Origin of the sequence: Kiloniella laminariae, assembly GCF_027214005.1 — a bacterium.
GTDB lineage: Bacteria > Pseudomonadota > Alphaproteobacteria > Kiloniellales > Kiloniellaceae > Kiloniella > Kiloniella laminariae_A.
Genome location: NZ_JAPWGY010000002.1, coordinates 458557 through 516227, shown reverse-complemented (window position 1 = coordinate 516227; position 57671 = coordinate 458557). Strand labels below are relative to the sequence as shown.

Annotated in this window: 52 protein-coding genes (2 of these 52 only partly in view); 25 read left to right on the top strand and 27 right to left on the bottom strand. The window is 49.4% G+C overall.

Annotated features, from left to right (window positions below; translation table 11 throughout):
• Positions 1-385, top strand: the end of a protein-coding gene (locus O4H49_RS07125) for a PAS domain-containing sensor histidine kinase (protein ID WP_269422738.1). 1202 nt of this gene lie to the left of the window's left edge; only the last 385 of its 1587 coding nucleotides appear in the window; its start codon lies beyond the left edge, outside the window; its stop codon occupies positions 383-385.
• A 96-nt stretch (positions 386-481) separates the two neighbouring features.
• On the opposite strand, the gene O4H49_RS07120 is transcribed toward O4H49_RS07125, so the two are convergent.
• The 3 genes from O4H49_RS07120 to O4H49_RS07110 form a co-directional block, all read right to left on the bottom strand.
• Positions 482-1069: a cytochrome P460 family protein gene (locus O4H49_RS07120; protein ID WP_269422737.1), complete on the bottom strand. Its 588-nt coding sequence runs from the start codon at positions 1067-1069 to the stop codon at positions 482-484.
• 234 nt (positions 1070-1303) lie between these two features.
• On the bottom strand, positions 1304-4084 hold the full coding sequence (fdhF, locus tag O4H49_RS07115) for a formate dehydrogenase subunit alpha (protein WP_269422736.1): 2781 nt from the start codon (positions 4082-4084) through the stop codon (positions 1304-1306).
• Positions 4084-5796 (bottom strand): NAD(P)H-dependent oxidoreductase subunit E, encoded by a 1713-nt coding sequence (locus tag O4H49_RS07110; RefSeq protein WP_269422735.1) that lies wholly within the window; start codon positions 5794-5796, stop codon positions 4084-4086. The genes fdhF and O4H49_RS07110 overlap by 1 nt, the downstream gene beginning before the upstream one ends.
• A gap of 479 nt (positions 5797-6275) precedes the next feature.
• On the opposite strand from O4H49_RS07110, the gene O4H49_RS07105 reads away from it, so the two are divergent.
• Together O4H49_RS07105 and O4H49_RS07100 are read left to right on the top strand one after the other, a co-directional pair.
• Positions 6276-6911: a histidine phosphotransferase family protein gene (locus O4H49_RS07105; protein ID WP_269422734.1), complete on the top strand. Its 636-nt coding sequence runs from the start codon at positions 6276-6278 to the stop codon at positions 6909-6911.
• 266 nt (positions 6912-7177) lie between these two features.
• Positions 7178-8203 (top strand): Fe(3+) ABC transporter substrate-binding protein, encoded by a 1026-nt coding sequence (locus O4H49_RS07100; RefSeq protein ID WP_269422733.1) that lies wholly within the window; start codon positions 7178-7180, stop codon positions 8201-8203.
• An 83-nt stretch (positions 8204-8286) separates the two neighbouring features.
• On the opposite strand, the gene O4H49_RS07095 is transcribed toward O4H49_RS07100, so the two are convergent.
• Complete coding sequence (locus O4H49_RS07095; protein WP_269422732.1) at positions 8287-10008, bottom strand: ABC transporter permease; 1722 nt, start codon at positions 10006-10008, stop codon at positions 8287-8289.
• A gap of 272 nt (positions 10009-10280) precedes the next feature.
• On the opposite strand from O4H49_RS07095, the gene O4H49_RS07090 reads away from it, so the two are divergent.
• The 5 genes from O4H49_RS07090 (at position 10281) to O4H49_RS07070 (ending at position 16014) form a co-directional block, all read left to right on the top strand.
• Complete coding sequence (locus O4H49_RS07090; protein WP_269422731.1) at positions 10281-13004, top strand: chemotaxis protein CheW; 2724 nt, start codon at positions 10281-10283, stop codon at positions 13002-13004.
• Positions 13005-13070: 66 nt separating this feature from the next.
• Positions 13071-13526, top strand: a complete 456-nt coding sequence (locus O4H49_RS07085; protein WP_269422730.1) for a chemotaxis protein CheW — start codon at positions 13071-13073, stop codon at positions 13524-13526.
• An 84-nt stretch (positions 13527-13610) separates the two neighbouring features.
• On the top strand, positions 13611-13976 hold the full coding sequence (locus O4H49_RS07080; RefSeq protein WP_020592227.1) for a response regulator: 366 nt from the start codon (positions 13611-13613) through the stop codon (positions 13974-13976).
• Positions 13976-15178 carry a protein-glutamate methylesterase/protein-glutamine glutaminase gene (locus O4H49_RS07075; RefSeq protein WP_269422729.1) on the top strand — a complete coding sequence of 401 codons (1203 nt, stop codon included), beginning with the start codon at positions 13976-13978 and terminating at the stop codon, positions 15176-15178. The genes O4H49_RS07080 and O4H49_RS07075 overlap by 1 nt, the downstream gene beginning before the upstream one ends.
• A complete protein-coding gene (locus O4H49_RS07070; RefSeq protein ID WP_269422728.1) occupies positions 15175-16014 on the top strand; it encodes a CheR family methyltransferase in 840 nt (279 codons plus the stop codon). The genes O4H49_RS07075 and O4H49_RS07070 overlap by 4 nt, the downstream gene beginning before the upstream one ends.
• A 114-nt stretch (positions 16015-16128) precedes the next feature.
• Here O4H49_RS07070 and ctrA read toward each other — a convergent pair whose 3' ends face one another.
• Positions 16129-16842: a response regulator transcription factor CtrA gene (ctrA, locus tag O4H49_RS07065; protein ID WP_269422727.1), complete on the bottom strand. Its 714-nt coding sequence runs from the start codon at positions 16840-16842 to the stop codon at positions 16129-16131.
• A 296-nt stretch (positions 16843-17138) separates the two neighbouring features.
• Here ctrA and fliI point away from each other — a divergent pair, with 296 nt between their 5' ends.
• Complete coding sequence (gene fliI / locus O4H49_RS07060; RefSeq protein WP_269422726.1) at positions 17139-18530, top strand: flagellar protein export ATPase FliI; 1392 nt, start codon at positions 17139-17141, stop codon at positions 18528-18530.
• Positions 18527-18955 carry a hypothetical protein gene (locus tag O4H49_RS07055; RefSeq protein ID WP_269422725.1) on the top strand — a complete coding sequence of 143 codons (429 nt, stop codon included), beginning with the start codon at positions 18527-18529 and terminating at the stop codon, positions 18953-18955. Before fliI ends, O4H49_RS07055 begins: the two co-directional genes overlap by 4 nt.
• A gap of 58 nt (positions 18956-19013) precedes the next feature.
• Here O4H49_RS07055 and O4H49_RS07050 read toward each other — a convergent pair whose 3' ends face one another.
• The 16 genes from O4H49_RS07050 to rfbA all read right to left on the bottom strand — a co-directional run bounded on the left by O4H49_RS07050 (position 19014) and on the right by rfbA (position 37268).
• Entirely contained in the window at positions 19014-20525 is a 1512-nt protein-coding gene (locus O4H49_RS07050; protein WP_269422724.1) for a hypothetical protein, read from the bottom strand.
• Positions 20522-21316, bottom strand: a complete 795-nt coding sequence (locus tag O4H49_RS07045) for a MinD/ParA family protein (RefSeq protein WP_269422723.1) — start codon at positions 21314-21316, stop codon at positions 20522-20524. Before O4H49_RS07045 ends, O4H49_RS07050 begins: the two co-directional genes overlap by 4 nt.
• On the bottom strand, positions 21316-22293 hold the full coding sequence (locus O4H49_RS07040; RefSeq protein ID WP_269422722.1) for a GTP-binding protein: 978 nt from the start codon (positions 22291-22293) through the stop codon (positions 21316-21318). Before O4H49_RS07040 ends, O4H49_RS07045 begins: the two co-directional genes overlap by 1 nt.
• A gap of 61 nt (positions 22294-22354) precedes the next feature.
• Complete coding sequence (gene flhA / locus O4H49_RS07035; RefSeq protein WP_269422721.1) at positions 22355-24472, bottom strand: flagellar biosynthesis protein FlhA; 2118 nt, start codon at positions 24470-24472, stop codon at positions 22355-22357.
• A gap of 43 nt (positions 24473-24515) precedes the next feature.
• Positions 24516-25952, bottom strand: a complete 1437-nt coding sequence (locus tag O4H49_RS07030; protein WP_269422720.1) for a sigma-54-dependent transcriptional regulator — start codon at positions 25950-25952, stop codon at positions 24516-24518.
• A gap of 39 nt (positions 25953-25991) precedes the next feature.
• Positions 25992-26834: a motility protein A gene (locus tag O4H49_RS07025; protein ID WP_269422719.1), complete on the bottom strand. Its 843-nt coding sequence runs from the start codon at positions 26832-26834 to the stop codon at positions 25992-25994.
• 128 nt (positions 26835-26962) lie between these two features.
• Entirely contained in the window at positions 26963-27337 is a 375-nt protein-coding gene (fliN, locus tag O4H49_RS07020) for a flagellar motor switch protein FliN (protein WP_419715213.1), read from the bottom strand.
• Complete coding sequence (locus O4H49_RS07015) at positions 27334-28134, bottom strand: FliH/SctL family protein (protein WP_269422718.1); 801 nt, start codon at positions 28132-28134, stop codon at positions 27334-27336. Before O4H49_RS07015 ends, fliN begins: the two co-directional genes overlap by 4 nt.
• Positions 28135-28145: 11 nt before the next feature.
• Positions 28146-29156, bottom strand: a complete 1011-nt coding sequence (gene fliG / locus O4H49_RS07010; RefSeq protein ID WP_033405992.1) for a flagellar motor switch protein FliG — start codon at positions 29154-29156, stop codon at positions 28146-28148.
• Between the two features lie 45 nt (positions 29157-29201).
• A complete protein-coding gene (fliF, locus tag O4H49_RS07005; protein WP_269422717.1) occupies positions 29202-30956 on the bottom strand; it encodes a flagellar basal-body MS-ring/collar protein FliF in 1755 nt (584 codons plus the stop codon).
• A 257-nt stretch (positions 30957-31213) separates the two neighbouring features.
• Positions 31214-31519, bottom strand: coding sequence for a DUF1153 domain-containing protein (locus O4H49_RS07000; RefSeq protein ID WP_020592211.1), 306 nt, complete (start codon positions 31517-31519; stop codon positions 31214-31216).
• Positions 31520-31726: 207 nt separating this feature from the next.
• Positions 31727-33394 carry a flagellar hook protein FlgE gene (locus O4H49_RS06995; RefSeq protein WP_269422716.1) on the bottom strand — a complete coding sequence of 556 codons (1668 nt, stop codon included), beginning with the start codon at positions 33392-33394 and terminating at the stop codon, positions 31727-31729.
• 87 nt (positions 33395-33481) lie between these two features.
• Entirely contained in the window at positions 33482-34183 is a 702-nt protein-coding gene (locus tag O4H49_RS06990) for a flagellar hook assembly protein FlgD (RefSeq protein ID WP_269422715.1), read from the bottom strand.
• 21 nt (positions 34184-34204) lie between these two features.
• The gene (locus O4H49_RS06985) at positions 34205-35698 is read right to left on the bottom strand and encodes a flagellar hook-length control protein FliK (protein ID WP_269422714.1); all 1494 of its coding nucleotides are present in this window, start codon (positions 35696-35698) and stop codon (positions 34205-34207) included.
• 15 nt (positions 35699-35713) lie between these two features.
• On the bottom strand, positions 35714-36151 hold the full coding sequence (locus O4H49_RS06980) for a flagellar protein FliS (protein WP_269422713.1): 438 nt from the start codon (positions 36149-36151) through the stop codon (positions 35714-35716).
• A gap of 247 nt (positions 36152-36398) precedes the next feature.
• Complete coding sequence (gene rfbA, locus O4H49_RS06975) at positions 36399-37268, bottom strand: glucose-1-phosphate thymidylyltransferase RfbA (RefSeq protein ID WP_269422712.1); 870 nt, start codon at positions 37266-37268, stop codon at positions 36399-36401.
• A gap of 422 nt (positions 37269-37690) precedes the next feature.
• Between rfbA and O4H49_RS06970 the strand changes: the two genes are divergently transcribed.
• The 13 genes from O4H49_RS06970 (at position 37691) to O4H49_RS06910 (ending at position 51348) form a co-directional block, all read left to right on the top strand.
• A complete protein-coding gene (locus tag O4H49_RS06970) occupies positions 37691-38557 on the top strand; it encodes a flagellin (RefSeq protein WP_269422711.1) in 867 nt (288 codons plus the stop codon).
• Positions 38558-38708: 151 nt separating this feature from the next.
• Positions 38709-39851 carry a DegT/DnrJ/EryC1/StrS family aminotransferase gene (locus tag O4H49_RS06965; protein ID WP_269422710.1) on the top strand — a complete coding sequence of 381 codons (1143 nt, stop codon included), beginning with the start codon at positions 38709-38711 and terminating at the stop codon, positions 39849-39851.
• 233 nt (positions 39852-40084) lie between these two features.
• Positions 40085-40888 carry a flagellin gene (locus tag O4H49_RS06960; RefSeq protein ID WP_269422709.1) on the top strand — a complete coding sequence of 268 codons (804 nt, stop codon included), beginning with the start codon at positions 40085-40087 and terminating at the stop codon, positions 40886-40888.
• Between the two features lie 87 nt (positions 40889-40975).
• A complete protein-coding gene (locus O4H49_RS06955) occupies positions 40976-41356 on the top strand; it encodes a flagellar protein FlaG (RefSeq protein WP_269422708.1) in 381 nt (126 codons plus the stop codon).
• A 32-nt stretch (positions 41357-41388) separates the two neighbouring features.
• Complete coding sequence (fliD, locus tag O4H49_RS06950) at positions 41389-43068, top strand: flagellar filament capping protein FliD (protein WP_269422707.1); 1680 nt, start codon at positions 41389-41391, stop codon at positions 43066-43068.
• Positions 43069-43135: 67 nt separating this feature from the next.
• A complete protein-coding gene (gene fliS, locus O4H49_RS06945) occupies positions 43136-43603 on the top strand; it encodes a flagellar export chaperone FliS (protein WP_269422706.1) in 468 nt (155 codons plus the stop codon).
• Between the two features lie 334 nt (positions 43604-43937).
• Entirely contained in the window at positions 43938-46277 is a 2340-nt protein-coding gene (locus tag O4H49_RS06940) for a tetratricopeptide repeat protein (RefSeq protein WP_269422705.1), read from the top strand.
• Positions 46278-46351: 74 nt separating this feature from the next.
• Positions 46352-47437 carry a class I SAM-dependent methyltransferase gene (locus O4H49_RS06935; RefSeq protein WP_269422704.1) on the top strand — a complete coding sequence of 362 codons (1086 nt, stop codon included), beginning with the start codon at positions 46352-46354 and terminating at the stop codon, positions 47435-47437.
• A gap of 35 nt (positions 47438-47472) precedes the next feature.
• On the top strand, positions 47473-48171 hold the full coding sequence (locus O4H49_RS06930) for a WbqC family protein (protein WP_269422703.1): 699 nt from the start codon (positions 47473-47475) through the stop codon (positions 48169-48171).
• 25 nt (positions 48172-48196) lie between these two features.
• Complete coding sequence (locus O4H49_RS06925) at positions 48197-49159, top strand: hypothetical protein (RefSeq protein WP_269422702.1); 963 nt, start codon at positions 48197-48199, stop codon at positions 49157-49159.
• A 17-nt stretch (positions 49160-49176) separates the two neighbouring features.
• Positions 49177-50139: a hypothetical protein gene (locus tag O4H49_RS06920; protein WP_269422701.1), complete on the top strand. Its 963-nt coding sequence runs from the start codon at positions 49177-49179 to the stop codon at positions 50137-50139.
• Positions 50136-50606, top strand: a complete 471-nt coding sequence (locus O4H49_RS06915) for a GNAT family N-acetyltransferase (RefSeq protein ID WP_269422700.1) — start codon at positions 50136-50138, stop codon at positions 50604-50606. Before O4H49_RS06920 ends, O4H49_RS06915 begins: the two co-directional genes overlap by 4 nt.
• Positions 50596-51348, top strand: coding sequence for a class I SAM-dependent methyltransferase (locus tag O4H49_RS06910; protein ID WP_269422699.1), 753 nt, complete (start codon positions 50596-50598; stop codon positions 51346-51348). The genes O4H49_RS06915 and O4H49_RS06910 overlap by 11 nt, the downstream gene beginning before the upstream one ends.
• A 90-nt stretch (positions 51349-51438) precedes the next feature.
• On the opposite strand, the gene fliW is transcribed toward O4H49_RS06910, so the two are convergent.
• From fliW to O4H49_RS06880, 6 genes are all read right to left on the bottom strand, one after another.
• Positions 51439-51945, bottom strand: coding sequence for a flagellar assembly protein FliW (gene fliW, locus O4H49_RS06905; RefSeq protein ID WP_269422698.1), 507 nt, complete (start codon positions 51943-51945; stop codon positions 51439-51441).
• Between the two features lie 65 nt (positions 51946-52010).
• Complete coding sequence (locus O4H49_RS06900) at positions 52011-52931, bottom strand: flagellin (RefSeq protein WP_269422697.1); 921 nt, start codon at positions 52929-52931, stop codon at positions 52011-52013.
• Between the two features lie 11 nt (positions 52932-52942).
• The gene (gene flgK / locus O4H49_RS06895) at positions 52943-54820 is read right to left on the bottom strand and encodes a flagellar hook-associated protein FlgK (RefSeq protein ID WP_269422696.1); all 1878 of its coding nucleotides are present in this window, start codon (positions 54818-54820) and stop codon (positions 52943-52945) included.
• 44 nt (positions 54821-54864) lie between these two features.
• Entirely contained in the window at positions 54865-55326 is a 462-nt protein-coding gene (locus tag O4H49_RS06890) for a hypothetical protein (protein WP_269422695.1), read from the bottom strand.
• The gene (locus O4H49_RS06885) at positions 55327-55677 is read right to left on the bottom strand and encodes a rod-binding protein (RefSeq protein WP_269422694.1); all 351 of its coding nucleotides are present in this window, start codon (positions 55675-55677) and stop codon (positions 55327-55329) included. It lies immediately after the preceding gene.
• Positions 55677-56819, bottom strand: coding sequence for a flagellar basal body P-ring protein FlgI (locus O4H49_RS06880; protein ID WP_269422693.1), 1143 nt, complete (start codon positions 56817-56819; stop codon positions 55677-55679). Before O4H49_RS06880 ends, O4H49_RS06885 begins: the two co-directional genes overlap by 1 nt.
• Before the next feature lie 267 nt (positions 56820-57086).
• Here O4H49_RS06880 and O4H49_RS06875 point away from each other — a divergent pair, with 267 nt between their 5' ends.
• Complete coding sequence (locus O4H49_RS06875) at positions 57087-57503, top strand: flagellar assembly protein FliX (RefSeq protein ID WP_269422692.1); 417 nt, start codon at positions 57087-57089, stop codon at positions 57501-57503.
• Between the two features lie 119 nt (positions 57504-57622).
• Positions 57623-57671: the 5' portion of an RNA polymerase-binding protein DksA gene (dksA, locus tag O4H49_RS06870; protein WP_026261735.1), read on the top strand. It continues 368 nt past the right edge of the window; 49 of the gene's 417 nt are visible here — the first part of the coding sequence; its start codon is at positions 57623-57625; its stop codon lies beyond the right edge, outside the window.

The following is a 57671-nucleotide window of genomic DNA, read 5'->3' as shown; positions in this document are numbered from 1 at the left end:
GAAACAGGTTGTTATAAATCTTGCTTCCAATGCCGTGAAATTTACACCAGAGGGCGGGGCTATTGTCGCCAGGGTCGTGCCAGCAGCGACCGGGGGAGAGCTGGCGATTATTATTTCCGATACAGGGATCGGGATTGCCAAAGAAGATCTTGACCGGGTGATCAAACCTTTTGAGCAATGTGAATCAAGCTATACCAAAACCATAGAAGGTACCGGGCTGGGGTTGTCTTTGGCTTTGTCCTTGATGGAGTTGCACAACGGACGACTGGCCATCGAGAGTGAACTGGGCGTTGGCACTTCGGTGATCCTGACCTTCCCCCCAGAGCGTGTCGTCACCGGAAAATCTGCCGAAGATTACCCTCAGCAAACCCTGATGAGTGCCTGAGGCTTCTTGAGGTTGTTATCGCGGCAGGTTAGTGAAAAAAATGAGGCTGGAATATTTCCCAGCCTCATCGAGAACTCCTTGTGAAAATCAGGTTGATCAGTTCTGAACCCGGTAATCGTCAGGTAAAAAGAACAGATAGTCCTGATCTTCGCCAACAGCATTATGGCAATCAGCACAGAATTTCACTTTCTTTGAATTGGTCCCGTTGGTTTCGCCAAAGATTTTCCCATCGGGTGTTACCAGAGTGTATTTCCAGTCGCCGTTTTCCGGACTAAAACCAGCAGCCATTTTTTCCATTAAAAACAGCGGGCCAGGCTTCACACCATTCTTGGTAACTTTAAAACTGTCCTTGGCGGCAATCGAGCCGACGGGCAGGGTGCCGACCTCTTCGAATTTACCGTAATTCTGGGCAATATCATTGGCGTAGTTATGGACCAGCCTGCCGCCATGTGTACTGGAGGCATAGGGAACAGTGCTATAGCGAGGCCAGTTGAAGTACTCTGTCGCCACCGGATGACCGGATTTTGAGTAACCTTCTCTCAAAGCAGGAGCAAGAGCTTCGTATTCTGCTGCGGCTTTTTCGTCTGAAATTTCTTCGGCAGAAACAGAAGTGTGAAGGGTGGTCAAGAAAGAAAACATGGCTGTACCCGCAGCCAGTAATTTGAGTGTCGAGCTGATTTCCATCTGGGTTACCTCTGTTTCTCTGACGCAGGATCAGTTGTTCTGTTGGTACCGTGGTGCCGGTACATTCCTTTATCCTAGTAAACACTGTATTCGCCCGGCTATGGCATAAAGCTTTATCACGTTCATGTGAGCTGGGATTTTTATGGAAATTGTTTCGGCAAGAAAATTCGTTCCATAAAAAAAGGGCCGCGATTGCGACCCTTTTTAAATTGGCATGGTGTTCTTGTGCCGACGTTATTCGGCAGCAACCGAGAGGCGCTCCATTCTGGCGGCGCTGTATTTGAATTCGGGAATCTTGCCAAAGGGGTCAAGCTGCGGGTTGGTCAGCAAGTTTGCTGCCGCTTCAGAGAAGCAGAACGGCATGAAGATCATGCCTTCCGGCACTTCCCGGTCCTGGCGGATTTTCAGGCTGATTGTTCCTCGGCGGGTTGAAACGCTTACCCAGTCACCAGCAGAAACACCCAGCTTGTTCATATCAAGCCGATTTACAAAAACCACAGCTTCCGGTTCAAGGTTGTCGAGAACCTTGGAGCGTCGTGTCATGGCACCAGTATGCCAGTGTTCGAGCAAACGTCCGGTCGTGAGGACCAGAGGGAACTCTTCATTCGGCAGCTCGGCCGGATCGACAAGTGCTGTCGAGACCAGTTTGCCGCGACCAGAGGCCGTTGGGAAACCCTGGGCAAAGAGTATTTCTGTGCCGGGGCCATCTGCACTGGAGCAGGGGTAGGTAACCACGTTTTCCCGCTCGAGTCTTTCCCAGGTGATGTTGTTCAGGGAAGGCATGATCTGTGCCATTTCGTTGAAGACATCGCGGGGATGGGTATAGGACCAGCTTAGGCCCATTCGTTGGGCAACTTCCTGGATCAGTTCCCAGTCCTGGCGCGCTTCGCCGGGAGGGGAAACCGCGGCACGGCCAATCTGCACCTGCCTGTTGGTGTTGGTAAAGGTTCCATCCTTCTCGGCATGCGCCGAAGAGGGCAGAATGACATCTGCATGCCAGGCAGTCTCTGTCATGAAGATATCCTGAACGACAAGATGATCAAGCATCGACAGGGCTTCGCGGGCGTGTTTCTGATCCGGGTCAGACATGGCAGGGTTTTCGCCCTGGATAAACATGCCGTTGATCTCGCCATCATGAATGGCGTCCATGATTTCAACAACCGTCAGACCTTTTTTGCGGTCCAGTTCCATACCCCAGAAATCCTCCATCCGGCTCCGGATTTCGGCATTTTCCACGGACTGGTAATCCGGGTAGAGCATAGGGATAAGCCCGGCATCAGAGGCGCCCTGGACGTTGTTCTGTCCCCGAAGCGGGTGCAGTCCAGTGCCTGGTCGGCCGATTTGCCCGGTAATCAGGGACATGGCAATCAGGCTGCGGACGTTATCGGTGCCATGGGTATGCTGGGAGACACCCATGCCCCAGAGAATGAGCGACGCTTTTGACGTGGCGTAGATACGGGCAACTTCGCGAAGGGTCTGGGCATCAATTCCGCAAATTTCTGCCATATCTTCGGGAGAGAAGTCCTTGATGTTGGCTTTCAGCTCTTCAAAGCCTTCGGTGTTGGCCTGAACATATTGCACATCATAGAGGTTCTCTTCGATGATGGTATAGATCATCGCGTTGAGCATGGCGACGTCGCGGCCAGGCTTGAACTGCAGATGCTTGTCGGCATAACGCACCAGGTTCTGTCCACGCGGGTCCATGACAAAGAGATGTTTGTCTGGATCTTTTGCCGCCTGTTTGATGTAGGTCGCCGCGACGGGGTGGTTCCAGCCGGGGCGACAGCCGATGATGATGATGCAGTCGGAATCAGCAACCGAGGTAAAGGGGGCGGAGACGGCACCGGAACCGACACCTTCCATCAAAGCGGCAACAGAGGAGGCGTGACACAGGCGAGTACAGTGATCCACATTGTTGCTGCCAAAACCTGTGCGAACCAGTTTCTGGAAGAGGTAGGCTTCTTCGTTTGACCCTTTAGCGGAACCAAAACCGGCAAGAGCTTTGGGGCTTTTGCTATCCCGGATTTTGCTCAGACCAGTAGCTGCGCGTTCCAGGGCTTCTTCCCAGGTGGCTTCGCGGAAGAACTTGGAAAAGTCGTTGTCTGGAACTTCGATGTCCCAGCCGCGCGGGGCATCATCGCGGCGGATCAGTGGTTTGGTCAGGCGGTTGGGGTTGTGGATGTAATCGAACCCGAAGCGACCTTTGACGCAGAGGCGCTTTTCGTTAGCAGGCCCATCGCGTCCATCAATCTTGAGGATCTTGTCGTCCTTGACATGGACCTCGGTTTGACAGCCGACACCACAGAAGGGGCAGACGGAATTGATGATTTCATCCGCATATTCTGTCCGTGTTCCCGCAGCATTGAGCAGAGCCCCTTCCATCAGGGCCCCGGTCGGGCAAGCCTGGACACATTCACCACAGGCGACACAGGTGCTTTCGCCCATTTCTGTATCAAAGTCGAAAATGATGCTGGCTTTCGATCCGCGATAGGCCATGCCGATCACGTCGTTAACCTGGACTTCACGACAGGCACGTACACAAAGATTACAGTTGATACAAGCATCCAGGTTTACAGCAATGGCAGTGTGGCTGAGATCCGCGACGGGGCTTTTACGGGCCGGGAACCTGCTGGATGTCACGCCGATGTCAGAAGCCCAGTTCCAGAATTTTGAATCTGGTTCGTGCGCGGTTTCCCGGGCGGGCTGATCGGCGACCAGAAGTTCAAAGACCATTTCACGGGCTTTTTTTGCCCGCTGGGTTGCGGTGTTGACCACCATTCCTTCGCTTGGTGCCCGGATACAGGAAGCCGCAAGTGTTCGCTCACCTTCGATCTCAACCATACAGGCGCGGCAGTTTCCGTCAGCACGATAGCCGGGCTCGGGTTGGTAGCACAGGTGGGGGATTTCTGTGCCGAGGCGATCTGCCACCTGCCAGATGGTTTCGCCGGGCTGGGCTGCAACCTGTTGACCGTTAAGGGTAAAGGTAACCGGGGTTTTGTTTGCAATTACAGACATTACAGTTCCTCCGGAAAGTGTTTCATTACCGATAGCAAGGGGTTAGGGGCAGCCTGCCCGAGACCGCAGATGGATGCATCCATCATAACAGTCGAGAGTTCTTTAAGAAGTTCCTGATCCCAGGTTTCTTCCTGCATGAGCTTGACGGCTTTTTCTGTGCCGTTGCGACAAGGGGTACATTGTCCGCAGCTTTCGTCTTCGAAAAAACGCATCAGGTTGCTGGCAACATCACGCATCTTGTCCTGGTCAGAAAGAACGACGATCGCTGCAGAGCCGATAAAACAGCCGTGAGCCTGAAGCGTATCAAAATCCAGAGGAACGTCGCCCAGGCTGGCGGGGAGGATGCCCCCAGAAGCACCGCCAGGAAGATAGGCCTTAAACTCGTGGCCCTCGGCCATGCCATCACAATATTCGGCAATCAGCTCTTTGATTGTGATACCAGCCGGGGCGAATTTAACGCCAGGGTTCTTGACGCGACCGGAAACGGAGAATGAGCGAAGGCCTTTGCGGCCATTGCGTCCTTCACTGGTGAACCACTCTGGGCCTTTTTCAATCAGATCCCGGACCCAATAGACTGTCTCGACATTATTCGTCAGGGTTGGCAGGCCAAAAAGTCCGACCTGTGAGGGGAAAGGAGGTTTGTGACGGGGAAGACCGCGCTTGCCCTCAATGGATTCAATCATCGCGGACTCTTCACCACAGATATAGGCACCGGCCCCGCGACGAAGATCAATCTTAACCCCGTTGTTCAATCCTTCGGCATAAAGACGATCGATTTCTTTTTTCAAGAGTTTGATTACAGCCGGGTATTCGTCGCGGATATAGATGTAACTGGCTTCGACTTCGCCGACCCAGGCACCAATCAGCATGCCTTCGAGAAAACGATGGGGATCGGTTTCCAGATAGTGACGGTCTTTGAATGTGCCGGGTTCACCTTCATCGCCATTGATGGCCATAAGACGGGGTTTGGGCTGCTGGCGGATAATCCCCCACTTGAGACCTGTCGGGAAACCCGCGCCACCAAGGCCGCGTAGTCCTGTATTTTTCAACAGCTCTACAATCTGGTCACGTTCATATTTGCCTTCGTAACATTCACGCAGGACTTTGTAGCCACCGTCAGCAATATAGGCATCGTAGTCTCTGTAGGGAACCTTTGCGGGTTCGAGATCTTTGGCATTCGCAACCTGGACAATTTTCTCGACTGTCGCATGTTCGACGTGGTTATGGCCGACTTCGGCAACCGGGGCACAGTCACAGCGGCCCATACAGGGCGCCTTTACCACTCTCACATTTTTTGCGACAGCTGCTGGAAGTTTGCCGAGGAGTTCATCCGCACCTGCCATTTCACAGCTGAGGCTTTCACAAACCCGGACTGTAATCTCGGCGGGGGCTGTTTCACCATCCAGGACAATGTCGAAATGTGCATAGAAAGAGGCGACTTCATAGACCTCAGCCATGGGAAGTTTCATTTCGTCCGCCAGGGCTTGCATATGATCAGCAGAAAGGCAGCCGAATGTATCTTGTATCAGGTGGAGATGTTCAATCAGAAGATCCCGTTGGCGCGAACGATTACCAAGCAAAGTATGAATGGTTTCCTGTGCGCCGGGGTTCAGTTGACGCCCTTTGGCGAAAACAGGCGGTTTGCGGCGGCCTGATCCCGGGTGGATCTGGCGCTTGACGGGGGATTTATCCAAGGTGGCATTATCCGACATTACTCATGCAACTCCACGACACGCCCTGCTGTGCGGGCGATGAACACCGGTTGATCCGGGTTCTTTCTGTTTCAGTTATTCGGGCGGAAAAATCCGGGCCGATATTTCCATATTCCTGTAGGCATCTTGCGGTATTCCCGCATTCCCGGACATATCTGGAACATTTTATAGTGCTTTGCCAGTGTTGGATAGCGATGAGGCATTCGCAAAGTCCTATGCCTTAATAGGCGATTGCTATTAATGTCGCTCGCCGGATGTCTGGTGTCGTTTGTCGAGCCAGAAGATCCTGAAATCCCAAGGTCAGGACGATGGTCCGGCCAAAATGTTAATGGAAAGGGGGGGCAAAAAATAGATTAAAGATAACAGCGCCGTCTATAAAGCCGGGGTGAGTAGTTTTTCTGTTAATATTTGTGTGTTTAACTGATCCGCAATATGAAACCTTTCAGGTCTGTTGATTTCCAGAGTGAGTAATTTTTAGAATGAGTGATAAAGTTGATTTTCGGGTTCTAGAGCTTCTGACCTCGCGTTTGTGCCACGACCTTGTCGGGCCTGTCGGTGCTGTAAACAATGGCCTTGAACTGATGGAAGATGATTCCTTTGGGATGGCTGCGGATGCATTGAAACTGGCGACAGGATCTGCTGTTCAGGCTGCGGCAACCTTGCAGTTCTATCGTATTGCCTATGGTCTGGCAGGCAGCCGACTTGGAAGTGACTTTGCGACATTGAACCAGCTTGCAAGCAACTATCTTAAACATACAAAAGCGGAATTTAACTGGCCGAACCTGACGGTGCCTGAAGGCTTGCCGGAAGATGGGGGCAAAATTCTTCTTAATCTCATTGCCTTTGGGCTTGAAATGTTGCCGCGCGGCGGGGTTATTACTGCGCATAGTGGTGAGGCGGACAACCGTACTTTTGTTGCCGTGACCGTCGCCGGAGAATCGGTCGCGATTCGCGAGGAAGTGCGCTATGCAATTTCGGAGAAAGTTGACCCTGGAGAGCTGACACCAAGAAACGTTCATGCCTATTTCACCCGGTTTCTGGCTCAAAGAAGGGGCAGTGATCTGTTGGTGAACAGCTCGGTCGACGGGCATGTACAGTTAATTGTTTCATTCTAAACAGGGGAATAAGGTCTTCCTGTTTCTGGAAATTCAGGCAGTAATCTTTCTTGAAAAACTGCAACACTGTTCTGAAAAGCAACTTTGAACCATCGAAGTTGCTTTTTTTCTTTGAATTTCAACCGTTTTAATTTGCGAATAAGTCTCATTTTGAACTTGATATGTTGCGAATGATTTGCAATATTCCCGATGCTTTTTATCGGAAGTGTTCGCTTCCGATCAATTTTCTGGTCACTCCCTGTGATAACAATTAGGAGACAGTCGACATGAAGACTGCTTGGTTCGTAACGACAGCTATTCTTTCTGCAACAGTACTGAGCGGTGTTTCCGCCAGTGCAGAAGAAGTTGTGAACGTTTATACAGAACGTCATTACCAGACCGACGATGCACTTTATGCCAACTTTACCAAAGAAACCGGTATCAAGGTCAATTTGATCGAAGGTAAAGGTGCCGAACTGGTCGAGCGTATTAAAAGTGAAGGGGAAAACAGCCCTGCAGACATTCTGGTGACCGTCGATGCCGGTAATCTCTGGCGTGCTGATCAGGATGGGATTTTTAAATCCGTGTCTTCTGATGAACTGAACGCACGCGTTCCCGCCAACCTGCGCCACCCCGATGGGAACTGGTATGGCTTCTCTACCCGCGCCCGGATGATTTTTTTCGACAAGGCAAAGGTGAAAGAGGGCGAAGTTACCTCTTATGAAGATCTGGCCGATCCAAAATGGAAAGGCAAGGTTTGCATCCGCGAAAGCTCAAACATCTATAACCAGTCTCTGCTGGCTTCGATTGTAGAGCACAAAGGTGAAGCTGCTGCTGAAGAATGGGCCAAAGCCGTAGTTGACAACTTTGCGCGTGAACCTGTTAAGGGTGATACAAACCAGCTGCGGGGTATCGGTTCAGGTGAATGTGAGATTGCCGTGGCAAACTCTTATTATTTTGTTCGTCTGCAGACAACACCAGAAGAGCAGGATAAAGGCATCGCTGACAAGATTGGCTACGTTTTCCCGAACCAGAATGATCGTGGAACCCACGTGAATATCTCTGGTGCCGGTGTTGTTAAAACAGCCCCACACAGTGAAGCAGCAGTTAAATTTCTTGAATATCTGACCAGTGCAGAAGCCCAGAATTACTTTGCAGACGGGAACAATGAATTCCCGGTTGTCGAAGGTGTTGCTGCCAACGCTGCGGTTACTGCTCTTGGCGAATTCAAGAAAGACACGGTGAATGTTTCTGTCTATGGCACCAATCAGGTAACTGCTCAGAAGATCTTTGATCGGGTTGGCTGGAAATAATTGAACGAGGCCCCTTGTGCCTCAAGCCGTTCCAACTGTCGAAAAGCACCTCTGGATAATTCCAGGGGTGCTTTTTTTCGGTTTTACAGGTCCTGTGCTGGTTTCGTCTGGCTCCCCGCCCGACTTTTTGCAATCGCCCGCGAGAGGAAAATCAATGGCAGGATACCAACGGCGACGATTGTGAGCGAAGCCGTTGATGCTTCCGAAAGTCGTTCATCAGAAGCAAGGTTGTAGGCATGAACAGCCAGTGTATCAAAGTTGAACGGGCGCATGACTAGGGTGGCTGGCAACTCTTTCATGACATCAACAAAAACCACCAACCCAGCCGTAATAAGACTGCCGCTCATAATAGGGGTGTGAACATGCCAGAGTGTTTTGATTGGCCCCATGCCCAAGGTACGTGACGCATCGTCCATACTGGGACGTATTTTCCCTAGACCGCTTTCAACGGTATTCAGGGAGACAGCCAGAAAACGGACAAGGTAGGCAAAAACCAGGGCTGTAATCGTACCCGTCAGAATCAGCCCGGTTGAGATATCAAAAGTACTCCGCATCCAGGAGTCGATCGTGTTGTCCAGTGCGGCCAGGGGAAAGAGGGTTCCGATGGCAACAACAGTACCGGGAATTGCGTAACCCATGGAGGCAATCTTTGTCGCTGCTCGGGAAAAGAAGTTCGCCTGCATTCTATTGGTATAGGCCAGCAAAACAGCAATCAATACCGCAGCACAAGCTGTGACGGTGGCCAAGGTGAAGCTGTTGAAGGCCAGTGTGATAAATTTGATGCCAAACTGTTTGTCACCCAGGGAAAGGGTTTTGCTGATCAGAATAATTGCGGGTAATACAAACCCGAGAAATAGTGGAATACCGCAGGCTGCGACAGCAAAACATTTTTTCAGGCCCTGCAGTTTGTAGCCGGGCAGGTTTTGATAGCGATTGGTTGCGTGATGGTATCGCGCTTTTCCACGGCTGAGCTTTTCGATTATAAAAACCGAAAAAATAAAGACGAGTAAATATGTCGAGAGCTGTCGCGCAGCAGCCAGATCACCGAAAGTTGTCCAGGCGTTCATAATGCCGGTAGTGAAGGTCTGAATACCAAAAAAAGAAACCGTGCCGAAATCAGCAAGGGTCTCCATAAGGGCAAGAGATGTTCCAGCGATAATGGCCGGGCGTGCCAGCGGGAGGGCAACTCTGAAAAAACTGGACAGAGGGCTGCATCCAAGGGTGCGGCTAACCTCGAGGGCACAGACAGACTGCTCGAGAAAGGCCGCTCTGGCGAGCATGTAAACATAGGGGTAAAGTACGAGGGACAACATGGTGATTGCGCCGCCCATCGAGCGAAGATCCGGGAACCAGTATTCTCCGTACTGTAGGGAGAGGACTTCGCGGAGCAGAACCTGTAGAGGACCGCTGGCCTGGAGAAAGTCGGTGTAGGTATAGGCCATCACATAGGCCGGCACGGCAAGGGGCAGGATAAGGGCCCACTCGAAGAGCGCGCGACCGGGGAAGCGGCACATCGTTACCAGCCAGGCTGTGCCCCCACCGATTATCGCAACCAGGCAGGCAACCCCTGAAGCCAAAAACAGGGTGTTGATGATATAGTCAGACAGGACAGTCTGGACGAGGTGGTCCCAGACGTCGCTGGTCGCCGTGAGGGCTGCAGCTGTCACACTCAAAATGGGGAAGGCAAAGAGGCAGGCAACAAAGAAGGCAAACCAGGTAAGGACGCCCTTTTTTCCTGAACGCGCGAAAATCTTGCCGCTGTCTGTTGTGATCTCGTTTTGAAGTGTTTTTCCCGAATCCGCCAAACTTCAGCCCTGTAATTATCTAATAACGAGTCTCAGAATCAGCCATCAGCTATACTTTGCGTCAAGGGCTTGTAAAAGGTCTTTCTTGCCGTACTGCGGTCTCTACAGCTCTAAAATCATTAAATTTTGCATCTTTCCAATTAAAGTTAACAAACCAGCGTCGCGGGGTAAGAGGTTATTAATCTTCCTTTGACAAGCTTGTCGTTGATAAAGGCGGATAGCACACAAGCTGTGACCGCAGTGAATGATCAAGATGGAATGGAAGCGCAGTCATGGATGATCTTTTGAGCGAGTTTTTGACGGAGACCAATGAAGGTCTGACCACATTGGATGTGGAGCTTGTCAAACTCGAACAGAACCCAAACGACACGGAGCTGCTGAGTAACATCTTCCGGCTCATGCATACGATCAAGGGCACTTGTGGGTTCCTTGGTTTGCCGAGGCTTGAATCTGTTGCCCACGCTGGCGAGAACATCATGAACAAGTTTCGTGATGGAGAGCTGGTGGTTTCTGCGGTGGGCGTTTCTCTGATCCTGGAGTGTCTTGATAAGATCCGGGAAATACTCGCAACGCTTGAGGCGACAGAGAAAGAACCTGAAGGGGATGACACTGACCTTATCGCCCGGTTGAACGCGCATGCTGAAGGGACAGACGGCGGCGGGGAGGCTGAAGCTCCCGCAGCTGCTGAGACTGTCGTTGTTGAAGATGCGGTTGAAGCGGATGATGAGGAAGAGGATGAACTGGAGCGGGCGTTCCGTGAAGCCCTGGGGCCTGAAGAATTGGCAGCCCAGGCAGCAGAAGAAGAACAACCTGTTGCCGAAGTCGTTGCCCTGAAGCCTGAACCTGCAGCAAAAGCACCTGCAGCCAAGCCGAAAAAGGCAGCACCACCCCCTCCACCCCCCCCTGCGGCACCTGCTGGGGATGCTGCTTCGTCCGTTGCCAACCAGTCAATCCGCGTGAGTGTGGATGTTCTTGAAAACCTGATGACGATGGTCTCAGAGCTGGTGCTGACAAGAAACCAGCTTTTGCAAATTCTTCGTGCGCACAAAGAGAGTGATTTTGCCACACCATTGCAGCGTTTGAACCATGTTGTCTCGGATCTGCAGGAAGGGGTGATGAAGACCCGGATGCAGCCGATCGGGAATGCCTGGGCAAAACTGCCGCGTATCATTCGCGATCTGTCGCACGAATTGAATAAAAAAATTGACCTGGTGATGAAGGGTGCAGATACGGAACTGGACCGTCAGGTTCTGGAACTGATCAAAGACCCGCTGACCCATATGGTGCGTAACTCTGCTGATCACGGGTTGGAAATGCCAGATGACCGCATAGCTGCCGGCAAGCCAGAGGTTGGTCAGGTTGTCCTGAATGCCTATCACGAAGGTGGTCATATCATCATTCAGATTTCGGATGACGGTAAGGGGCTCAATACAGACCGGATCAAAGAAAAGTGTGCTGAAAACGGACTGGCTTCGGAAGCAGAGCTGGATGGAATGTCTGATCAGCAGATTCAGCAGTTCATTTTCAAGCCCGGGTTCTCGACCGCTGCTGCAGTTACAGCCGTATCTGGACGCGGTGTCGGTATGGACGTGGTTCGTACCAATATCGAGAAAATCGGTGGTACCATCGAATTGAGTTCGACAGAAGGCAAGGGGACAATCTTTACCATCAAGATTCCGTTGACCCTCGCAATCGTGTCGGCGCTGATCGTCGAATGCTGTAAAGAGCGTTTCGCCATTCCACAACTGTCTGTGGTCGAACTGGTCCGGACGTCGAACCATTCCGAACATGTTATCGAACACATCAACGATACGCCTGTCCTGAGGCTGCGTAACCGTCTGCTCCCCCTTGTCACTCTCCGGGATCTGCTCAAGCTTTCTGTCGAGGGAGAAGAGAAGGAAACCAAGCTGCGGGATGACAATTTCATCGTTGTCGCCCAGGTTGGGACCTACACTTTCGGGATTATTGTTGACCGGGTCTTTGATACAGAAGAGATCGTGGTCAAACCCGTTGCGCCGATCATCAGAAATATCCAGCTCTTCTCCGGCAATACTATTTTGGGTGATGGTGCTGTGGTTATGATCCTTGATCCAAACGGGATTGCGGCGGCTACCGGAGAAATTGCCGTGGGTGAAACAGAGCTCAGTGGTCTTGCCGATCGTCATCATACCGCGAATGACGAAAAAGTGGCGATGCTGGTCTTCCGGTCTGGAGATGATGCACCGAAAGCTGTGCCTCTTGCCCTTATTGCCCGACTGGAAGAAGTGGACCTTACCAAAGTCGAGAGTTCTGGTGGACAGCATGTGGTTCAGTATCGTGGCCAGCTGATGCCGTTGATCCCGATGCAGCCAGACATGAAGCTGGCAAAAGAGGGACGCCAGCCGGTGTTGGTCTTCTCTGACCGGGAACGCTCCATGGGGCTGGTGGTTGACGAGATCATTGATATTGTAGAAGACCGTATGAATGTGGAACTCAGCGCAGAAAAACGCGGCTATATCGGCAGTGCGATTATTGCCGGCAAAGCGACAGATGTTGTCGATGCAGGGTTCTTCCTGACCCAGGCTTACCCGGATTGGTTCGGCTCTGAAACAGGGAAGGAAAACTTTGACAGCTCCCGTTCCCGTCTGCTTCTTGTGGACGACAGCGCCTTCTTCCGGAACCTTCTGATGCCAATGCTTTCTGTTGCCGGATATGACGTGAAGGCGGTTGATTCCGCAAAATCCGCTCTGGACCTTTGTGATAAAGGCGAAGTTTTTGATGTTATCATTTCAGATATCGAAATGCCGGGAATGAATGGTTTTGAGTTTGCTGAAGCTGTTCGGGAAAACTCGAAGTGGTCCAGAATTCCAATGGTTGCTCTTTCTGCTTTTGCCTCGAACTCTGATCTTGCAAGAGGTCGGGCTGCTGGCTTCAAGGACTACGTGTCGAAGACTGACCGGGAAGCTCTGTTAATGACATTGCAAGACACCATTGCCGAGATCAAAGGCGCCGCTTGATAGTGAAAACGGGTCCACGGGCTCCCCGGTACCGGAGTCTGGATCAAAACCATAGAGAGTAAAGCTGTGAGTGATACTTACAAAGAGAGCGAAGATTTTGTCACCTTCTATATCGCAGGCCAGCTCTTTGGCGTGCCGGTGCTCAGGGTCCAGGATATTATCAACCCGCAACAGATTACGCCCATCCCTCTGGCACCGCCGGAAATCGCAGGATCTTTGAACCTCCGCGGGCGTATCGTCACCGCGATCGATGTCCGGAAACGCCTGGGACTGGCACCGAGGGCTGATAAAACCTGTATGAGCATTGTTGTCGAAAACGGGAATGACTTATATAGTCTTATGGTTGATAGTGTTGGCGAGGTCCTTGGGGTGGATGCCTCCTCTTTCGAACGTAATCCACCTACTCTGGACCAAAGATTCAGGGATTATTCGATTGGTATATACAGGCTTGACGGGAAATTGCTTGTCATCTTGGATGTTAACCGCTTCCTTGATTATAATCGCGGTGCTGATGCTGCCTGATTTAATTGAGCACTGACTGTCTAGTCCTTCAGGACAGGTGTAATAAATGTTTTTGATAGATAAAAATTAAGCTGGAGCAATAAAATGAAAACCTGTTTGGTTGTCGATGACTCCAAAGTAGTCCGCATGGTTGCCAGAAAAATACTTGAAGGTTTGAACTTTCAAATTCAGGAAGCTGAAGACGGTCAGAAGGCATTGGACTCTTGTATTAACTCAATGCCCGACGCTGTATTGCTGGATTGGAACATGCCGGTAAAGGATGGTCTCGAATTCCTTAAGGATTTGAGGGCATTGCAAGGGGTTGAGCAGCCTATAGTTGTGTTTTGCACAACGGAAAATGATATGCAACATATCCAGCAGGCCATCGCTGCTGGGGCCAATGAATATATCATGAAGCCTTTTGACAGTGACATCATTGAATCCAAATTTACCCAGGTAGGCCTGCTTTAATGTCATTGCCACTAAATACATCGTCGACCCCAAAAGCCGAAAATGCCTATCGAGTAATGGTGGTGGATGATTCTGCAGTTATCAGAGGGCTTTTGACCAGAATGCTGGAAAATGACCCGAAGGTATCTGTTATTGAATCTGTTTCCAATGGCGAGATCGCGATCAAACGTATCGCGACCCTGGACGTTGATGTAGTGGTTCTCGACATAGAGATGCCGGTTATGGATGGCCTGACGGCTTTGCCAAAATTGCTCGAAGCGAAACCCGGTGTCCAGATTATAATGGCTTCTACATTAACCCGTAAAAATGCCGAGATCAGTTTCAAGGCTATGCGGTTGGGAGCAGCAGATTATATCCCCAAGCCGACAAGTTCTGGTGAACTCACCAAAGCAGATGATTTCAAATATGAGCTGGTTGAAAAGGTGAAAGCCCTGGGGCGGGTGGCAAGAACTGCCAGACATGCTCCTTTACCATCCGGAGCCTCGGCAACGGTTGCCAAAACGGGAGCCGCTGGCCAATCACCAGCGCAATCACCCGCCGGGAAAGCAGCCGATCCGATTAGAAGAACGACTGGTGGGCTCTATGCCAACAAAGAGATCTCTTTACGGACCACAGCGATTGCGCGTCCTGACATTCTGGCTATCGGGAGCTCTACTGGTGGCCCCCAGGCCTTGTTTGACGTGCTCGGAAATTTAGGTGTGGTCAGTCAACCTGTTGTTATTACACAGCATATGCCGGCTACCTTTACCGCTCTTCTGGCTGAACACATCGGGCGTATTTCCCAGATGCCAAGTAAAGAGGGCGAGGACGGGGAAGCAATCCGTGGCGGGAGAATCTATCTGGCTCCTGGTGGATATCATATGGTTTTTGAGAAAAAGGGGACAGACACGATTATTCGCCTCAATCAGGAACCGCCTGAAAATTTCTGTCGTCCGGCGGTAGATCCGATGTTAAGAAGTCTGTCAAAAATATATGGCTCTCATCTCCTTGTCCTGATCCTCACGGGCATGGGGAGTGATGGTTTACGAGGTTCTGAAGTTGTGACGACCGCAGGCGGGAGTGTCATTGCACAGGACGAACATACAAGTGTTGTATGGGGTATGCCAGGCGCGGTAGCGACTGCAGGGCTCTGTTCTGCTGTTCTTCCTATCAAGGAAATGGCAGCACATGTACGACAACTTGTGCTGAGGTCGGCGGCATGAACGTGAACGATTTCGAATTCATTTCACAATTTCTAAAGAAGCGTTCCGGGCTCGTCTTAAGTCAAGACAAGGCCTATCTGTTGGAAAGTCGCTTGAATCCTGTGGCACGTAAATGGAGCCTGAGTGGCTTCGACGAACTGGTACAGAAAGTCAGATCAAGCAACGACGAACGCTTACTTAACGACATCACAGAGGCAATGACGACAAACGAGTCGTTTTTCTTCCGTGATCAAAAACCCTTTGACCAGTTCCGGGATCTGGTGCTTCCACATATGTTGGAAAAACGTGCTTCCAGTAAAACGATCCGGATCTGGTCTGCTGCCTGCTCGAGCGGGCAGGAGCCTTATACTCTGGCAATGTTGCTTAAAGAGGCCGGGCCTAAGCTGGCAGGCTGGAAGATAGAGATTATCGCAACAGATCTTTCCAACGAGATTTTGAACAAGGCCAAGGAAGGGGTTTATACCCAGTTCGAGGTACAGCGTGGGTTGCCAATCAATCTCTTGGTAAAATATTTCCAGCAAGCCGGGGACCGGTGGCAGATCGATGCCTCCATTCGCAACATGGTGACCTATAAAACGTTCAACCTTCTTGAAAGTCCGGCGGCACTTGGCAAATTTGATATTGTTTTTTGCCGAAACGTTTTGATTTATTTCGAGCAGGCGACCAAGTCACATGTTTTGAAGAACATCGCAAAGCAGATGCCAGATGACGGTTTCCTTTATCTGGGTGGTGCCGAAACCGTTTTGGGGATATCAGACGATTTCCAACTTATTCCGGGGCAGAGAGGGATCTATGGCCTGGTGCGGGGTCAGGCAGCGCGCGCTGCTGTAGGCTAGATGTAACAAGGAGCCGGGATCGTTTCCCGGCTCCTTGTTACGAAAATAAAAAAAACAGAGGTTGAAAATTCAACCTCTGTTTTTTTGTCTCTTGGGATCTCTCGGATAGAGAGATCAGGCAGATGCCATGTGCGCTTCACTGACGCCTTGATCAACAGGATCTCTCAGGACATACCCCCGTCCCCAGACAGTTTCGATGTAGTTTTCACCACCTGTTGCATTGGAGAGTTTTTTCCGGAGTTTACAGACAAACACATCAATGATTTTGAGTTCGGGTTCATCCATACCGCCATAGAGGTGGTTGAGGAACATTTCCTTTGTAAGGGTTGTTCCCTTGCGCAAGGAGAGCAATTCGAGAATGCCATACTCCTTGCCTGTCAGATGCAGGAGTTTGCTTTCAACTTCGACCGTACGGGTGTCAAGGTTCACGCGGAGCTTGCCGGTGTTGATGACTGAAGCAGCGTGACCTTTGGAACGGCGAACGATTGCCTGAATTCTGGCGATGAGTTCCCGTTTATCAAAAGGTTTGGTCAGATAGTCATCAGCGCCAAATCCAAGACCTTTGATTTTGTCATCCAGGCCGTTAAGCCCGGAGAGGATCAGAATTGGTGTTTCTACCCTGGACGCTCGTAAACGACGGATGACTTCATAGCCATCCATATCAGGGAGCATGAGATCCAGGATAATGATGTCATAATCATAGATCTTGCCGATTTCGAGGCCGTCTTCACCCATGTCAGTTTTGTCACACACATAGCCTTCTGACTTGAGCATCATCTCGATGCCTTGGGCTGTTGGGGCGTCGTCTTCTACTAACAGAACTCGCATGTTTGGTTCCGGTCATTAATGTTGGTTAAACGAATATGAATGCTGTTAACCATTTTCAGCATGTAACGTTAACAAAATATTACCAGAAATTCATAGAAACTCAAAAAAACGGGAGAAAACTAAGATTAATTTTATTAAAAGTAGTTTCTTTGGCAGATTTTGATCTTTTTGAAAGAAAGCAGGGGTTAAGCTGACGTTAAATGCTCTGTGTCAAAGTGGTGATGAAATCATATGATGACTCCACTATTGGGTCATTGTTACGATGTTTATATGCAACTTAAGGTATCTGTTTCGGTATGACGCTTAAAAGTCTCGCACGGGAAATTTCAGAGCTATCTGACTATCAGGTTTATGGCCGGGTCTCGGGTGTGCTTGGTATGCTTGTTGAGCTGTCGGGACTTGACCGCTTGTTAGCGATCGGTTCACGTTGCACACTTATTGCCCGTGATTCCAGACAGGTTCCTTGTGAAGTCATCGGGTTTCGCCAAGGTCGCGCGTTGTTGTTGCCTTTTGGCTCTCTGGACGGAATAGGTCTGGGGTGCAAAGCCCTGCTGGCCCAAAGTGAACCCTCGATCCATCCTTCCGATGCCTGGCTTGGCAGGGTCGTTAATGCCCTGGGAGAGCCGATAGATGGCAAAGGTCCGCTTCCTGCGGGGCCTGACCCTTACAAAGTAAGAAACATGCCACCTCCGGCGCATGGCCGGCAAAGGGTGGGGGGCAAAATTGATCTGGGTGTACGGGCAATCAATAGCTTCCTCTCCTGTTGCCGGGGGCAGAGGATGGGGATTTTTGCAGGCTCCGGTGTCGGTAAATCAGTATTGCTGTCCATGTTGGCACGCTTTGCATCCCTTGATGTCAATGTGATTGGCCTGATCGGGGAACGGGGCCGGGAGGTTCAGGAATGGCTTGAAGATGATCTTGGTCCGGAAGGCCTGGCAAAATCAGTTGTCGTTGTCGCGACCTCGGATGAACCCCCGTTGATGCGACGCCAGGCTGCTTATATGACCATGGCCCTGTCAGAGTACTTTCGGGACAACGGCAAGGATGTACTCTGTCTGATGGACTCGGTGACACGTTTTGCCATGTCGATGCGAGAGATTGGTTTGTCTGCGGGGGAACCCCCGGCGAGCAAGGGCTATACTCCTTCTGTTTTTGCCGAGTTACCGCAGCTGCTTGAACGTGCCGGACCAGGGATTTTACCGGAGGGCTCGATCACTGGCCTTTTTACAGTTCTGGTTGAAGGGGATGATCATAACGAGCCGATCGCCGATGCTGTACGTGGTATTCTGGATGGTCATATTATTCTTGAACGGGCAATTGCCGAGCGTAATCGCTTTCCCGCGATTAACCTTCTGCGCAGTGTCTCCCGCACCATGCCAGGCTGTAATAATGAAAGCCAGAATGATCTGGTAACCCGGGCGCGACAGCTTCTCTCGACTTACGAGAACATGGCGGAGTTGATTCGTATCGGGGCCTATTCTGCAGGGGCTGATCCGGCAATTGATGAAGCCATTCTTTATCACGATGCCCTGGAGGCTTTTCTCAAACAGGATAAATTCGAGCAAAGTAATCTTGATCTGGGATATGAACAGCTTGCTGCGGCAATAGGGCTGGCCTGGCCTGAAGGTGGTGATGGTTCCGGGGCCGGAGAGTTTCAGGATGCCGGGTTGATGGGAACTGACGCATGAAGACGCCTGTGGATAGCCTTGTTCGTGTCAGCAGTTGGAAGCTGGATGAAGCGCAACAAAAATTATCGGATCTGCAGACACTGGAAAAAAAACTGATCCAGGATCTGGAAAAACTGGATCGGGATGTGCAGCATGAACAGGATTTTGCAACCAAAAACCCGGAAATGGCACATACCTATCCGGTTTATGCCGAAGCGGCACGGGAACGCCGACAGCGCATTGTGTATTCTATTGAGGAAATTATAGGCTGGAAAGATCAGGCCCAGCAGGAGCTTCAGAGTATTTATCAGGAATTGAAAAAATACGAAGAAGCCCAAGCCAACGACATTCGTCGGCAAAAAGAAGTTTTACGCAAGAAAGAACAGGCGGCATTTGATGAAATGGGGATACAGCTTTACCGGCGACGTAAGTCTTCGGAAAATTGATCCCGGATTATAAAATTCTGAGAAGGCAGAAGTATGCCGGTTTTATCTCCTGCCCCATCTAGGCAAGAGTACTCTGGTGAATACTGGCGATATTGCGATCGCTGATTTCACTTAATTTTTCCCATTGATTTGAAACCTCGAACGAGATTCGGCCCGCATAACCTGTTGCATCGTTTGCGGCATAGAAAATATCCGATATCTTCTGGTGCATATATCGGGGCAGATTGTTTCTGCTGCGAACCACAAGGTCGAAATGGTGTTTTTTGACCAGCCCATCGAATTGCATATCCCCGTCTCGGCTCATCTCGACTTCCAGTTTGAAGCGGGTTGCCTCTTCACGGTCGGGATCATCCTGGTGTTTGCCTCCCTGTTCCCTGTCCCTGACAAAAAGATTGGCTTTTTGCAGCATCCCTTCATAGAGAACGGGAAGGGGGGTCATGCGCCATTCCCCCTGGGCGGTTTCGACCTGCTGTCCGATCAAGGGAGCATCGGCAGATAGTTTCTGGGCAAGTTCGACCTGCCCACTGTTTCTGAGGAGGGAAAGAGTATCTTCCCCGAGCCAGCTTTTGGTAGAGCCGGATTTTAGGGCGTTCAGGAACAAAAGTATGCCAGCGGTCAGAGCAGGTCCTTGATGGGGGAGGTGGCTTGCCAGGGCATTGCCTTGCCCTTGATGGATAAGGCTGGTTAGCGCCGTTTGTAAGAGGCTGCGCAGATCTTGTCCGGGGGCGCCTTCTCTGGCTGAAAGTGAAAAGCCTGATAGGGAAGTTTCGTTTTCCATTTGCGGAGAGAGGGTCAGTGTAAGGGACGTACCAGAGGTTATGGGTGCCTTTATGGACAGTTGAATTGATCCCAAAGGGGTCTGCACAACGGGGAAGCCCTGATTGGTGCCTGTAACTGTTCCCTGGATGATTGTTGTCCCTGAGGTCGTGGTAACAATGGATGGCGTGGTTACCGTTGTTGTTCCCGTTCCTGTGCTTTGGGGAGCCGTGGCTTGAGTGTGGGGCGTCGTCCCTGTCGATGGCGCCGTTGGGGCTGCCGTACCCGGGTTTGGACTGGGAGACGATGTAAAGGGTTTTGGGGCCTGGGGTGGGATCTCTACCCTTACCAGAAAACCGTTACCTGGCTGAAGTTGTGCCAGGGCAGGAGGAAGAGAGCTCGTGCCCGAAGGAACAGGGGAAGACGTCAGCATCAGCGCCTGTAAGGTGTGGCCAAGAGTGAGTTTGTCATTCGGCAGAGCATGGTGAGGCGGCGGCGTTTGGGCGGCAGCCTTTGCTGTTTGGGGCAGCAGAAGTATTTCAAAGGGAGGGCGCTGGGTCCTGAACTGAAGCAACACTTCCGTTCCAGCGGGCAGTTTTTGCTGGCTGTTGATGGTTAACTCGCCAAGGAGGGTCTGAACCAGAAGCTGGCCGTTGGCATTTTGGCCAGTGACTGTCCCGGGCAACTGTTCCTGCACGGGCCGGGTGACGAGTGCAGGAGGGTAGTTGGCGATTGTACTTACCTGAGCAGCTTGTGTCGTAACACCGGCTTGTGGAGATGGCGTCGATGCAAGTGGCAGGCTGACCTTGTTCATCTATCCGAGAGCAAATTCCTTGCAATCTGCTCGACACGCTCGGCTGCAGGGGATGTGGGATACCTGACGAGCAGAGGTGTCTGATTGCGAATTGCTTCCTTTATCTTGCTGTCCTTGACAATAATTCCCGCCAGGGGAGGCGTGATCTTGAGGAACGACTCACAAGCCTTGCGAATTGTATTATAGGTCTTGTGCCCGTCGTGCTCGGTCTCGGCCATGTTAACTATAACACGAAGATCAGCATCTGGTCTCTGCATTTTGGTCAGCTTGATGAAGGCATAGGCATCGGTAAGGGAGGTCGGCTCATCAGTTGTAATCACCAGACAGACCTGGGCCTGTGCAGCAAGCTGGCGTACAGTCCGGTCAATTCCAGCCCCGAGATCAAGAATGACCCGGTCGTAGGAACCAGACAGATTGGCCAGATCGCTGGTGAGGTGGCTGAGGCGTTGGGCAGGAAGGTTGGCAAGACTGCCCGAGCCTGAACGTCCGGCCAGTACATCAAAGCCCCCTTCAGGATAGCGCACAGCTGCGTCTTTAAGGGCGTAGCGTCCTGTCAGGACGCCGCCCATATCCTTGTTTGGGGCAAGCCCAAGCTGGATATCGACGTTGGCGAGGCCCAGATCCCCGTCAAACAGCAAAGTTCTGCAGCCGAGATTTGACAAGGCATGGGACAGAGTAATGGAAAGCCATGTTTTGCCAACGCCTCCTTTTCCAGAGGCAATCGCAATCATGTTCTGACATGGCACCTTGTCATGCAGGGATTGTACATTAAAGTTCTTGGCTTCGTTCATCAGCGTGTGCCTGTTGCAAGAGTATGCTGTTGGTGTTCCAGTCTGGTAGGAAGCAATAATCGCGCCAGTGACACCGGATTAATGGGGGACAAACCATCAACGATATGTGGTGATGTACCAGCAGCCATAAAAGCAAGTTTGGTGCTGTGCGCTGCGGTCAGAAGCCCACCAAACCGTCGTGTCATATCCAGTTTTGTCGGAATAATGTATTTACTGTTCATAATCGAAAAGGCTGCTGCCTTGTCAGCGGTTTCATATACATCCCCTCCAGCTGGCGTGACGAGTGCAATTTCCGCGTTTGCAGCAAAGGCGTACTGACTCAGCTCATTAAGGCTGGCATCATCAAAGGGGTTGATGCCCATCGTATCAATGAGGATCAGTCTGTCTGTACTGGTCCGGTCAACTATTTCTGATAGCCGTTCGGGGGTTTCTGCAATTTCGAGATTGACCTGCAGACGATGGCAAAAGGTTGCAATCTGCTCGATCCCGCCGGTTTTCTCTGAATCTATTGTGATGACGCTTGTCGGGACATCTGACAGTCGTGCTTTGGCGCAGAGCTTTGCGATGGTTGACGTTTTGCCATCACCGGGCATTCCAACAAGCATCAAGGGGCGCGGTTGAGGACGGTTGGGGATGGTGGCAAAGCGGAAATGGTTATCAAGGGCACCTGCCAGTGAGATATGCCATTCAGAGGCGGGGATGCCGATGGCATGTCCGACAAGGGTTTCTATCAGCTGTGACGGCAGCCGATGGAAGTCGAGAACTTCGGTGATTTCATCAACAATGTCGACATCATCAACAGGGTCCTGGATGGAAAATTCCTGTTCGGCTTCCTCGTCGAGGCCGGCGGTTACCCGCACACCTTTACCTGGGCCAAGCTCATCGGTTGCCAGAATAATGGCATCTGTACCTAGATCTTGCCGGACTTTGTGAATAGCGTCGGGAAGGCTTTCCGCAATGTAATGCTTTAACCGCATTGTTGGCGCCTCCTTACTGCTTCAGCTGTGCTACAGACATAAAATAGGTATCTCATGGTCTCTAGATAACCCCGAGAGTCTTAATTTTTGCCTTAGGGTGTACTTCATTTTGTGACATGACCACGGTCGTTGGCCTGAAACGCTCGATAATCGAGCGGACATACGGACGGATGACCGGGCTGCTCAGCATAACTGGCGTTTCACCCATCATGGCATGGCGTTCAAAAGTCTGGCGGACTGTTGTGATGAATTCCTGTAACTGGGTCGGAGGCATGGAGAGCTGTTTTTCCTCGCCATCACCAACAAGTGCCTGGGCAAAGGCCTGTTCCCACTGTGGGGATAGGGTGATCATGGGGATGAAACCCTGTTCGTTTTCATTGGCGCTGGAGATCTGCCGCGCCAGTCGTGATCTGACATGTTCGGTGATGAAGGTAGCATTTCTGGTATAGGCACAGGCTTCTGAAATCCCCTCCAGAATTGTTGGTAGATCCCGAATGGAGATGCGTTCGGCCAGCAGATTTTGCAAGACGCGTTGCAAAGCACCGACAGAAATCTGGCTTGGTAACAAATCGGCGATGAGCTTCTGGTGGTCTTCTCCGAGTTCATCAAGCAGCTTTTGCGTTTCCGCGTAAGACAGCAGTTCAGAGATATTGTCTTTAACCACCTCGGTTATATGGGTGGTGATCACGGTTGAGGCATCGACAACTGTATAGCCTCTGAACAGGGCTTCTTCTTTTTGGCTGCTATCGACCCACATGGCGGGCAGCCCGAATGTGGGTTCAACTGTTTCCTCACCAACAAGCTGGATTTTATCGCCACGGGGATCCATCACCAACAGCATGGCAGGGCGCAGTTCCCCGCTTCCTGCGGTAATCTCCTTGATGCGAATAACATAGCTGTTGGCCCCCAGCTGAAGGTTGTCCTGGATCCGGACGGAAGGAAGAACAAATCCAAGTTCCTGGGCGAGTTGACGGCGCAAGCCCTTGATCTGGTCGGTAAGACGCTCGCCGCCTTGCCCATTGATCATGGGCAACAGTCCGTACCCAAGCTCCAGCCGCAGATTGTCGATTTGTAAAGACGCAGAGATAGGTTCTTCTGCCACAGGAGGGGGCGCCGTATCTTTCTTTTGTTTCTGTTCAGCAAGCAGTTCTTTTTTGTTTGTGCCCTGTTTGGAAACCCAACCAAGCCCGCCAGAGATAAAAGCAAGCAGCAGAAAGGGCAAAACGGGTGTGCCGGGTACGGCAGCCAACCCGACCATTAATGCAGCAGATAATCCCAAGGCGCGAGGGTATCCTCCCAGTTGGGCAAAGACAGCCTTGTCAGCAGAACCAACGGAAGTGGTTTTGGAAACGAGAAGACCTGCGGCGGTCGAAACAATGATTGCCGGGATCTGTGAAACCAGACCGTCACCAACTGTCAGGATGGTATAGGATTCAGCGGCATCTCCGATTGCCATATCCTTTTGGGCAACTCCGATGATAATGCCGCCGATCACGTTGATAAAAGTGATGAGAAGCCCGGCAATGGCATCGCCACGAACGAACTTTGAAGCACCGTCCATCGCCCCGAAGAAGTTACTTTCATCTTCCAGAGTTTTCCGGCGCTCCCGGGCATCGGCTTCGTCAATCAATCCGCTGGATAGATCGGCGTCAATTGCCATCTGTTTTCCGGGCATGGCATCCAGGCTGAAACGGGCCGAGACTTCGGCAATACGGCCGGAACCCTTGGTGATGACAATGAAGTTCACAATGACCAGAATGCCAAAGACAATGATCCCGATGACAAAATTGCCGCTCATGACAAAGTTGCCGAAGGCCTGAATAACCTGTCCGGCTGCCGCCGTTCCCTCATGCCCGTTTGCCAGAATCAATCTGGTAGACGCAAGGTTGAGTGATAACCTCAACATGGTGGCGATCAAGAGGATCGTCGGGAAGGAACTGAATTCCAGCGGTCCCTGAATGAAGAGGGACGTCATAAGGATCAGAACCGATAGCGTGATAGACAATGCGAGGGCAATGTCCAGCAGCCAGCTGGGCATAGGCAGGATCAGAACGATCAGAATCGCGACAACGCCAAGAGCAAGAGCGATATCCCCGCGTTTCATTACTTCGATAAAATCGAGGATCGGCTTAGGTAAACCCAGTTTATTTCCGCCCGGTTGTGGACTGGCGTCGGTCATAGAAGTCGTATCACCCTTAAAAGAAAACTAATCTGGCCGTGTCTCAAAGTGAGGGACTCAGGCTGTCATTACCGCCCGGTCCCGTAATTTCAATCCCATCTTCGCTGTACAGTTTCAGCTTGTTTCTCAAGGTCCGGATGGAAATTCCGAGAATATTTGCCGCATGGGTTCTGTTGCCCAGACAATGGTCCAGTGTGTTCAGAATAAGATCCCTTTCCACATCGGCGACGGTTCTTCCAACCATTGCACCCCCGGATGCTTCCGCACCGGACATCGGTTGGGATGATGCAACAGCTTTTCCAGGCGCAGGATATCCGGGAATTGCCGGGGGAACTGCTGGCGGAACCGAGGGTGTCGCGATTGGTGTTGGTCCAAAGGTGGCGCTTCCTGTCAGCATGATTGCTTCAGGGCTGATCAGGTTGTCACGAGACAGCAGTACGGCTCGGTGCATGGTATTTTCCAGCTCGCGAACGTTTCCACGCCAGTGGTGTTGCAGAAGCTGATGTTTGGCTTCGGGGGTCAGGGCGGGTTTGGCGATGCCGTTGGACTTCGCATATTTTCCAATGAAATGTTCAGCCAGGATCTCGATATCCAGCGGCCTTTCCCGCAACGCAGGCATCTCGATATTCACCACATTCAGGCGGTAATAGAGATCTTCCCTGAAGTTGCCTTTTTTGACTTCCTCTTCCAGGTTCCTGTTCGAGGTGGCCAGCAGGCGGATATCAACCTTGATCGGCTGGGTTCCGCCAACGCGATCAATTTCCCTCTCCTGTACCGCACGCAACAGCTTTGCCTGCAGGCGGGGATGCATCTCTGATATCTCATCCAGCAGCAAGGTGCCGCCATTGGCTTCTTCAAATTTTCCGATACGGCGTGCAATAGCACCGGTAAAGGCACCTTTTTCATGGCCAAACAGCTCTGATTCCAAAAGATTTTCAGGGATTGCAGCGCAGTTTACAGAAATAAAGTGATTTTTGGCCCGTTTCGATTTTGAATGCAGATAACGGGACATGACCTCTTTACCGGTTCCACTTTCTCCTGTGACCAGGACACTGGCATCAGAAGGAGCAATCTGTTCTGCCAGCCGTAAAACGGCTGCGGTAGCAGGGTCCTTGAAAACAAGAGCAGTGGTTTCTTCGGTAACCGCGGCCAGAACCGCGGCGATCAATTCGGCGTCAGGTGGCAGAGGAATGTACTCTTTTGCCCCAGAGCGGATTGCATCACCGGCTTTCGAAGGTTGTGTGCCGATACCGCAGGCAATAACGGGCACAGAAAAACGTTCGGCCAAAAGGTTCTTGCAGAGGGTATCGATGTCGAGGTCAATATCGACCAGCAGCAGATCTGCTCCCTGACCGGTACGAAGCGAAGACATGGCTTGGTTTATATCATCGACAGTTGCCACTTTAGCTCCTCGCTCAAAGGCGATTTTTCCGGCGGTAATCATGTGACCTTCAAGCGAGCCAACAATCAATAGACGCATTATTTACTCTCCTGGTGGACGATTTTTGTGTGGATCGGCTCAATCAAAATAATTCACTCTCTGGTCTGGAGGGAGAATGGTGTTCATCATTATTTCCAGACGCCTCGGGTTTTCCTGGCGTCCAATGGAGCAGATTCCGATCGCATAGATCTGGTTAACAGTTGCTTCAACCTGCGAGATACGCTCGAGTTTGGCGGCAAGAGGGTTGAAAACCATGTTGGACAGGATTGCACCATAAAAAGTTGTCAACAGAGCCACTGCCATACTTGGGCCGATGGTACTGGGATCTTCCAGATTACTCAGCATCTGAACCAGCCCGACAAGGGTGCCAATCAGCCCCATGGCCGGGGCGACTTCCCCGGCCCGCCTGAGAATACTGGCGGCGCGCTGGTGGCGGGTCTGGATCGCCTGTACCTGCTGTTCCAGTACAGCTTCAAGCTGCTCGGGAGTGATCCCGTCAACAAGCATTCCGGTCGCTCTGTGCAGGAAGGCGCTGTTTTTGATATCAACAAGGTGTTTTTGCAGGGAGAGAATACTGTTTCGCCGGGCCTGATCGGCAAGAAACAAGACCTGCATGGCGGCATTACTTGGCATTTCCGAATGATAGATCGCTGCCTTGACCATGGTTTTCTGGGCCCTGACAATTTCATCAAAAGTAAATGATGTTGTCGTGACCAGAAACGTCCCGCCAATAACAATGAGGATCGAGGGCAGGTTAAAAAACGAACCTGCGGATCCACCGAGGAACATGGCAATCAGGATTGTCAGGAAAGCGCCTCCAATACCGACAAGTGTGGCATAGTCAACCTTGGCCTCTGATTGTGGGCGGCTGGGGCCTTGCGGGCTAACTGTGCTTGGTGTCGTTGTAGTGGTATTGGCCATATCAGGCGCTGCTCCATCAAAATTCTAATGAAAATCACAGAGTTTGTTTCAAGAGGACATTCCACCGTGTCATTTCATGGAAGGTGATTCCATGGATAACCTCTGTGGTTCATCCCTGTGAAGAAAACCTAGTTGCGATCCATCTTGATAATTTCTGTCATGGTGACACCCAGGCGGTTTTCCACAACAACAACCTCTCCACGGGCAACAAGACGGTTGTTCACATAGATGTCGATGGCTTCCCCGACTTTTCTGTCGAGTTCTATAACGGCACCGCGTCCAAGCTTCAGCAACTGGCTGACCTGCATATTCGCCTTGCCCAGTATAGCTGAAACCTGAACAGGAATGTCGTAAACAGCCTCAAGCTCTTTGGCATTGGTCGGCGGTCTTCCACCGGCCTCAGGCATGTCGAATTCATCTTCCATCTCTGGCATGTCAGGGGCGGAGGAGAAAGCATCGTCTGCTGCACCCATCGTCTGATCTTCTGTGTCTTCGTCACTCATTCGGCAACCTCATTGGTTGGTGCACCTGTCGTATCAGAAGTATCCTTGGGCACTGTGTTGTTCCCGGTCTGGCCGGGTCCTTCTATCGGCTTGATTATCCGATTAAGAATTGTTTCGATTTCTGCCAGCATCTCGGCACTGTTGCGTTCTGCGCCACCCTCTGCCCATTCGACCAGAACATCACCGGGCTGCATTGCTGGTTCAGAAAGGAACACCAGTCTGCCGGTAAATCCGCTTTGTCCTGCAATTTTTTGCAGCTGGGTCTGGACATCATCAAGAATGGTGTCCGCAACACGAACTACCAGACGAGGCTCTTGGGGAAGACGATCCAGGCACTCCTTAAAGACAAGAGTGATTTCTTCAAGTCCTCTGGTTTTGTCCAGGGTCGGAAACAGTTTTTTTATTGCTTTCATGGCAATGTCCAGAGTTACCGTTTGCAGTTCCTCGACCTTGCCCGAGTATTCCTTTTCTATCGTGGCCAGCTGTTGAGCGACTGTGTCTAGCGCCTGCCGTGTCAGGGCTTCATTCATCTGCGCAGCCTGTTCCATGGCTTCATTTCGGCCAGCAGCCATTCCCTCATCATAGGCTGCCTGTCTAAGTAACTCTACTTCCTGCAGTGGCATTGTCTCTTCAGGGACAGACAAGGCTTCCTCGGGGGCAGGTGGCGGAGCCTCCTTTTCGGCCAGGCTGGTTTTATCACTAACAAAACCACCGTTTTTGTTGCTGGCAGTTTTCCCTGACCCTTCTTTTTTTTCGAAAGAGTTATTAAAGAGAAATTTCGAATTTGGCTGTGACACTGATGCGTCTCCTAATAGACCAGCTCGTCTTCGCCTTTGGAATCAGCGAGTACGATGTCCCCTTTTTCAGCCAGATCTTTTGCGATTGTGACCATGTACATCTGGGCTTCATCAACATCCTTAAGCCGGATGGGGCCCATTGCCTGCATGTCTTCTTTCATAATCTTTGCTGCACGTTCTGACATGTTGGAGAAGAACAGTTCGCGCAAAGTTTCGGAGGAACCTTTGAGAGCAATGGCCAACTTGTCTTTTTCAGCCGCGCTGAGAAGAGTCTGGACCCCGCCTGGATCAAGATTGCTGAGATCCTCGAAGGTAAACATCAGAGCCTTGATTCGTTCTGCGGAATCCTTGTTGCGTTCTTCGAGGGCATTCATAAAGCGGCTCTCCACATTCCGGTCAAGGAAGTTGAAGATATCGGCCATCATCTCGTGAGAATCCCGACGGTTTGTTCGGGCAAGGTTGGACATGAACTCGTTTCTCAGCGTGCGTTCAACATCGTCAAGGACATCCTTCTGCACTGCTTCCATCCGCAACATACGCATCACGACCTCCATGGCAAAGGGTTCGGGCAGCAGACCCAAAACCCTTGAAGCATGTTCAGGTTTTACTTTGGAAAGGATCACGGCAACAGTCTGGGGGTATTCGTTTTTCAAATAGTTCGCGAGGACGTTTTCGTTAACGTTGGCCAGTTTTTCCCACATGGTCCGACCCGCAGGGCCACGGATTTCTTCCATGATGGTATCAACGCGGTCCCGATCAAGCACTTTCATCAGCAGGCGCTCGGTACTGTCGTAACTACCGACAATCGTCCCGGTGGTCGAGATCTGATCCGCAAATTCAACAAGCAGACGTTCGATCAACTGCGCACTCACGGTTCCGAGTGTTGCCATGATCTGTGACAGTTCTCGGATTTCATCGTCTTCCATCAGCGCAAAAATCTGAGCAGTTTGGGACTCACCAAGGGCCATCACCAAAAGCGCTGCTTTCTCGGGGCCGGTCATTGTTCTGTAGTCGTCGCGCATATGCTTGCTCTTTACTGGTATTTCAAATGTCGTTGCGAAGCAGGATCAGCCCTTGTTTCTTTCCTGATACAGCCAACCGCGAATAATCTGAACGGCTTCTTCCGGGTGTTTTTCGACAATCTCGCCAATCTTGTTCAAAGAAGAAGCCCTGACACGACCCTCGACCTTGTTCATGTCGATCATCTGTTCAATTTCAGAGGATACTTTCTCACTGTCAGACTGGGTCATGGCCCCCTCTGATCCTTGCGAGATGAGAAGTGGTGTACCATCGGCCCCGATTTGTGCAGGCATTCCCGGAATGAGGGGAGATCCAGCCATTCCTGGAGGGGCGGCAACAACCATTGGCTGTCCATTCGGGCCGGTTACTGTAATTGTTCCGCTGCCACCTTCGCCAGAGGGGGCGAAATCACCATCGATTACCCGGCTGACCAGAGGACGAACGACCAGTAGCAGGATGAGAATTGCGACGACGCCAAGGACAAAGAGTTCTGCAAAACGCATCATGTCTTCCTTGCCCATTCCGAGGAGGCCGTCTTCTGGCAAGAGCAGGGGATCAACATCGGCAAAGCGGAAGTTGGCAATCTCGACCTTGTCTCCCCGGGTTTCATCAAACCCGACTGCCGAGCGGACAATAGCATCGAGTGAAGCAACTTCTTCCGGGCTTCTGGTTTCGAATGTGCGGGTACCATCCTCTGCAATTGTACTGATGTCATTGACCAGAACGGCAACGGAAAGACGCCGGATAGATCCGGTTTCGTGAACACGGGTCTTGATAATCTTGGAGTTTTCGTAGTTGACGGTTTCTTCTGTACGCGAAGAGTTGCTCTGGGCTCCACCGGCGGCACCAAGCTGGCCCAGGTTGGCATCTGGAAGGTTGTTGCCGACAGTTATGCCATCATTGCCGGCGTTATCTGCCTCGTTGGCACTTTCCTCGACTGTCTGGGTCGAGAGGATGACCTGCCCGTCAGGATCGAAAGTTTCTGAGTTTTCAGTAACGCGATCAAAATCCATTTCTGCGGTAATCTGAACCCGGGCATTGCCGCGACCCACATAGCGTTCCAGCAATTCTTCAACCGTGCGCATCAATCGGGTTTCGTAAGCCACGCGACGCTCGTCGGCCGTACTGGTCAACTGGTTCAGATCACCTTCGTCCCCACCACGGGCAAGGAGATTTCCCTTGTCATCAATAATTGAAACATTGTTGGGTTTCATGCCGGGTACCGCGGCGGCTATCAGGTGCTGTATCGAGAGGATCTGTTGTTTGTCCAGCAGGAAACTGCCCTGTGTCGTCACAACCACGGAGGCCGTCGGGGACTGTTTGTCCCGGCTGAAGAGTTCTCTTTGCGGCAGGACGAGATGGACCCGGGCCTGTTTGATTCGGGTTATTGATTTGACGGTTCGGGACAGTTCGCCTTCAAGCGCTCTGAGGTGATTGATGTTCTGGACAAAGCTGGTTGTGCCAAGGGCTTCTGACTGGTCAAAAATCTCATAGCCGATTGATCCTCCGCTGGGGAGACCCTTTTCAGCCATGGCAACCCGCATTCTGGCAACCTGATTACCGGGAACATAAATGGTATTGCCCGCAGGAGAAAGTTTGTAGGGAATTTCCAGCTGTTCAAGCTCGCTGATAATCTGGCCGCTTTCCTGAGGATCCAGATCACCATAGAGCAAGGCCATCTCGGGTGTGGCAACACGACCTGTGAGGTATATGAAAAACGCAATAATCGCCGCAGCAACTGCAGCCATTATCCCCAGCCGGATGGGGCCGAGATTTTTCAATGTATCAACGAATGTGTTCACTGCCGCTAAGTCCGAATTGTTAACAAGCCATCAGCAGGTAACAAAACCTGCTTACATAAACCTATAGTTATTCGGTAAAGAGGACGTTAACAAAGGAAAAAATTGCCTAGTGGTAGGAAAAAATTGCCGGGAGGGTGTTTTGAGCTATTCTTGATAAGTTACAATTGCTTAGACTTAAGGTATCTATTGTGGATCTGTAAATGTTGATCCCTTGAGAAAATAAATTTTTAATTCCAGCTATAGTGCTTCCCAGAAATTCAGATTTTAGCCGAAGATTTTGTTTCTGCGTCGTTTCTGTATTGCTGAAGACGCGTTGTCCTCAAGCCGCGTAAACCGTGATTTTCAATAAGTCTCTGCCAGGAGAGAAACTCTTCCAGCGACAGCTTGTATCGCTTGCAGGCATCTTCAAGGCTGATCAGGCCTGTCCGTACACCTGCGACTACCTGAGCCTTGCGCCGGATCACCCAGCGTTTGGTTTCTGGGGGAGGAAGGTCGTCGAGTGAGAGTGGCAAAGTTGTTGTATCTGAAACAGCTGCCCGTCGCTTTAAGCTGCTAGACGGCATCGTGTCGGTCTCCGGTTCTATCGAATAGCAGGACCTTTTTAACGCATGGATATTGAAAAACTATTAATATCAATAATTTAGACAATTTATCTTAAATTTTATGTATTTTATTTTTTATCTTTGAACACAAAGATCTAGGTACAAAAAAGCGGCCACTCGCCAGGAGTGACCGCTTGAAAATATATTTTATAAATCTTAGCTTACTTTTTATCTGGCGATTCTGATCAGTTCATCCAGCATCTCGTCAGCAGTTGTGATAATTTTTGCACTGGCTGAATAGGCGCGTTGTGTGACGATCATGTTGGTGAATTCTTCAGCAAGATCGATGTTGGAAGCTTCAAGCGAGGCTGAAGCCAGCAAGCCTGCCCCCCCGATTTTGGGACGGTTCAACAGGAAGTTTCCGGACTCAGAGGTTGGGCTATATGCGTTCCCGGTTCTACCTTCCAATCCGTTGGGGTTTGGAAACAGGGCAAGGGGAAGCTGGGATATATCAAGCTGTTCTCCGTTATCAAACAGGGCAGTAACGATACCTTCGTCACTGATCGAGACACCACGGAAGTTTCCGAAGGTCACACCATCCTGCTCGATCTGGGTGACGACAAAGTTCCCACTGAACTGGGTGATCCCATCGGCCTGTCCAATAGTACCAGGGTCAAGGGCAATGGTACTGGCTGCTGCACCGATGGTGGGATTCCAGGCAATCTGCAGATCTGGCATGGTGATTGTCGCAGGGCGTCCACTGGCAAAGGTAATGGTTCGGATCGCAGGTGTTACTGTACCACTGCTTGCACCATTAAGAGTCGGGTTCTGGGGGAACATTTCCCAGGTGTTTGAACCGGTTTTTCTAAAGAGCAGATCCATGTTGTGGGCGTTACCCAGATCGTCAAACACCTGGACTGTTGCGGTGTGTTCTGCTGGTGCTGTTCCGCCAACCTGGAGGATCTGGGTTGCGTTAAAGACTGTACCGATCTGGGTCATGCGGTTGGTACTGCCTGCTGAACCAATATCGACGGTCAAAGGAGAAACCGCCGCACCGGAGTTCCAGGTGTACGTCGGTGTAACTGCAGGCACCGGAGCATCTGGCAACCCTGTGCCCGGGTTAAAGTTTACAACATAGGGTCCACCGACGACACTACCACTTGCCACCCCGTTGATGGTGGGGTTTTGAGGCGTTACCGACCATTGATCAGCAGCTGTTTTTGTCCAGAGAAATGACGTAGTCTGGGCATTCCCCAAGGAGTCATAGACAACAGTTGAAACCGTTTCTGTCGCCCCTACAAGGGCTGTACTGGAAAGGTTGGCTTGCATGGAGACGCCAGTCGAGGCCACAGGAACTGCGCCAGTCGAGGGCAGGTTGAGCCCCAGTTCGAGGTTTGTTGTCGGGCGAGCTGCACCATTCAGGTTCGATATATTGACCGTTGACAGGCCTGCGGTTGTGGCCGCACTTGTTGGCGGAGTGGAGCCGGTAGTGATCGGCCATCCCTGGAGATAATATCCGCCAGCATTGACCAGATCACCGCTGGCATCAGGTCGGAACGATCCTGCACGGGTGAAGAGGTACTGGGTGTTGGTGCCAGCTGCAGCACGGTCACTAACAACAAAGAAACCATTCCCGGCCACGGCCAGGTCAGTGGCAGCTGCTGTTGCCTGAAGCTGTCCTTGCTTGTCTATGTTACGAAGGGGGGCCGAACGGACGCCACCGGGCGAATACTTCGTCTGACTGGCAGACTGGGCGACCAGGGTGGAGAACCGGGCCGAAACACCTTTGTAGCCAATGGTATTCACGTTGGAGATGTTATCTGAAATCATCCCCATGGCGTTACTCTGGGCGGAAAGCCCTGATACACCTGAATAGAGGGCACCGTAAATACTCATGATCCAATCTCCCTATGCGTGAAAGTCGTCGCGAGGCCCTCTGAGCCTGTTGCAGGGTTATTAACGGGGTGTGTGTGTGTGTTCATCTCAGCTACTCCCGCTCGCGGGTTTCTGGAGAACGGCCTGAACATTTTCAAGCGGAATTTCGACTTCGCCCAAATTCAGGACAACAGTGCCATTGCTCATTTGAACGCCAGTGACAGTGCCCTTGATTCCCTGAGCTGTCTGAATGACCTTGTCATCACTGTCAGTTGCGACAACGGCAAAACCATAGAGGCCTTTTTCCAGAGGATTGCCGCTTTCATCGTTTCCATCCCAGTGGATCTCGTGCTGCCCGGCTGTCAAGGAGCCGTTGAGAACCCGAACCGTTTTGCCAGTAGCGTCAATAATCTTGATCTCTGTTTTTGCAGAATTTCCTGTCAGGGCGTAGGCAATATCTGCGCCACTGTCGTCCAGATTAAGGACAATGCTGTCTGCCTTGATAACATTGCCGACATACCCCAGTGCAGAACTCAGCTGACTGTTGCCCTGAAGGGCAATCAGGCTGTCCAGTTTGGTATTTGTGTTCAGCGCGGCCTCAGTTTGTGAGAACTGGGTAAGCTGATTGACGAATTCATTGTTGTCTGTCGGATTCAAAGGATCCTGGTTCTTGAGTTGTGTCGTCAAGAGCTTGAGGAACATGTCGAATGTACTGTTCAGCGAGGTTCCACCAGTGAGAGAACCTGAATCACTCGTGTTCTTGTAGGTGACGCCATTTACCGGGGCGGGGCCTTGTACTGCTGTATCCATGGTTTTTCTCCCGTCCTTCGGTTAAATACTGATGTCCAGGTCGCCATCGTGCCTTGAGACAATGGGGTTTTGTTGTGGCAGGTCGTTTTCTGCCATATCAGTGTCTGAGCTTTGGCTGTCATCTTGGCTGGCGGCAAAGGCACTGCGGTCACCCGATGCACCGTTCTGATCGCCATTTTGCTTGAGATTGAAGCTCAGGCTCTGGCCGTCTGTTTTCAAGCCAGCATCCTGAAGGGCTTTTTCAAGCAGGCGTGAATCTCTTTGCAGCAAATCCAGCGTATCAGGACGTTCAGCACTGATCATGGCTTTCATGACACCGTTCTCGGCAATTTCAAGTTTCACATCAACTCGTCCGAGTTCAGAGGGGTGCAGTTTGATTGAAATACTGTCTTTATTCTCTCCAACTGCTTTCTTGATGGATATTGATAGCTGGTCCGATGCGGTGACGTTCAGCGTCTTTTGCGGCTTCAGTTCTGTTGTCAATCCAGAGGCGCCAGCTGTCCGTGTCGCATTGTGCAAAGTTTCGGTAAAGCCATTGACGGCTGTTGTTGTCGAAGCAGGTTTGGCACCAGCGGCTGCGCCAATCTCTGTGCGCGCAAGGTTGTTACCATTCTGCGATTGGGCGTTGTTGTTGGTCCCCTGTCCAGATGTATTGGCCATGACAGCCTGTGGGTTGGGGCCCTGAGAAGCTGTTTTGGCTGCGCCTGTTTCTGGACCAGCTAAGGCAGAGGTGCTTTTCCCATTGTTACTCTGTGCGGCTGCGCCAGCGGTCGCCGCTGTCGTCGTCTCTGATGTGTTTATCGCCGAGACGCTGGCTGCAGCAGTCAGGTTACTTGTTGGTTGGGATGTGACCGCCGCCTGGGTTACCTGAACCGAAGGGGTAGCAGCTTTCCCAGCAGCTGTTGTGTCACCCTGGGTAACAGCTGTTCCAGAAGGAAGCTGCTGAGGAGCCTGTGCTGTCTGTTGTGTAGGGCCGCCTGGAACCGCAGCCGTTTGAACAGCGGATATCCGGCCCTGACCAACTGCGGGATCTGAGACCTGGGCTTTGGCCGTTTCGACGGCTACAACATCAGGTGTTTTTGTCTCGGACTCATTTTGCCGGGCAGATCTTTCTTCCCGAGGACGTTCTTCAGCCTGGCTTTCTACAGATTTCTCGGTCTGTTCCTCTGGGGCGATTTCTGTCTTCTCGTTGAGAGAGGCAGATTTATCTTCCTCATCATGAGTTACGTTTTTCCGGCCACGATGAGTTTCGGAGGATTCACGAAGTCTTCTGTCATCGCGGTTTGATGAAGCATCCTGTTCCAAATGCCACGTCGGTTTGTTGAACAGCTGGTTGAGTGCTGCTGTGTCGTGCTTCAGAACGGGGGATGCCACTGGTGTTTTTGCTGTAGTCTTCGTGCCACTGAGAAAGTCACTAAAGGCCTGTGCGGCTTGTGAAGCCTGCGTCGACTGGGCAGCTTTGCCCGCGGCCTGGGGTGACGTGGTGCGATTGGTCTCAATTGAATAGTTGTTCATCTGCCTGTCCTTGACCTATGCCAGATGTAATCCGGAGCGTTGGTGTTTCTGCAAAGCCGAATGTGGCCAGGCAAAACATTCTTCCTCCAGAGAAGGGTATAATGTTGTCCAGATCTGCCGGAACGAGATCATCAATGCGAGGGCTTCTCTGGCAGAAGCCAGATCGTTCTTTACATTGGTTCTGGTCATGTTGGCGATCAGACTGAGATAGGTCTGGGTAAAGGCGCTTCGTACTCCTTCAGAGATGTCTGCTTTCATCTCCTGTTCAATACTGTCCATGAGGGCTGTTGCCTTCATTGTTGCATTGAAGCGTTTTTCGATCTGGAGTGTGGTGACAGCTTCCTTGGCTTCGCCGAGGGCATTGATAACCTGATTGATCAACATCAGGACTTCGCTGGGCGAGGTGTCCATGCTGCTCAAACCTGTTGCTGTATTTCCTGGCTGCCACTGCATTTTACATCCAATCTATCTCGAGTGATAAAATCTCCCGAATAGTTATGCAAAGCTTGGGCCATTTTTTCACTTGATTTAACCTGTTGTATTAAAAGATAAATTTTTAATGTTCTTTGGCTTTAGGTAAAGTGTGCCGGGAAGTTTTGCCCGATGATGACAAAATTGCCGTGTAAGAAATGTGAGTGGGGAGGGCTGTCGCGTAACAGCGGCCAGAGTACAGAAAAATCCTGCTTCCTTGAGTGCAGCGTTAATACAGGAGCTTGATGAGGTATTCGCCATATTGGCTTTTTTGGTACTGTGTTGCCTTCTTTCTTAATTGCTCTTTAGTAATATATTTCATGTTGAAGGCGACTTCTTCGAGGCAGCAGATTTTGATGCCTTGGCGGTCTTCGATGATTTTAAAAAAATTCGAGGCATCCATCAGAGAAGTAACTGTTCCTGCGTCAAGCCAGGTTGACCCCCGAGAAAGGAATGTCGCTTTCAGCTTTCCTGCTTTGAGATAGACATTGTTTAAATCGGTAATTTCAAGCTCGCCACGTGGAGAGGGTTCTAGTTCTCTTGCGAGTTTTACGACCTGGTTATCGTAAAAGTACAGACCGATGGCCGCAATGCTGGATTTTGGGTTCTCGGGTTTCTCCTCAATCGAGAGAACGTTATTGTCTGTATCGTATTCGATAACGCCAAACTGTTCGGGGTTTCTTGTTCTGGCGCCTACAATGTAGGCACCCTCTGTTAGATTCAGGCAGTCACCCCAAACCATTTTGAGCTGTCCCCAATAGAGGATGTTGTCCCCGAGAATAAGGCAGACCGGTTCCTGTCCGATAAAATCAGCACCGATGATGAAAGCATCAGGCAAACCTCTTGGCTCTTTCTGTTCTGCATATTGAAGGGAGATACCGTAATCACTGCCATCCCCGAGATTGGCTTTTATCGCAGGCAGGTCTTTAGGAGTGCTGATGATCAGGATCTCTTTGATGCCCAGCAACATGAGTGTGGCGAGGGGGTAGTGGAGCATGGGTTTGTCGTAAACCGGCAAGAGCTGCTTGCAGACCACATCTGTAAGCGGTTTGAGCCTGGTGCCGGTGCCCCCTGCGAGAATTATGCCTCGTCTGATCATGTGTTCGGTACCTTTGCCTTATCCTTGTGGGCCTTTGTATCTATTGTCGCAAGTTTCTTCCCGATTTCCAAGTTTCTTCACGATTTCAGTGACTTCTTTTTTGCCAATGCTTCTGTAGATAAAAGATTCATCTCGATCCTGTTCTGAGTTGGGTTTCCCGTTTGGTCAATTAGGGCTGGTTTATTAACGTTGATAGGAATTGTTTTCCTCTAAGGGGGTAAAAAATGTCTTCTTCCCTATGAATAAGTTCCCTGTTTTATGTAGGAAATGTAAGTGAAATATCCCATAAAATATTGAATTTATTTAATAAAATTAACTGGCACGCCTATTGCTTAGTAATGTCGAAATCAACAAAGTGCCGCATTGCTTGCGGTGGGATAGCAGGAGGCTATTCCGTTGAGCCGAATGTGAAAGGAAAGAAAATGCCTACGATTACAACAAACACTGCTGCGAACTCGGCGCTGCGTTTTTTGAACGCAAACTCGACCGCTTCCGGAAAAGCTATCTCCAAACTGGCGAGTGGCTCACGTATTGTTACTGCTGCTGATGATGCAGCAGGTCTGGCAATTGGAACAAGATTGCGCGCAGATAGTTCGGTGCTGCAGCAGGCTTCTGTCAATGCGGCGCAAGGTGCTGCTGTCATGCAGGTCGCTGATGGTGGCCTGGGGCGAATTGCCGATGTTCTTATTCGTATGAAGTCTCTTGCCGCTCAGTCCCTTTCTGGTGTGCCGACAAACACTGAGCGTGGATTTATTAATGCTGAGTATAATCAGTTGATTTCGGAAATATCTGGGATGGCTGCGAGTACCCGCTTTAACGGAGAGTCCCTGCTGGATGGAACAGGTACGCAGTTTGGTGCCGGTACTGTGAATTTCTTTGTCGGCGTTACCACAGCCGACGTTATTGCGGTGAATATCGCATCACTTTCTGCAACAGCATCAGATTTTACTGCTGGATCGCTTGCTACAGGGGGGACCGCAATCAGCGCCACTTCTGTGTCAACGGCGGCATCCGCTACTACAGCTATGGCATCTGTCGACTTGGCAATTAATGAGGTCTCGGAAGCTCGGGCGAACCTTGGGTCAATCATTTCCCGCTTTGAGTTCCGGGGGCAGCAGGTTGCAACATCGAAGGAAAATATCGATGCCGCCAAATCGTCCGTTATGGATGTGGATCTGGCAGCGGAGCAAAGCAGGCTGGTTTCTTCTCAAGTATTGGTTCAGGCTTCGGTGTCAGCCTTGTCTCAAGCTAACCAGTTGCCTCAGACGTTACTGTCGCTATTGCAGTAACACTAACAGATCTTTTGCATTCGGTTCAAATGGAGGTGCCAGGTATGGGGCCTCCATTTCATTTTGTGGTAAACACCTTCCTTGGATCGTTGCTAGCCTGTATATTCTTTATGTCTTGTGGGAATTTTATTAATCTCTCAGTGAGGTGCCGATGCTGCCATTATTTCAGCCAGATTTCCCGTCTACAGAAGAGCTTGTTCCTTTCTTGAAGAGAATAGAACTCTCGGGCCAGTATAGTAATTTTGGCCCTTTGGTGTGTGAGTTTGAGAAGTTAATTGCCGAGAAATTTTCTCTGTCCGAAAATGGAGTTGTTACTGCGAGCAATGCGACTGCGGCCTTAACTGAGGTGCTCCGCTTGCTGGTGGGCGAAAAACCGCTCGACGAACCGGCTTATTGCCTGTTGCCTGCCTGGACCTTTGTTGCCACAGCTCAAGTCGTGGTTTCGGCAGGATTGATCCCTTTGTTTGCCGATGTCGACCCGATAACCGGAGTCCTCACGCCTCAAATCGCAGAAGAAGCATTGTTGTGCAAGGCCTCCCGACAAATTCGGGTCGTATTGCCTGTGGCTCCTTTTGGTTATCCGGTTGATGCCCGGGAGTGGGATGAGTTCGTGACAAAACACAAGCTGCCCGTTGTAATTGATGCAGCGGCCTCTTTTGATAAGGTCACTCCAGGGAAAGTGCCAACAATTATCAGTTTGCATGCAACAAAGTCGCTCGGGATTGGTGAGGGGGGGCTGGTGCTGAGCGGTGACAGTGATTTACTCGTGCGTTTGAAACATGCAACGTCTTTTGGATTTGCAGGCTCTCGTGTTGCGTCGTCACTTGGTGTAAACGCCAAGATGAGCGAATTTCATGCCGCAGTAGGATTGGCGCAACTGAAGCGCTGGCCCGAAATCAGAAAGAGATTGTTTGAGGTCCGGGCGTGGTATGATGATTTTTTATACAAAATTGATGGGCTTTCAGTGTTTCACAATGGTGAAACCGGAGCAACAAGCACAATGAATTTGGTCAGCAGGGATTATCCTGCTCGTAAAATTATTGACGGACTTGAACGGGCTGAGGTTGCAGCCAGGATCTGGTGGGAAGATGAGTTGTATCGCAATCAAGTGTTTGGGCGGAGTTGTATCGGCAAACTTCCTGTGAGTGAATATTTATATCACCATGTTTTTGGGGTTCCCTTTTTCTCGACAATGACACGTGCCAATGTCAGCAGAGTATGCGGTGAGCTTGAGCGAATTCTTGACGCCCCAGCTAGGCAACAATTGCCGACCGGTGGGTGCGCTGGGCAATAATTGCCGACTGTGCTGGGTCGAAATTTCCACATTGCCATGGTTAATAATGGGTTAATTTAAGGAATATCAATTAGTTATGGTTTTTGGTGAAGTTGGCATTGTTTTTGCTTTTATGAGGGGTAGGATACGATTTTCAGGAAGAGATGAAATATCCGGATCGTCAGGAAGACGATTTTAGAGCCTTGATCAGGAGGATCAAGGTGTAACATACTTCAAGTAGAAGGATTAAAATTATGCCTGTAGTTGCTACAAACACTGCTGCGAACTCGGCCATTCGCTTTCTTAACAACAACTCAGCTGCTGCCGCAAACTCCGTAAGTAAACTTTCTTCCGGGTCCAGAATTGTGCGTGCTTCTGACGATGCTGCCGGCTTGGCAATTAGTACGAAACTTACCTCAGATTCCACCGTGTTAAAACAGGCTGCGACCAACGCCTCTCAGGCTGCTTCTGTTTTGCAGGTTGGAGATGGTGCTTTGGCACGTATTGCTGATGTTCTGCAACGTTTGAAAGCTCTGGCTGCCCAGTCTTCGTCCGGTGTGATCTCTGATACAGAACGTGGTTATATTAACGCAGAATATCAGGCGTTGAATACTGAAGTTGGAGATATTATTACCTCTACGACCTTTAACAATCAGCAAATTGTCAACACTTTTAGTCAGAGTTTTTTGGTTGGGGTTTCTACATCTCATACTATTGCCATTAACCTGAATACCTTGACTGCTGTTGCTGGTCCTGGTGGTACTGTATCGACGACGGCTGGTGCTACGGCCGCTATCGGAGCTGTTGATGGGGCTATTCAGAACCTTTCGACTCAACGAGCAACACTTGGTGCGTATATTTCTCGCTTTGAGACCCGTGGTCAGGCGATTGCGACCTCTATCGAGAACATTGATGCAGCGAACTCTGCAATTAAAGATGTGGATTTGGCTGCAGAACAGAGTAAACTGGTATCTAACAACGTGCTTGTACAGGCGGCTGTGTCTGCTCTGTCTCAGGCGAACCAGATTCCTCAGCAGCTTCTGCGAGTGCTGCAGTAAGCTAAACGATATTCTGGGGTGGGCGTATCTCCACCCCAGAATATTACTTTTTTGATTTGAGTATTTTTTTAGAAAGGGAGGTGTGATGTGTCTGACTTGACAATTTCAAGCCCTTTCGTGCGTGTTTCAACACCAGCTACTGCTGCCGCATCACCTGCTCCCGTTGCTCGAGTGGGCGCAACCAGAAAGAGTGTATCTCCTGTTGCAGAGGCCGAGGCCAAAATTCCGCTCAGGTCGAAGGGTGAGGCTGTAGTTCCCCAGAAGGCCAGTCTCTCTTCTTCAGCCCCAGCGGCGACAGCAAATATTCTTACCTTTCGGGATAATGACACTGGACGACTTATTATCAAGCTTGTCGATAAAGATAATAATTCAATTATTACTGAATTTCCGAGTCAAAGTATGCTCAGCAATTATCCAAAAATTAATACTAATCCTGTACAAATACGTACAGTGGATGAGAAAATCTAGAACCATTCTTTTGTTCTGGAAGGATAAACATTATGGTAAGTACAGGTACTTTAAGTTTCGTGAATGGGTCCCCAACCCTGTCCGGGCAATACTCTGGCTTTGACACAAATGCGATTATTGAGGCTTCGCTACTTGCCAAAAGGCTACCTGCGGTACGTCTTGAGTCTACCATTGAGAAGAATGATTTAAAAGCAAAGGCATACTCTGAGCTTTCTTCGCTACTAGCTAAGCTGCAGACGGCATCCTCCTCCCTCCGTGGCCCTACAGGGAGCTTGGGGGCAAATAGTAATATCTTTGAAACGAAGGCTGCATTTCTTACTTCTGGTAATACCAATGTTGCAACCAGTCTTGTCGGTGTGAGTGCACAAAATACGGCTGCAGCGGGTGTGTATGATCTGGAAATATTAAGAATTGCAAAGGCCAATAAAATATCTTCGGGTACTGTTACTGATGCGGCGGCCGCTCAAGGCGTTACAGATACAATTACGATTGGAGTGGCTGGAGGGGCAACAAAAGATGTCACAATTACGCCTGGCTCGAGCTTAAATGATATCGCTGCTGCAATTAATGCGGTTAAGGGGGATACAAAAGTTAGGGCAGCTGTAATTAAAGTTGCAGATAATGATTTCAGGTTGGTTCTTACTGCAGAAGAAACCGGTAAGGCTATTACACTCTCTGGAGTGTCAGGTGAGTTCCTTACTGCTTATGGTAATGGTGCTAGCCTATCGGAATTGGAGCCTGCTCAGACTGCCCAGATAAAGCTGGATGGTATTGCGACAGTTATCGAGCGGACGAGTAATGAGGTCACAGATGTTCTCGATGGGGTTACATTCCAGCTATATAAGGCAGACGTAGGGAATCAGATTAAGGTCGAGATTCAGAATAATCTTGGATCGGTAAAAGAAAAGATTGCTGAATTTGTTCAGGCTTATAACGACCTGCGTGATTTAGTGACAACCCAAAGAGACTATGATCCTGCCAGTTCAACTTCTTCTAAACCTATCCTGTTCGGTGATGACATTCTGCGTGGTGTTGAGCAAAAGCTCTTTGGAAATATATCTGCTGGGGCCTTTGGCCTCTCTAATACGGTGCTCAGTACATTTGGCGCAGTAGGTATATCTGTTGATGGAAGTAATAAGTTAAAAATAGATGACGCAAAACTTGATGATGCCTTGCTGACAAAGCTTGACGAGGTCCGCAATGTTTTTGAATTTGGGTTCACATCAGATTCTCAGGAGTTGCGTATTCTCGCCAGAACTAGGGCAGTGAATGTTGATAATTTTGAGTTGAATATTACTGTTGATGGTAGCGGTACGATTACTGGTGCGTCTGTTACAGGTGAAGGAAATGTGTTTGATGTCTCTGGTAATACGCTTACAGGTAAAGTAGGCACTGCTTACGAAGGATTTAAGCTAGTTTATACAGGGACGGCCTCTACGTCGATTCAGGTGCAAACCTCTTTAGGTATTGCGGAAAGTATATATCAGACTCTCGAAGAATATGTTGCACCAAGCGGCCTGATTGCAAGTAAGTTGTCTGACTTAACCGCTTCGAATACGTCGTTGAATGAAAAAATTGTGGCAATAGATAGCAGGCTAAGTGTTTATCGACTGTTTTTATTGGATAAATACTCAAGGCTTGAGCAATCCTTGGCCCAGGCAGATGCTATGAAAAGACAGTTAGAAGCTGCTGCGAATGCTCAAAAATCATAAGAGATGTTGTGAGTTTTTTTGGGTTAATGGAATTAGCTAAGTCGTTTTTACGATTTGGAGGAGGTACATGTATAAAACTCCATACAGTACAAGTGTTTATGGTCAAGCTTCTCACAACGTTAGCCCTTTAAAAGCAGTTGTGATGCTTTACGAGGGGATGATCCGCTTGATACGTGAGGCGAAGCTTGCTGATCAGGAGCATCGTTTTGAAGATCGTTTTAAGGCTGTTGAGAAAGCTTCAAGGGTATTATTGGGCTTGCAGGGACAATTAGATTTTGAAAATGGAGGAGAGATCTCTCCTATATTGCATGAGTATTACGATAGTTTGTTTATGAGGATGATGCAGATTAACTCTCGGAACGGGCAATCTGTTGCTGACGATGTAATAGCTGGACTTGTCGAAATGAAACAGTCATGGGAACAGGTTCGTGATCAAAGCGAACAAGAGCGGCATGCATCAATGCAAAAAGCCACAACGTATGGAATAGACAACGTGGGGGATGCGGAAAAGAACAGGGCTAAAATTGTTATCTGATTCACTCTATATTTAAGGTTGTAGCTTAACGTATTATGTAAAATATATTATCTAGGAAAATGTGTCTCATTATCTAGTTGCAAGGCAGCTTTCCCCTTTATTCTCGTTTCCAAGATTAATCCCGACAGCATGTGGTCTGGGGAAGCGAGCTAAAGCCTGCGAATAAAATTTTTCGGTTCTTATTTTACAATCATTGATGATCGTTACCTTGGGAGTAGCTGTGGCTTTTAAAGGCGGAATATGATAACGCTTGAGAGTGAAACCTTGTTTGCTTTCAAGCGGGTAATATGGGGTGGTAATTTTCTCTGTACATGATTTTTAGGAGGGGTGTTGGGTGAGGCCAGGAGGGAAATTTAACTATAAAATCGAAATTGCTGCTGAAAATGTAATGCAATTTTTGAATAATCAACGATTCCCAGAAGCTTTCGAAATCTCCGATAGATTTTTAAAACGTAAACCAGTACACCCGGTATTTGTCTTTTCTCAGTCCATCAAGTTTTTACTTGATGGGAATACGTCAGTTTTCCGCGAAATTTTTGATGGCGTTTCTCGTCTCAAGTTTGTTCAGCATCTTGATTACTACAATTTTGGCGTATTTTTCCAAACAGCAGGGGCTTTTGATCTTGCTGCGGAATGTTTTGATTTTTGTCTTCGCTTGAAGCCTGATTTTATTGAAGGATGGATTCAGCTCGGTAATTCTTTCCAAGAAATTCAAGAGACGGAAACTGCCCTTGGCGCATATTTATCAGGCTTAGCTGAAGACAAGGATAATTTTATTTGCAACCAGTTGGCTGCGGGATGTTTTAAAAATTTAGGACACGAGGATAAGGCTCTAGAACATTATCGAATTTGTTATGAGAAGAGGCCGCTTGATAGCAACTGTCGTTGTGATGTGGCAAAATGTCTTATTCAGTTAGGACGCTTGGAGGAAGCAGAATACGTCGTCTCCAATGATCTGGGAAAAGCGACTAATCGCGAGAAGGATTTACTGGTTCTGAGTAAAATATATAAAGATAGAGGTGACAAGGATAAGGCCTTAAAGCTTGCTGCTGCGGCTTACGAGGCGAACTCTGATAACCTTCATGTCTTAAAGGTTTTTGGGGTTCTCCTTGCTGATAATGCGATTAACAACGAAGCAAAAGGCATCTTGAAGAAGGCGATTATTCGGGATCAAGAGGATGCAGAACTGTTGTTTAATTATGCGGTTGCATGTCAGCAGCTAAATGAATTTGTAGAAGCAGAGATTTATTACAATAAAGCGATTGCCAAGAAACCTGGATATCATGAATGCTATAATAATATCGGGTTTGTATATGAACATCTTGGCGAGAGCAAAAAAGCGATTGAGTATTATCGAAAAGCTTTAGAGTTCGCCCCGGAGAAAAGTGAATATCACAGTAATGTTTTATTCACCCTGCTGCAGACACCAGGTAGTGATCCTGTCGAGCACTATAACGAAGCGCGGGATTGGCAACGACTGCACGCTGCGACTGGGGACCAAAGAGTAAAAGAATACAATTTCCCCAAAAATAAAGACACAAAACTCAGGATTGGCTATATCTCCGGGGATTTTGGTGATCACGTCGTGAGCTATTATTGGCTGCCTATTGTTAAGCACCATAATCGTGAGAAATTTGAAATTTACCTTTACTCCCAAATTGAAAGAAAAGGGAATATCTCTGAAACCGTTACCAAGGAGATAAAAGAAAACTGTGATCAACTCGCCTATGTCGCGGATCTGAGTGATGCCGATCTCTCTCAAAAAATTGTTGATGACGGTATTCATATTTTGATTGATCTATCTGGTCATACTTCAGGCAATCGTTTGAAGGCTTTAAGCCGGAAACCGGCCTCCGTCCAGGCGACCTATATTGGATATCCTGGAACGACCGGGCTTGATTCTATCGATTATTTTATTACCCAGGCTATCACTGTGCCGCTTTCAGACGCAGATCTGTTTTCCGAGAAGTTGGTTCATCTTCCCGGGATCACGAGCTATAATGTCAGAAAAGGGGCCGAGAATATTTCAACCAAGCCTTTGCCATTCCAAGAAAACGGGTATGTAACCTTTGGTAGTTTCAACCGTTCACATAAGATTTCAAAAAACTGTATCGAAACCTGGGCACGTATCTTGGAAAGGGTACCGGACTCACGTCTTCTGGTTAAGCGTAGTGGCGCAGAGGGAGATCACTTTACGGAGCAAATGCTTGCGAGCCTGAAAGCTGTAGGGGTAGACCGGGAGCGTTTGATATTCAGAGAAAGAGGGGACTATCTCGAGTATCTAGAAGAAATCAATGAAGTTGACATCGGCCTTGATACTTTCCCGTTTAATGGTGCGACGACATCTCTTGATATGCTTTATATGGGACGAGCTTTTATTGCCCTTAAGGGAGGGCGTGCACTACAAGAGAATATCGGGGCCTCTCTACTCAGATACTTTGGGCATGAAGAACTGATTTCTCATGATATTTCCGAATACATTAACAAGGCAGTGGGGATTGCCGAGAGACTTCCTCATCTTGATAACGTTCGTTTGGACTTAAGAAAGACGTACAAAGAGGAAATTGCAGGCAGTGGCAAACGCTCCTGTTCAGCTCTGGAGCAGGCTTACACGATAATGTGGGATAGATACTGTAAGGGGCAACAGAATGAGCATATTGTAATCGAAGGATGATATTCTCATGTCTATTACGATAAGATTTTTTCTATGTTCTTCGCCTTTGTATCGGTATTCGGAATGCTAAATGTATGAAAAGTAGATATAAAGAACTCATTTTACCTGGCGGATCGAATGAAGCACTCTCTTATAAAAGCAAGGTCGATGGCCTCGGGCGAGAAGTTATTGGGTCGTCTTGCATCGTTAACGATCCTGCCGCAAAGTATTATGATTCCTGGGTATATCTGCCTTCAATAAATGATGATAATTTCTTGGCACAGCTGCAGAAGATCGTTGCTGATTACCAGGTCTCGTCAATTTTTTGCCCTCATGCTGTTATTTATAAAAAAATTGCAGAGATACGTGCTTCTGGGAAGCTCGATGTTGCTTTTTCAAATGCTCCACCATGGGAAGTGGAAGTGAACCACATTCGGTCACTTTACCGCTCGGCAAAGGAGGTCAGTGAGCTGGCAGCATCTCTTCGAGACCGGGGGAGTACAGGTTTACCGTTGCTTGAGGAAATTGCTGGATTGTTGATGTATTCAGGGATTATTCCTGGAATGACATCAGATGAAAAACTGGCTGCTTTTATTTCAATTTATCCGGAATTACCAACCGGAGATGTTGTGGAAATCGGAGCCTATCGGGGGCGATCGAGTTATTTTCTAGCCTGGGCATCGCAAAAATATTCTGTTGGAAATGTACTTGTTGTCGATCCCTGGGATCTGGACCATGCCCGCCAGGAAAGCTCTCCAGAAATCATCCAGGACCGTCAAGGGGAACTGGTGAAATGGGAACCCGTTTTTGAAGGTTTCCTTGCGGCTTTGTCCCCCTTTATCGGTGGTATAAATTATTTACGAATGCCTTCCACTGAAGGAGCCGCACTTTATCGAACAAATGCAGAAGTCACGTCTCCTCTTATGGGGACGACTAAGTATAGTGGTCAAATTGCGTTAATTCATATTGATGGAAATCATGATTATCACATGGTCTTACAGGACTGTGCAGCATGGCTGGATATGGTCATGCCCGGAGGGTGGATCGTTTTTGATGATTATATCTGGTTGCATGGAGACGGACCGCGCCGGGCAGGCGATGAGTTTTTGATCGCAAATGCGGATAGAATTGAACGTAGTTTTGTTTGTGATAAATCCCTGTTTATCCATCTCATTACATAGCGGTGGCTGGAGAAATGCCCGAGAGGAACAAGAAGATGAAAGTTGCAATCATGCAACCATATTTTTTTCCTTACATCGGTTATTATCAATTGATTCAAGCAGTTGATGTTATTGTGATTTATGACAATATCAAATATACAAAAAAAGGCTGGATCAACCGAAACAGATATCTGCTGAATGGCAGGGACCAGTTGTTCTCGCTTCCCTTGAAGCGGAATTCCGATTTTCTTGATATTCGTGAGAGGGAAATCGCTGAAAGCTTTGAGCGCGATAAGCTTTTGCAGAGGATTAAGGGGGCTTATCGAAAGGCGCCATTCTTTCAAGAGACTTTTGGTTTGATTGAAGAAACAATTGGTTGCGAGAAAATAAATCTATTCGATTTTTTGCATAACTCACTTCTCAAGACCTGTTCTTTCCTCGGGATCACGACGGAGGTTGTTATCTCCTCGACTGTGAACATTGATCACAATTTGCAAAGCCAGGACAAAGTTCTGGCTTTATGCAAAGAACTTGGGGCGGCGACCTATTTTAATCCTGTTGGTGGACAGGAACTTTATTCCAGAAAGGCCTTCCAGGAGCAGGATCTCGAGCTGTATTTTCTCAAACCCGAGCTTTTCAGTTATCGGCAATTTGATGATCCGTTTGTACCTTGGTTGTCGATCATTGACGTATTGATGTTTAACTGTCTCAACGATGTACAAGGTTATCTGAAATCCCGATTTGAGTTGCTATAATATTTTCAGAGTGAGTATTTGACGCATGTACAGATGGAAAAAACATGGTCTTGTCTTTCGCCCGCAGGAGGTTGAAGGCCGCCCCTGGATGTCATCTTTTGCGCAAGGTCCAGCAACGCTGATTTTTGATGATTATGTGCGTGTGTATTTTTCCTGCCGTCCCGAAGCTGATGCGCAGAGGCAATATGTCAGTTATTCGGCATACGTTGATCTGGATCGGAAAAACCTTTCTCGGATAAGGCATGTCAGCGAAAAACCGATCCTGGAACTGGGGGGCTTGGGAACATTTGACGAGTTCGGAGTCTATCCCGCAAGCGTCATTCGTAGAGACGACGAGACGATCCGGCTTTATTATGGTGGCTGGACCCGTTGTGAATCCGTCCCTTTTAATGTGGCTATCGGCTGTGCGCAAAGCGACGACGACGGGAAAACCTTTACCCGCTTGGGGCCAGGACCTGTCCTAGGATATTCAGCTGACGAACCTTTTGTAATCAGCGGTCCCAAGATTCGAAAATTCAATGAGAAATGGTGTCTCTGGTACATTGCGGGCCGAAAATGGAAGATGGTCGATGGTCGTGCCGAGCCTGTTTACAAAATACGAATGGCAACTTCTGATGATGGCCTTTCCTGGAACAAGCTGAATAAAGATCTGATTGAAAGCCGTGTGGAAGAGGATGAAGCGCAAGCCAGTCCGGATGTGTTTTTTGCTAACGGCAAATACCATATGTTTTTCTGCTACCGATACAGCAGCCATTATCGGGGGAAGGAATTCGGTTATCGAATTGGGTATGCGTCAAGTTCTAATTTAACAGATTGGATCCGGGAAGATGACAAGGCCGGTCTTGATATCTCGGTCGAAGGCTGGGATTCCGAGATGGTAAGCTATCCACACGTCTTTGAGCTGGATGGCAGGGTTTATATGTTCTATCTCGGAAACGATGTTGGGAAACAGGGGTTCGGATTGGCTGAACTGGAAGGTACCTTGTGACGAAACTAGAGAGGAAGATGAGGTGGGTAAAGAGAGGGAAAATTTTCGATCCCACGGACCACAAGTTACCAAATGGTTGTACGCAATTTGCCCAATCGCCACAGGCTCTTGTCTTTGATGATTATATCAGGATTTACTTTTCGACACGGGTCGTTGACAAACAGACAGCAAAATATCTGAGCCATGTCGCTTTTGTCGATATGGATAAAAACTTTAAGGAAATTATCAAGGTCTCAGACCAGACAGTTCTTCCTTTGGGAGAACTGGGGTGCTTTGATGAGCATGGTATATTCCCGATGAATGTCGTGCGCTGGGGAGATCTTGTTTATGGCTATACCTGTGGATGGAGCCGCCGAAGATCCGTGTCTGTAGAAACGGGGATTGGGTTGGCTGTAAGTGATGATTCTGGTCTTACATTTCAACGTTATGGCAAGGGACCGATCTTGTCCGCCTCATTAAGAGAGCCTAGCCTGGTTGGAGATGGATTTGTCAAGGTGGTCAACGGGGTCTTTCATATGTGGTACATGTTTGGTACTGGCTGGAAGGAATACACACCCAATACCTTTGCTGACCGGACGTACAAAATTGGGCACGCTGTTTCGAAAGATGGTATTAACTGGCAAAAAGAAGAAGGGCGCCAAATTATTGTCGATCAATTGGGGCAGGATGAAAGCCAGGCCCTTCCCTCTGTTGTGGAGATAGAAGGGCGGTTTCATATGCTCTTTTGTTATCGTCATTCTTTTGATTTCAGACAAAACAAAAATAGAGGATATCGCTTGGGTCATGCCTATTCCGATGATCTCAAGAACTGGATACGCGATGACGATATGCTTACTCCGGGGATTGGTGGTGATGGGGAGTGGGATTCTGAGATGCAGTGCTATCCCCATGTTTTTGACTGCGATGGGAATATATTTCTACTTTATAATGGTAATGAGTTTGGTCGCTGTGGCTTTGGACTGGCTGTTCTGGAACGATGAATAAAGCTGTCGTTTATCATCAGAACCGGGCGTCATATTCAGAAGTACTCGTTCATTTTCAGCTCTGCGATGATGCTTTTATTCCCCGTTTGAGTGATCGGGTTGTCTTGACTGACTATACGCAAAAAATTGTGAAGCGCGCTGTAAGGTTCGAGGCTTGGGCCGAGGGGCGGCTTGTGGGAATGATTGCGGTTTATTGTAATGCAGTTGAAGTAGATACTGCGTATATTACCAGTGTCAGTATCTTGTCGGAATTCCAGGGAAAAGGGATTGCTTCAGAGCTGCTTGGCCAGATTTGTGATCGAATGAGAGAGTTGGGATTTGCTGCAATCGAACTGGAAGTTTCAGAGGATAATCTGCGGGCGACAAATCTTTATCGGCGACATGGTTTTGAGCTTAGGGACAACAGGAAAAACTCTATTGTCATGCACTTGAATTTGTTAAAGAAGGCTGATCATGAAAAATGAACGCGATTATGATGCGGAATTGAAGGACGCAGCAGGACATCAATACGCCTATAACTTTGATTTCGATGTTATGCATCCCTTTATGATCAAATCTTTTGCGCCTTTCTTTGCCCCCGGAAGCCTATTGGAACTGGGAAGTTTTAAAGGTGATTTTACCCGTAGGTTTCTTGATTATTTTACGGATATTACTTGTGTCGAAGCTTCAGTAGCGGCAATTTCTGAAGCAAAAAAGCGGCTTCCTGGGAAGGTCCAGCATATAGAATCTCTATTCGAAGACGCTTCTCTTCCCAAAAAATACGACAATATTGTGATGACACATGTGCTGGAACACCTTGATGATCCAGTGGCTGTGTTGAAAAGAGTCAATAACGAGTGGTTAAATGACAGTGGAAAATTTTTCCTTGTTTGTCCAAATGCAAATGCCCCTTCAAGACAGATAGCTGTCAAGATGAAATTGATTTCGCATAACGCGGCTGTAACGCCTGCTGAAGAAGCGCATGGACATCGTTGTACCTATAGCCTTGATACTCTGGAAAGGGATGCTGTTGCAGCAGGATTAAGGGTTGTTTACCGATCAGGGATTTTTTTTAAAGCCCTGGCAAATTTTCAATGGGATCAACTGTTACAAACAGAAATTATTACAGAGGCGTACCTGGAGGGATGCTATCAGTTGGGGCAGCAGTATCCGGACCTATGTTCCAGCATTTTTCTGCTCTGTGAAAAAGGAGAACCAGCCTCTTAAAAAGGGCTGCCAGGTGAGTTGATATTTTAGCATCATCTCTTCAGGATCAATCAGTCAAATTTTTCTGTAATCTATTAATAAAATTAATGTTTATATGTTGTGACGGACATTGTAGTCCTCTGAACTAAGGATATGCTGCCACGCCATCTGGCGCTGAGTGTCGATCAGGACCGGTGCCCGCATATTAACTGTTTTACGTAAGCCGTCGGCAGTCTGTCTAAGCGTGGTGATCAGCATGATTGCGACGTTTTCAGGGGCAATTGCATATTGCTGAATTGCACCAGCAAGATCTGTATCACTGATCAGGCCACTTTGTAGATCGTAGGGCTTCAATATAAAGGTTAACTCAGCTTCCTGGATTGATTGCATGAGCGTGAAGCCCTCCAGGACGGGGTGAACCGGGACAGTAAGGCCAAATTCCTTGTATTCAGAAAACCCGACGACCCCCTGCGGCATTTTGATTGCGCGATCGCGATCCAGCTCCATCACGCCGAAACGGGTTTTCAGGGTAATAATATTCTTTGATGCTTCTACGGTTTTCGGCATTGTTGTTCCGACGAAATCCTGCGCTTTGTAATTAGGACTGATATTCAGCATAATGGGCCTTCCCGTTACAATAGGCAACCATGATTAACGAATGGTAAGCGTGACTTCACAAAGACTTATCGGATGTAGTTTAGCAAGGTGGTTTCATTGATCCTGGTAAGGCTGATATAAGAAGCTTGGAGTTGCACCTGATCAAAAGCCAACCTGCTGGTTGCTTCGGCGATATCTACATCTTCAATGCTGGATATCGTGTTTTGTACATAGGTCTTGTAATCGGCGTGATTCTTTTTTGAACTGTCGAGAACGGAGAGTTGCGCCCCGATCTGGCTGCGCATGGAAGATATCCCGTCCAGTGACTGCTGCAGAAGGTTATAGGCCTCTTGCAGGACAGAGGTGTCATCATTAAGGCCAGCATATTCAACATAGGAAAGGCCGCGAAGCAGTTTTTCAATAGCAGGATCATCACCTGTGATGCCATAGGCAAGGGTCGTGTCCTGATCAATCCGGTTACCCAATTTGACATTGTCACCCTGATAGTAATCAAAATCAGCTGTAAACACTCCCGGGAGACCAGCCTGAGGGGTATAGGCAACATCGTTGACATCAATGGGGGGAGTGTCAGTTAAGCTACCTGAAAAAAGATAACGTCCTTCATGTTGCGCATTGAACACAGCGGTTAACTCTGAACGAAACCCCCGTGCAAATTCTTCAAAAGGAATTTCCTGGATGTTGGAACCATTCAGACCGTTCAGGATATCCCCGAGCAGTTTTGTAATACGCTCAGTCGCCGTTGTTAGATTCGTTTCCATAATTTCCAGTCTGGTTTCTGTGGACTGGACATTTTTCTCAAACTGAGTTGTACGTATGTTGTCGCGTTGCAGGCTGACCAATTCCAGAGACTGCAAGGCAATATTGGTATATTCTTGGGTAACCTTGCCGCTGGAAATTTGCACGGTTCTATCAGAAACCTTGGCCTGTGTGGAGGCCATGTTTGCCTGCAGGACCTGGTTTTGGGCATAGCTGGATACACGAATCATGTCTTTATCTCCTAGGCCAGCTCGATAACGGTGTCGAACATTTCACCTGTAATCTGTATTACTCTTGCCGCGGCGTTGTAGGCGTTTTGAAAGACCACCATATTGGCAAGTTCTTCGTCCATATTAACGCCGGACTCGTTTTGCATCTTGACCTGGAGGTCTCCGGTCAGAGTGGATTGAAATTGCAGAGCGTTATTTGACGCCTGTGCAGTTGTTGCGCTGTAGGACAGCATAACCCCTGCATATCCAGCCAGTGTTGTGGTGCTTCTGCTGGGGCCGTTTGTAATGCTGTCAAAGACTTCGTTTTTTTCAAAAGCTGCCGCCAGTTCTAGGGCAACTTCGTTATTCCCGCTGCCTAATTGCAGCACTGGTGGTGTGCCTGTCATCTTGCCGCGGGATATCGTTGATGGATCTGCAACGATGTCGCTACGTACCCTGAAACTGGTGGAAATACCATTTTGCAGTCCCTGCCCGGCTACTGCAGGAGTGGCTGCTGTCAGTTCTGGTGTTACATAAAAATCGTTTAGGCCAAAAAAATTGGAAAAACCGCTGTAGTTCTCGGTTGTACCATCAAGATTTGCATCATATTGCACGACACTGTCCCCCTGATTGGCGACAGTTCCCGCATCTTTCATTGCAAAACGGACATTGCTGTTCAGCTTGATTTCGAGACGGCCATTTGCATCAAATTGAGCGGTGCCATTTGCGCCGAGAAACGCATTTATCTGCCCTTGAACAGCGGCAGGTGTCGTCGCGCCCGCTACAATCGTTCCCATACCGCCGACCATCACCCCATTGGCATCAAGGAGGACCATGTTGACATCGTCACTGAGCGTCATGGCTTGGGCGGTGTTGGCGAAGCTCCTGGAACTCAGAAGCGTTGCTGGATCAGAGGCGGCGGTTCCCTTTCCCAAAGGGGTATTCGCTCCACGGTTATGGGCAAGGTTGACTGCGTCGCGCAGTTTGGCGCTCATTAAATCTAGTTGATTGGTGACCGATGGTAATGTGACATCACGTGCTTCGAAAAGGGCGGCGAGCTTTCCACCAGTCAGTCCGGCAGTAATGTCATTCGCGGTAGTGGGATTTCCTCCGGCATTAAAATGAATGCCGTCGAGTGCTGTTGGATAGGTCTCGTTTGCGGTGATGTATGTTGTCTGGCGGAAAGAGAGTTCAGCAGTATAGGCCCCGCTGACAAGGGTGTTGCCACTTCCCGTCAGAACGTTTATTTGACCGCGATCTGTCTGGAAGTATTGGATGTCCACGTATTGCGCCAAGCTGCTTATCGCCTGGTCGCGTTTGTCTTCAAGATCGCCAGTTGGAAGACCCTGTGCTTTCTGACCAGGTATCGTGCCATTGATCTCTGCGATAATGCCCATCTGGACTTTCATATCTTGCAGAGCCTGTGAAATTTCAGCATCGGCGCGAATACGTTCCTGCTGGACAGTATTTGCCATATCCCGAATACGGCTTGCCAGCTGATTGGCATCATTTACAGCAGAAAAATGGTTAGAGGAAATTTCAGGATTATTTCCAATATTCTCCAGAGAAGTGGCGAATTTATTGACCAGATCGCCCAAAGCATTTTTGTTAGCGACGGTGCCGAACATTTGCTGAATGCGACTAAGGTAATCATTTTCGGTCTTGATACCGCTCAGTCGTGTATTTTCTTCCCTGAAATCTCTTTGCAACAGCGTGTTAACGCTACGCTGGATTGTATCAGCAGTAACGCCTGCGCCGATACCTGCAATAACCTGGGTTTCCTGAACCAGTACCTTGCGGGAGTAGTTCGGATTGTTCAGGTTGGCCAGGTTGGTCGAAGTAATCGCCAGGGCGCTTTGATTGACCCTTAGACCACTTAGAGCATTGTTCAGAGCAAGAGATAACGACATGATGTCCTCGACTTCAGCTGTTCAGTTTCACAGGCGATCAGCAGTTACAGGCACTGGTTGAGGTGCATCGGTGAAGATGATTTGGCAGATTGTGCAGCCAGAATACCTGAGTTTGAATAGCTGGAACTGTCCTGCTGTTTCTGCTGTTTGACTGCAGTTACAATCGCCTGCATCAGACGCTCGTTACTGGCTTTGGCAGCAAGCAGGGCAATCTCGTTTTCTTTCACCATATGGTTCATCTGCTTGATAACATCCCGCAGCTCTTCTTTGAGCAGGGGATCGAGATGCTGCATGAAAGAAGGGTTGCTTCTAAGCTGTGCAGTGCTCTGTTCATAGCTGTTGACCAGGTCCAGCTTTTCCTTTTGCAACTGGCTCATTTCCTGGATCTGCATGGCGCGGAGGAGTTCGATCTCGCGGCTCATGACAGCTATAAGGCCCTTGACCGTTTCAATCACACTGTGAACGGTTGTTTCGGGGTAATCTTTAATCAGGGTTGCTGCAGACATTTATACCTCCTGCATTCTGATGATTTCGCGATAGACGGCGTCTGATATTCCTACGCCGCCTGCTTTGGAAAGAGATTTGCCATACTCCTGAACCAGGAGAGAGCGGAAAACCTTTTCGCCGGAACCACCACCCATGGGGCCGTCGGTTGGAAGGCTTTCAAACATCGGGGTCAGCATCTGGGTCAAAAACACCGCTTCAAAATCTTCAGCCGCGGCCCTGGCAGCCTGCTCGTTTTTGGGGTTGATACGAGAGATAGCGGCTGCTTTTTCAGACAGGTTGTTCCCAAGTGCACCATCCATATAATTCTGGGCCATGGATTGAGTGGCGAAATTTCCGGTTTCTATGTTCATTACAGTAACTCGATGTCGGCTTGCAGGGCGCCAGCGGCCTTGATACTTTGCAGGATTGCAATCATGTCTCGTGGTCCGACACCCAGAGCATTGAGCCCGTTCACAACTTCTTGCAGAGTGACCCCCGAAGGAAGGACGGCGAGACGACGATCACTGTCTTCGTCCACTTCGATCTGGGTCCGGTCTACGACTTCTGTGTTTCCGGTATTGGAGAAGGCGTTGGGCTGACTGACTTGCGGGGTCTCGGTGATCTTGACAGTCAGATTGCCCTGGGCAATCGCGACTGTACTGATGCGTACTTCGTTTCCGATCACGATGACTCCTGATTTTTCGTCGATAACGACCTTTGCCGGAGAATCAACCCGAACAGGCAAGAGCTCGATATCCGTAAGCATCGCGACTGTGTTGCCCCGATAACGGTCCGGAACATTGACCTGAACTGTTGAGGGATCTGTGCTGCTTGCGCTGTTCCCACCGAGTTGCTGATTGATCGCATCAGCAATGCGTTGTGCCGTTGTGAGGTCGGGGTTCTTTAAGGCGATCTTGACGCTCTGCAGTTCTTTGAGATCAAAGTCGATTTCTCGCTCAACAATGGCGCCGTTGGAGATACGCCCTACAGTCGGAACGCCCCGGGTAATTGTTTCCGCGTTGCCGCCGGCGCTAAAGCCGTTGATGGCTATCGGTCCCTGGCCAACGGCGTAGACTTCGCCGTCGGCACCCATCAAAGGGGTGACGAGCAAGGTGCCCCCCTGAAGGCTCTTGGATGTACCGATCGCAGAGACAGTCAGGTCAATCCGGCTACCTTGACGCGAGAAAGGGGGCAGATTGGCTGTGACCATAACGGCAGCCACGTTGTCAGTGTCCAAATCGTCGTCACGGGCATTGACACCCAGGCGCTGGAGGACCCCAATCAGGCTTTCCCGGGTAAAGACGGCATCCCCGATATCATCGCCCGTGCCGTTTAAGCCGACAACCAGTCCATATCCGACAAGAAGGTTATCTCGGATGCCTTCGAAATTTGTGATATCCTTGATTCTGGATTGAGCAGCAGCCTCTCCACTAATCGCGGCCATACAGGCAAACAGTCCGCAAACGAGGGCTGTTGTTCTGGCGAGGACGCTAAGGTGATGCAGTCGGCTCATTTCGCTACTCACTTGGTTAAAGCATATGAAAACAAGATGATTTTCATAATTATCAAGAATGTTCTGTGTACGTTATGCGATTTTCGTGCCAATATAGGGAACTGCTGAATATGGCTGGTATTTGCCAAAATTCAGGGGATTGTTTTACTTCTGGTTACCAGATGGGTAACAATGGCTCTGTCAACTTGGTAAATCTTGCCGGGGCTCTGGTCACAATTTTCTGACCAGAGGCAAAACAGAGCGGGATTAAACTTTTATGGACTTGATATGAAGATACAAACGGGTTCTTCCGTCACTTCGACATCGGGGGCGCGTTCCAAGAAAAAGACCGGCAGTGCAAGTGGAAGTTTTAGCGAAGCACTGGAAACGGGCTCGGATGACGCTCCCGTAAGCGCGCGTGGAGTTTCTGGAACCAGTAGTCTCGGTGGCTTGCTTTCCATACAAGAAGTACCGGATGCGTTGACTGGACGCCAAAAGGCGAAACGTCACGCAGAGAACATTCTTGACGAACTTGATGAGTTGCGCATCGGCTTGCTTTTGGGGACGATTCCAATTCGTCGCCTGGAACGCATCGAATCGCTTGTTGCCAAGCGCAGAGAGGAGGTCGATGATCCTCGACTCCTTGAAATTCTTAATGAAATAGAAGTCAGAGCAGCTGTTGAATTGGCTAAGCTTGGACGGTAAGATATTGTTTTTAATTAATATAATTCAAAATTGCATAATTTATTCAGGACGAACTTGTCGTTGTAGTCAAATCGCATATACTGCACGCCGAAAATTGCCAATAGACTAGGGGCGTTGCCATGACGATACCTCTTCCGCATGATTATCGTCCGTCAGAAGACGAAGAGT

Bases quoted from the DNA above. Each gene is read 5' to 3' on its own strand.
- O4H49_RS07120 (WP_269422737.1), bottom strand. From the start codon at position 1,069: ATGGAAATCAGCTCGACACTCAAATTACTGGCTGCGGGTACAGCCATG.
- fdhF (WP_269422736.1), bottom strand. From the start codon at position 4,084: ATGTCTGTAATTGCAAACAAAACCCCGGTTACCTTTACCCTTAACGGT.
- O4H49_RS07110 (WP_269422735.1), bottom strand. From the start codon at position 5,796: ATGTCGGATAATGCCACCTTGGATAAATCCCCCGTCAAGCGCCAGATC.
- O4H49_RS07105 (WP_269422734.1), top strand. From the start codon at position 6,276: ATGAGTGATAAAGTTGATTTTCGGGTTCTAGAGCTTCTGACCTCGCGT.
- O4H49_RS07100 (WP_269422733.1), top strand. From the start codon at position 7,178: ATGAAGACTGCTTGGTTCGTAACGACAGCTATTCTTTCTGCAACAGTA.
- O4H49_RS07090 (WP_269422731.1), top strand. From the start codon at position 10,281: ATGGATGATCTTTTGAGCGAGTTTTTGACGGAGACCAATGAAGGTCTG.
- O4H49_RS07080 (WP_020592227.1), top strand. From the start codon at position 13,611: ATGAAAACCTGTTTGGTTGTCGATGACTCCAAAGTAGTCCGCATGGTT.
- O4H49_RS07075 (WP_269422729.1), top strand. From the start codon at position 13,976: ATGTCATTGCCACTAAATACATCGTCGACCCCAAAAGCCGAAAATGCC.
- O4H49_RS07070 (WP_269422728.1), top strand. From the start codon at position 15,175: ATGAACGTGAACGATTTCGAATTCATTTCACAATTTCTAAAGAAGCGT.
- ctrA (WP_269422727.1), bottom strand. From the start codon at position 16,842: ATGCGAGTTCTGTTAGTAGAAGACGACGCCCCAACAGCCCAAGGCATC.
- fliI (WP_269422726.1), top strand. From the start codon at position 17,139: ATGACGCTTAAAAGTCTCGCACGGGAAATTTCAGAGCTATCTGACTAT.
- O4H49_RS07055 (WP_269422725.1), top strand. From the start codon at position 18,527: ATGAAGACGCCTGTGGATAGCCTTGTTCGTGTCAGCAGTTGGAAGCTG.
- O4H49_RS07050 (WP_269422724.1), bottom strand. From the start codon at position 20,525: ATGAACAAGGTCAGCCTGCCACTTGCATCGACGCCATCTCCACAAGCC.
- O4H49_RS07045 (WP_269422723.1), bottom strand. From the start codon at position 21,316: ATGAACGAAGCCAAGAACTTTAATGTACAATCCCTGCATGACAAGGTG.
- O4H49_RS07040 (WP_269422722.1), bottom strand. From the start codon at position 22,293: ATGCGGTTAAAGCATTACATTGCGGAAAGCCTTCCCGACGCTATTCAC.
- flhA (WP_269422721.1), bottom strand. From the start codon at position 24,472: ATGACCGACGCCAGTCCACAACCGGGCGGAAATAAACTGGGTTTACCT.
- O4H49_RS07030 (WP_269422720.1), bottom strand. From the start codon at position 25,952: ATGCGTCTATTGATTGTTGGCTCGCTTGAAGGTCACATGATTACCGCC.
- O4H49_RS07025 (WP_269422719.1), bottom strand. From the start codon at position 26,834: ATGGCCAATACCACTACAACGACACCAAGCACAGTTAGCCCGCAAGGC.
- fliN (WP_419715213.1), bottom strand. From the start codon at position 27,337: ATGAGTGACGAAGACACAGAAGATCAGACGATGGGTGCAGCAGACGAT.
- fliG (WP_033405992.1), bottom strand. From the start codon at position 29,156: ATGCGCGACGACTACAGAACAATGACCGGCCCCGAGAAAGCAGCGCTT.
- O4H49_RS07000 (WP_020592211.1), bottom strand. From the start codon at position 31,519: ATGCCGTCTAGCAGCTTAAAGCGACGGGCAGCTGTTTCAGATACAACA.
- O4H49_RS06995 (WP_269422716.1), bottom strand. From the start codon at position 33,394: ATGAGTATTTACGGTGCCCTCTATTCAGGTGTATCAGGGCTTTCCGCC.
- O4H49_RS06990 (WP_269422715.1), bottom strand. From the start codon at position 34,183: ATGGATACAGCAGTACAAGGCCCCGCCCCGGTAAATGGCGTCACCTAC.
- O4H49_RS06985 (WP_269422714.1), bottom strand. From the start codon at position 35,698: ATGAACAACTATTCAATTGAGACCAATCGCACCACGTCACCCCAGGCC.
- O4H49_RS06980 (WP_269422713.1), bottom strand. From the start codon at position 36,151: ATGCAGTGGCAGCCAGGAAATACAGCAACAGGTTTGAGCAGCATGGAC.
- rfbA (WP_269422712.1), bottom strand. From the start codon at position 37,268: ATGATCAGACGAGGCATAATTCTCGCAGGGGGCACCGGCACCAGGCTC.
- O4H49_RS06970 (WP_269422711.1), top strand. From the start codon at position 37,691: ATGCCTACGATTACAACAAACACTGCTGCGAACTCGGCGCTGCGTTTT.
- O4H49_RS06965 (WP_269422710.1), top strand. From the start codon at position 38,709: ATGCTGCCATTATTTCAGCCAGATTTCCCGTCTACAGAAGAGCTTGTT.
- O4H49_RS06960 (WP_269422709.1), top strand. From the start codon at position 40,085: ATGCCTGTAGTTGCTACAAACACTGCTGCGAACTCGGCCATTCGCTTT.
- fliD (WP_269422707.1), top strand. From the start codon at position 41,389: ATGGTAAGTACAGGTACTTTAAGTTTCGTGAATGGGTCCCCAACCCTG.
- fliS (WP_269422706.1), top strand. From the start codon at position 43,136: ATGTATAAAACTCCATACAGTACAAGTGTTTATGGTCAAGCTTCTCAC.
- O4H49_RS06935 (WP_269422704.1), top strand. From the start codon at position 46,352: ATGAAAAGTAGATATAAAGAACTCATTTTACCTGGCGGATCGAATGAA.
- O4H49_RS06930 (WP_269422703.1), top strand. From the start codon at position 47,473: ATGAAAGTTGCAATCATGCAACCATATTTTTTTCCTTACATCGGTTAT.
- O4H49_RS06925 (WP_269422702.1), top strand. From the start codon at position 48,197: ATGTACAGATGGAAAAAACATGGTCTTGTCTTTCGCCCGCAGGAGGTT.
- O4H49_RS06920 (WP_269422701.1), top strand. From the start codon at position 49,177: ATGAGGTGGGTAAAGAGAGGGAAAATTTTCGATCCCACGGACCACAAG.
- O4H49_RS06915 (WP_269422700.1), top strand. From the start codon at position 50,136: ATGAATAAAGCTGTCGTTTATCATCAGAACCGGGCGTCATATTCAGAA.
- O4H49_RS06910 (WP_269422699.1), top strand. From the start codon at position 50,596: ATGAAAAATGAACGCGATTATGATGCGGAATTGAAGGACGCAGCAGGA.
- fliW (WP_269422698.1), bottom strand. From the start codon at position 51,945: ATGCTGAATATCAGTCCTAATTACAAAGCGCAGGATTTCGTCGGAACA.
- O4H49_RS06900 (WP_269422697.1), bottom strand. From the start codon at position 52,931: ATGATTCGTGTATCCAGCTATGCCCAAAACCAGGTCCTGCAGGCAAAC.
- flgK (WP_269422696.1), bottom strand. From the start codon at position 54,820: ATGTCGTTATCTCTTGCTCTGAACAATGCTCTAAGTGGTCTAAGGGTC.
- O4H49_RS06890 (WP_269422695.1), bottom strand. From the start codon at position 55,326: ATGTCTGCAGCAACCCTGATTAAAGATTACCCCGAAACAACCGTTCAC.
- O4H49_RS06885 (WP_269422694.1), bottom strand. From the start codon at position 55,677: ATGAACATAGAAACCGGAAATTTCGCCACTCAATCCATGGCCCAGAAT.
- O4H49_RS06880 (WP_269422693.1), bottom strand. From the start codon at position 56,819: ATGAGCCGACTGCATCACCTTAGCGTCCTCGCCAGAACAACAGCCCTC.
- O4H49_RS06875 (WP_269422692.1), top strand. From the start codon at position 57,087: ATGAAGATACAAACGGGTTCTTCCGTCACTTCGACATCGGGGGCGCGT.